The 55,656-nt window shown below is 53.7% G+C and carries 61 protein-coding genes (1 of these 61 only partly in view); 19 read left to right on the forward strand and 42 right to left on the reverse strand.

All coding sequences use genetic code 11. The features are described from left to right. From AAIG39_RS02685 to fkpA, 9 genes are all read right to left on the reverse strand, one after another. On the reverse strand, positions 1-86 hold an 86-nt coding region (locus tag AAIG39_RS02685), incomplete at its 3' end, for a GTP-binding protein (protein ID WP_002436303.1). A gap of 70 nt (positions 87-156) precedes the next feature. Then, positions 157-2,271, reverse strand: coding sequence for an elongation factor G (fusA, locus tag AAIG39_RS02690; RefSeq protein ID WP_090084069.1), 2,115 nt, complete (start codon positions 2,269-2,271; stop codon positions 157-159). 88 nt (positions 2,272-2,359) lie between these two features. Further along, positions 2,360-2,830, reverse strand: a complete 471-nt coding sequence (rpsG, locus tag AAIG39_RS02695) for a 30S ribosomal protein S7 (RefSeq protein ID WP_035894363.1) — start codon at positions 2,828-2,830, stop codon at positions 2,360-2,362. Positions 2,831-2,925: 95 nt separating this feature from the next. Continuing rightward, positions 2,926-3,300, reverse strand: coding sequence for a 30S ribosomal protein S12 (gene rpsL, locus AAIG39_RS02700; protein WP_000246815.1), 375 nt, complete (start codon positions 3,298-3,300; stop codon positions 2,926-2,928). A gap of 124 nt (positions 3,301-3,424) precedes the next feature. After that, entirely contained in the window at positions 3,425-3,712 is a 288-nt protein-coding gene (gene tusB, locus AAIG39_RS02705; RefSeq protein WP_343193145.1) for a sulfurtransferase complex subunit TusB, read from the reverse strand. Positions 3,713-3,719: 7 nt separating this feature from the next. Beyond that, positions 3,720-4,079 (reverse strand): sulfurtransferase complex subunit TusC, encoded by a 360-nt coding sequence (tusC, locus tag AAIG39_RS02710; protein ID WP_090084066.1) that lies wholly within the window; start codon positions 4,077-4,079, stop codon positions 3,720-3,722. Next, on the reverse strand, positions 4,079-4,465 hold the full coding sequence (gene tusD / locus AAIG39_RS02715) for a sulfurtransferase complex subunit TusD (RefSeq protein WP_343193146.1): 387 nt from the start codon (positions 4,463-4,465) through the stop codon (positions 4,079-4,081). Before tusD ends, tusC begins: the two co-directional genes overlap by 1 nt. Beyond that, entirely contained in the window at positions 4,465-5,187 is a 723-nt protein-coding gene (locus AAIG39_RS02720) for a helix-turn-helix transcriptional regulator (RefSeq protein ID WP_041851434.1), read from the reverse strand. Before AAIG39_RS02720 ends, tusD begins: the two co-directional genes overlap by 1 nt. Before the next feature lie 283 nt (positions 5,188-5,470). Continuing rightward, complete coding sequence (fkpA, locus tag AAIG39_RS02725; RefSeq protein ID WP_090084063.1) at positions 5,471-6,307, reverse strand: FKBP-type peptidyl-prolyl cis-trans isomerase; 837 nt, start codon at positions 6,305-6,307, stop codon at positions 5,471-5,473. Positions 6,308-6,540: 233 nt separating this feature from the next. Between fkpA and AAIG39_RS02730 the strand changes: the two genes are divergently transcribed. Then, the gene (locus AAIG39_RS02730; RefSeq protein WP_090084062.1) at positions 6,541-6,759 is read left to right on the forward strand and encodes a protein SlyX; all 219 of its coding nucleotides are present in this window, start codon (positions 6,541-6,543) and stop codon (positions 6,757-6,759) included. A 50-nt stretch (positions 6,760-6,809) separates the two neighbouring features. Here the strand turns inward: AAIG39_RS02730 and slyD are convergent, their stop codons facing one another. From slyD to kefG, 4 genes are all read right to left on the reverse strand, one after another. Further along, a complete protein-coding gene (gene slyD, locus AAIG39_RS02735; RefSeq protein WP_343193147.1) occupies positions 6,810-7,391 on the reverse strand; it encodes a peptidylprolyl isomerase in 582 nt (193 codons plus the stop codon). A 94-nt stretch (positions 7,392-7,485) separates the two neighbouring features. Next, on the reverse strand, positions 7,486-7,686 hold the full coding sequence (locus AAIG39_RS02740; RefSeq protein WP_041851430.1) for a YheV family putative zinc ribbon protein: 201 nt from the start codon (positions 7,684-7,686) through the stop codon (positions 7,486-7,488). 10 nt (positions 7,687-7,696) lie between these two features. Continuing rightward, positions 7,697-9,502: a glutathione-regulated potassium-efflux system protein KefB gene (gene kefB / locus AAIG39_RS02745; RefSeq protein ID WP_090084058.1), complete on the reverse strand. Its 1,806-nt coding sequence runs from the start codon at positions 9,500-9,502 to the stop codon at positions 7,697-7,699. Further along, the gene (gene kefG / locus AAIG39_RS02750; RefSeq protein ID WP_090084057.1) at positions 9,502-10,056 is read right to left on the reverse strand and encodes a glutathione-regulated potassium-efflux system ancillary protein KefG; all 555 of its coding nucleotides are present in this window, start codon (positions 10,054-10,056) and stop codon (positions 9,502-9,504) included. Before kefG ends, kefB begins: the two co-directional genes overlap by 1 nt. Before the next feature lie 170 nt (positions 10,057-10,226). On the opposite strand from kefG, the gene AAIG39_RS02755 reads away from it, so the two are divergent. After that, the gene (locus tag AAIG39_RS02755) at positions 10,227-12,131 is read left to right on the forward strand and encodes an ABC transporter ATP-binding protein (RefSeq protein ID WP_343193148.1); all 1,905 of its coding nucleotides are present in this window, start codon (positions 10,227-10,229) and stop codon (positions 12,129-12,131) included. A gap of 17 nt (positions 12,132-12,148) precedes the next feature. Beyond that, positions 12,149-13,081 (forward strand): LysR family transcriptional regulator, encoded by a 933-nt coding sequence (locus AAIG39_RS02760; protein WP_249572594.1) that lies wholly within the window; start codon positions 12,149-12,151, stop codon positions 13,079-13,081. Positions 13,082-13,092: 11 nt separating this feature from the next. On the opposite strand, the gene mdcH is transcribed toward AAIG39_RS02760, so the two are convergent. The 10 genes from mdcH to prs all read right to left on the reverse strand — a co-directional run bounded on the left by mdcH (position 13,093) and on the right by prs (position 22,726). After that, positions 13,093-13,995 carry a malonate decarboxylase subunit epsilon gene (mdcH, locus tag AAIG39_RS02765; protein WP_343193149.1) on the reverse strand — a complete coding sequence of 301 codons (903 nt, stop codon included), beginning with the start codon at positions 13,993-13,995 and terminating at the stop codon, positions 13,093-13,095. Beyond that, positions 13,996-14,610, reverse strand: coding sequence for a malonate decarboxylase holo-ACP synthase (locus AAIG39_RS02770; protein WP_343193150.1), 615 nt, complete (start codon positions 14,608-14,610; stop codon positions 13,996-13,998). A 3-nt stretch (positions 14,611-14,613) separates the two neighbouring features. Then, complete coding sequence (locus AAIG39_RS02775; protein WP_090084049.1) at positions 14,614-15,573, reverse strand: AEC family transporter; 960 nt, start codon at positions 15,571-15,573, stop codon at positions 14,614-14,616. Between the two features lie 129 nt (positions 15,574-15,702). Beyond that, positions 15,703-16,503, reverse strand: coding sequence for a biotin-independent malonate decarboxylase subunit gamma (gene mdcE, locus AAIG39_RS02780; RefSeq protein WP_343193320.1), 801 nt, complete (start codon positions 16,501-16,503; stop codon positions 15,703-15,705). Beyond that, positions 16,503-17,336, reverse strand: coding sequence for a biotin-independent malonate decarboxylase subunit beta (locus AAIG39_RS02785; protein ID WP_090084047.1), 834 nt, complete (start codon positions 17,334-17,336; stop codon positions 16,503-16,505). Before AAIG39_RS02785 ends, mdcE begins: the two co-directional genes overlap by 1 nt. After that, positions 17,329-17,628, reverse strand: a complete 300-nt coding sequence (gene mdcC / locus AAIG39_RS02790; RefSeq protein WP_047372862.1) for a malonate decarboxylase acyl carrier protein — start codon at positions 17,626-17,628, stop codon at positions 17,329-17,331. Before mdcC ends, AAIG39_RS02785 begins: the two co-directional genes overlap by 8 nt. Positions 17,629-17,637: 9 nt before the next feature. Continuing rightward, entirely contained in the window at positions 17,638-18,495 is an 858-nt protein-coding gene (locus tag AAIG39_RS02795; RefSeq protein ID WP_343193151.1) for a triphosphoribosyl-dephospho-CoA synthase, read from the reverse strand. Further along, positions 18,495-20,150 (reverse strand): malonate decarboxylase subunit alpha, encoded by a 1,656-nt coding sequence (mdcA, locus tag AAIG39_RS02800; RefSeq protein ID WP_090084044.1) that lies wholly within the window; start codon positions 20,148-20,150, stop codon positions 18,495-18,497. The genes AAIG39_RS02795 and mdcA overlap by 1 nt, the downstream gene beginning before the upstream one ends. A gap of 211 nt (positions 20,151-20,361) precedes the next feature. After that, positions 20,362-21,852 (reverse strand): nicotinate phosphoribosyltransferase, encoded by a 1,491-nt coding sequence (locus AAIG39_RS02805; RefSeq protein ID WP_343193152.1) that lies wholly within the window; start codon positions 21,850-21,852, stop codon positions 20,362-20,364. Between the two features lie 13 nt (positions 21,853-21,865). Further along, on the reverse strand, positions 21,866-22,726 hold the full coding sequence (prs, locus tag AAIG39_RS02810) for a ribose-phosphate diphosphokinase (protein ID WP_343193153.1): 861 nt from the start codon (positions 22,724-22,726) through the stop codon (positions 21,866-21,868). Positions 22,727-22,918: 192 nt separating this feature from the next. Here prs and AAIG39_RS02815 point away from each other — a divergent pair, with 192 nt between their 5' ends. The 4 genes from AAIG39_RS02815 (at position 22,919) to AAIG39_RS02830 (ending at position 25,884) form a co-directional block, all read left to right on the forward strand. Next, the gene (locus tag AAIG39_RS02815; protein WP_090084039.1) at positions 22,919-23,638 is read left to right on the forward strand and encodes an NUDIX hydrolase; all 720 of its coding nucleotides are present in this window, start codon (positions 22,919-22,921) and stop codon (positions 23,636-23,638) included. Between the two features lie 89 nt (positions 23,639-23,727). Continuing rightward, positions 23,728-24,744, forward strand: coding sequence for a hydrolase (locus AAIG39_RS02820; RefSeq protein ID WP_249572588.1), 1,017 nt, complete (start codon positions 23,728-23,730; stop codon positions 24,742-24,744). Next, a complete protein-coding gene (locus AAIG39_RS02825) occupies positions 24,745-24,963 on the forward strand; it encodes a YheU family protein (protein ID WP_090084036.1) in 219 nt (72 codons plus the stop codon). It begins immediately after the preceding gene. A gap of 51 nt (positions 24,964-25,014) precedes the next feature. After that, entirely contained in the window at positions 25,015-25,884 is an 870-nt protein-coding gene (locus AAIG39_RS02830; protein ID WP_343193154.1) for a phosphoribulokinase, read from the forward strand. Positions 25,885-26,007: 123 nt separating this feature from the next. On the opposite strand, the gene AAIG39_RS02835 is transcribed toward AAIG39_RS02830, so the two are convergent. Then, positions 26,008-26,412 (reverse strand): OsmC family protein, encoded by a 405-nt coding sequence (locus AAIG39_RS02835; RefSeq protein WP_041851412.1) that lies wholly within the window; start codon positions 26,410-26,412, stop codon positions 26,008-26,010. 309 nt (positions 26,413-26,721) lie between these two features. Here AAIG39_RS02835 and crp point away from each other — a divergent pair, with 309 nt between their 5' ends. Together crp and AAIG39_RS02845 are read left to right on the forward strand one after the other, a co-directional pair. Next, on the forward strand, positions 26,722-27,354 hold the full coding sequence (crp, locus tag AAIG39_RS02840) for a cAMP-activated global transcriptional regulator CRP (protein ID WP_000242758.1): 633 nt from the start codon (positions 26,722-26,724) through the stop codon (positions 27,352-27,354). Positions 27,355-27,407: 53 nt separating this feature from the next. Then, positions 27,408-29,486 carry a YccS/YhfK family putative transporter gene (locus AAIG39_RS02845; protein ID WP_343193321.1) on the forward strand — a complete coding sequence of 693 codons (2,079 nt, stop codon included), beginning with the start codon at positions 27,408-27,410 and terminating at the stop codon, positions 29,484-29,486. On the opposite strand, the gene argD is transcribed toward AAIG39_RS02845, so the two are convergent. The 6 genes from argD to AAIG39_RS02875 form a co-directional block, all read right to left on the reverse strand. After that, on the reverse strand, positions 29,483-30,703 hold the full coding sequence (gene argD, locus AAIG39_RS02850) for a bifunctional acetylornithine/succinyldiaminopimelate transaminase (protein ID WP_343193155.1): 1,221 nt from the start codon (positions 30,701-30,703) through the stop codon (positions 29,483-29,485). The two genes, AAIG39_RS02845 and argD, sit on opposite strands and share 4 nt — an antisense overlap. A gap of 79 nt (positions 30,704-30,782) precedes the next feature. Then, positions 30,783-31,355 carry an aminodeoxychorismate synthase component 2 gene (gene pabA, locus AAIG39_RS02855; RefSeq protein ID WP_249572586.1) on the reverse strand — a complete coding sequence of 191 codons (573 nt, stop codon included), beginning with the start codon at positions 31,353-31,355 and terminating at the stop codon, positions 30,783-30,785. Positions 31,356-31,385: 30 nt separating this feature from the next. Continuing rightward, the gene (locus tag AAIG39_RS02860) at positions 31,386-31,988 is read right to left on the reverse strand and encodes a putative adenosine monophosphate-protein transferase Fic (RefSeq protein ID WP_090084028.1); all 603 of its coding nucleotides are present in this window, start codon (positions 31,986-31,988) and stop codon (positions 31,386-31,388) included. Beyond that, the gene (locus AAIG39_RS02865; RefSeq protein ID WP_249572585.1) at positions 31,978-32,148 is read right to left on the reverse strand and encodes a YhfG family protein; all 171 of its coding nucleotides are present in this window, start codon (positions 32,146-32,148) and stop codon (positions 31,978-31,980) included. The genes AAIG39_RS02860 and AAIG39_RS02865 overlap by 11 nt, the downstream gene beginning before the upstream one ends. Before the next feature lie 106 nt (positions 32,149-32,254). Further along, positions 32,255-32,827: a peptidylprolyl isomerase A gene (ppiA, locus tag AAIG39_RS02870; protein WP_090084024.1), complete on the reverse strand. Its 573-nt coding sequence runs from the start codon at positions 32,825-32,827 to the stop codon at positions 32,255-32,257. A 152-nt stretch (positions 32,828-32,979) separates the two neighbouring features. Beyond that, positions 32,980-34,275, reverse strand: a complete 1,296-nt coding sequence (locus tag AAIG39_RS02875; RefSeq protein ID WP_090084022.1) for a cytosine deaminase — start codon at positions 34,273-34,275, stop codon at positions 32,980-32,982. A 239-nt stretch (positions 34,276-34,514) separates the two neighbouring features. Here AAIG39_RS02875 and nirB point away from each other — a divergent pair, with 239 nt between their 5' ends. The 9 genes from nirB to AAIG39_RS02920 all read left to right on the forward strand — a co-directional run bounded on the left by nirB (position 34,515) and on the right by AAIG39_RS02920 (position 45,082). Further along, on the forward strand, positions 34,515-37,058 hold the full coding sequence (nirB, locus tag AAIG39_RS02880; RefSeq protein ID WP_343193156.1) for a nitrite reductase large subunit NirB: 2,544 nt from the start codon (positions 34,515-34,517) through the stop codon (positions 37,056-37,058). Beyond that, positions 37,055-37,381 carry a nitrite reductase small subunit NirD gene (gene nirD, locus AAIG39_RS02885; protein WP_090084019.1) on the forward strand — a complete coding sequence of 109 codons (327 nt, stop codon included), beginning with the start codon at positions 37,055-37,057 and terminating at the stop codon, positions 37,379-37,381. Before nirB ends, nirD begins: the two co-directional genes overlap by 4 nt. A 174-nt stretch (positions 37,382-37,555) precedes the next feature. Continuing rightward, entirely contained in the window at positions 37,556-38,365 is an 810-nt protein-coding gene (gene nirC / locus AAIG39_RS02890; protein ID WP_090084017.1) for a nitrite transporter NirC, read from the forward strand. 138 nt (positions 38,366-38,503) lie between these two features. After that, the gene (gene cysG / locus AAIG39_RS02895; RefSeq protein WP_343193157.1) at positions 38,504-39,868 is read left to right on the forward strand and encodes a siroheme synthase CysG; all 1,365 of its coding nucleotides are present in this window, start codon (positions 38,504-38,506) and stop codon (positions 39,866-39,868) included. A 338-nt stretch (positions 39,869-40,206) separates the two neighbouring features. Further along, positions 40,207-41,547 carry a fructoselysine/psicoselysine transporter FrlA gene (frlA, locus tag AAIG39_RS02900; RefSeq protein ID WP_090084014.1) on the forward strand — a complete coding sequence of 447 codons (1,341 nt, stop codon included), beginning with the start codon at positions 40,207-40,209 and terminating at the stop codon, positions 41,545-41,547. Between the two features lie 21 nt (positions 41,548-41,568). After that, positions 41,569-42,591 carry a fructoselysine 6-phosphate deglycase gene (gene frlB, locus AAIG39_RS02905; protein WP_343193158.1) on the forward strand — a complete coding sequence of 341 codons (1,023 nt, stop codon included), beginning with the start codon at positions 41,569-41,571 and terminating at the stop codon, positions 42,589-42,591. A gap of 50 nt (positions 42,592-42,641) precedes the next feature. Further along, a complete protein-coding gene (gene frlC, locus AAIG39_RS02910; protein ID WP_090084010.1) occupies positions 42,642-43,472 on the forward strand; it encodes a fructoselysine 3-epimerase in 831 nt (276 codons plus the stop codon). After that, entirely contained in the window at positions 43,469-44,254 is a 786-nt protein-coding gene (frlD, locus tag AAIG39_RS02915) for a fructoselysine 6-kinase (RefSeq protein WP_090084009.1), read from the forward strand. Before frlC ends, frlD begins: the two co-directional genes overlap by 4 nt. Positions 44,255-44,350: 96 nt before the next feature. Then, positions 44,351-45,082: a GntR family transcriptional regulator gene (locus AAIG39_RS02920; RefSeq protein ID WP_041851397.1), complete on the forward strand. Its 732-nt coding sequence runs from the start codon at positions 44,351-44,353 to the stop codon at positions 45,080-45,082. A 134-nt stretch (positions 45,083-45,216) separates the two neighbouring features. Here the strand turns inward: AAIG39_RS02920 and trpS are convergent, their stop codons facing one another. The 12 genes from trpS to AAIG39_RS02980 form a co-directional block, all read right to left on the reverse strand. Then, a complete protein-coding gene (gene trpS, locus AAIG39_RS02925) occupies positions 45,217-46,221 on the reverse strand; it encodes a tryptophan--tRNA ligase (protein WP_090084006.1) in 1,005 nt (334 codons plus the stop codon). Continuing rightward, complete coding sequence (gene gph / locus AAIG39_RS02930) at positions 46,214-46,975, reverse strand: phosphoglycolate phosphatase (RefSeq protein ID WP_090084005.1); 762 nt, start codon at positions 46,973-46,975, stop codon at positions 46,214-46,216. The genes trpS and gph overlap by 8 nt, the downstream gene beginning before the upstream one ends. Continuing rightward, the gene (rpe, locus tag AAIG39_RS02935; RefSeq protein ID WP_343193159.1) at positions 46,968-47,645 is read right to left on the reverse strand and encodes a ribulose-phosphate 3-epimerase; all 678 of its coding nucleotides are present in this window, start codon (positions 47,643-47,645) and stop codon (positions 46,968-46,970) included. The genes gph and rpe overlap by 8 nt, the downstream gene beginning before the upstream one ends. Before the next feature lie 83 nt (positions 47,646-47,728). Beyond that, complete coding sequence (gene dam / locus AAIG39_RS02940; protein WP_090084001.1) at positions 47,729-48,550, reverse strand: adenine-specific DNA-methyltransferase; 822 nt, start codon at positions 48,548-48,550, stop codon at positions 47,729-47,731. A gap of 123 nt (positions 48,551-48,673) precedes the next feature. Then, on the reverse strand, positions 48,674-49,990 hold the full coding sequence (damX, locus tag AAIG39_RS02945) for a cell division protein DamX (protein ID WP_249572576.1): 1,317 nt from the start codon (positions 49,988-49,990) through the stop codon (positions 48,674-48,676). A 90-nt stretch (positions 49,991-50,080) separates the two neighbouring features. Further along, positions 50,081-51,169 (reverse strand): 3-dehydroquinate synthase, encoded by a 1,089-nt coding sequence (gene aroB, locus AAIG39_RS02950; RefSeq protein WP_249572575.1) that lies wholly within the window; start codon positions 51,167-51,169, stop codon positions 50,081-50,083. A 55-nt stretch (positions 51,170-51,224) separates the two neighbouring features. Beyond that, the gene (gene aroK / locus AAIG39_RS02955; protein ID WP_035892101.1) at positions 51,225-51,746 is read right to left on the reverse strand and encodes a shikimate kinase AroK; all 522 of its coding nucleotides are present in this window, start codon (positions 51,744-51,746) and stop codon (positions 51,225-51,227) included. A 294-nt stretch (positions 51,747-52,040) separates the two neighbouring features. Further along, entirely contained in the window at positions 52,041-53,279 is a 1,239-nt protein-coding gene (gene hofQ / locus AAIG39_RS02960) for a DNA uptake porin HofQ (RefSeq protein ID WP_343193160.1), read from the reverse strand. Next, positions 53,242-53,598, reverse strand: a complete 357-nt coding sequence (locus AAIG39_RS02965) for a HofP DNA utilization family protein (protein ID WP_343193161.1) — start codon at positions 53,596-53,598, stop codon at positions 53,242-53,244. The genes hofQ and AAIG39_RS02965 overlap by 38 nt, the downstream gene beginning before the upstream one ends. Then, positions 53,585-54,049 (reverse strand): HofO family protein, encoded by a 465-nt coding sequence (locus tag AAIG39_RS02970; protein WP_343193162.1) that lies wholly within the window; start codon positions 54,047-54,049, stop codon positions 53,585-53,587. Before AAIG39_RS02970 ends, AAIG39_RS02965 begins: the two co-directional genes overlap by 14 nt. Continuing rightward, complete coding sequence (locus AAIG39_RS02975) at positions 54,033-54,572, reverse strand: PilN domain-containing protein (RefSeq protein WP_343193163.1); 540 nt, start codon at positions 54,570-54,572, stop codon at positions 54,033-54,035. Before AAIG39_RS02975 ends, AAIG39_RS02970 begins: the two co-directional genes overlap by 17 nt. Beyond that, positions 54,572-55,357: a type IV pilus biogenesis protein PilM gene (locus AAIG39_RS02980; protein ID WP_343193164.1), complete on the reverse strand. Its 786-nt coding sequence runs from the start codon at positions 55,355-55,357 to the stop codon at positions 54,572-54,574. The genes AAIG39_RS02975 and AAIG39_RS02980 overlap by 1 nt, the downstream gene beginning before the upstream one ends. Before the next feature lie 120 nt (positions 55,358-55,477). Here AAIG39_RS02980 and mrcA point away from each other — a divergent pair, with 120 nt between their 5' ends. Continuing rightward, positions 55,478-55,656, forward strand: the 5' end (the start) of a protein-coding gene (gene mrcA / locus AAIG39_RS02985) for a peptidoglycan glycosyltransferase/peptidoglycan DD-transpeptidase MrcA (RefSeq protein ID WP_343193165.1). The gene runs 2,374 nt beyond the window's last position; the window shows 179 of its 2,553 coding nt (coding positions 1-179); the start codon lies at positions 55,478-55,480; its stop codon lies off the right edge, out of view.

Here is a 55,656-nt window from a genome sequence, read left to right on the forward strand (position 1 = left end):
GTCAGAGTAGTTTTACCGTGGTCAACGTGGCCGATGGTGCCGACGTTAACGTGCGGTTTTGTACGTTCAAATTTTTCTTTAGACACGGCTATATTCCTTACTATAGTGCTCCCCCCTTATGGAGAGAGCACGGGACTTTGGTTTTAACCCTGCGGCTTATTTACCACGGGCTTCGATTACGGCCTGAGCAACGTTGTTCGGGGCATCATCATACTTCAGGAATTCCATAGTGTACGATGCGCGACCTTTGGTCAGAGAACGCAGCTGAGTTGCATATCCGAACATTTCAGACAGCGGTACTTCAGCGTGGATCTTAACGCCAGTCACTTCGGATTCCTGACCGCGCAGCATACCGCGACGACGGCTCAAGTCACCAATTACGTCACCAGTGTTCTCTTCCGGAGTCTCTACTTCAACCTTCATGATCGGCTCAAGCAGAACTGGTTTTGCTTTCTTAAAGCCTTCTTTAAAGGCAATAGACGCAGCCAGTTTAAACGCCAGTTCAGAGGAGTCAACGTCGTGGTAAGAACCGAAGTGCAGACGCACGCCCATATCAACTACCGGGTAACCTGCCAGCGGACCAGATTTCAGCTGCTCCTGGATGCCTTTATCAACGGCCGGGATGTATTCGCCAGGAATCACACCACCTTTAATGTCGTTGATGAACTCGTAACCTTTCGGATTTGAGCCCGGCTCCAGCGGGTACATGTCGATAACAACATGACCATACTGACCACGACCACCAGACTGTTTCGCGTGTTTACCTTCAACATCGGTAACTTTCTGACGAATCGCTTCACGATAAGCAACCTGAGGTTTACCTACGTTCGCTTCAACGTTGAATTCACGCTTCATACGGTCAACGATGATATCGAGGTGCAGTTCACCCATACCAGCGATGATGGTCTGGTTAGATTCTTCGTCAGTCCATACGCGGAAAGACGGGTCTTCTTTAGCCAGACGGCCCAGAGCCAGACCCATTTTTTCCTGGTCAGCTTTGGTTTTCGGTTCAACCGCGATGGAGATTACCGGTTCCGGGAATTCCATACGTTCCAGAATGATCGGGTGATCCGGGTCACACAGGGTGTCACCAGTGGTCACGTCTTTCAGACCGATAGCTGCAGCGATATCGCCCGCGCGAACTTCTTTGATCTCTTCACGTTTGTTCGCATGCATCTGTACGATACGACCAAAACGTTCACGAGCCGCTTTAACGGAGTTCAGTACGGTATCACCAGAGTTAACCACGCCAGAGTACACGCGGAAGAACGTCAGGTTACCTACGAACGGGTCGGTAGCGATTTTGAATGCCAGCGCAGAGAACGGCTCTTCATCACTTGCGTGACGTTCAGCCGGTGTATCTTTACCGTCGTCCAGAATACCGTTGATTGCCGGTACGTCAGTCGGTGCAGGCAGGTAATCAATTACCGCATCCAGCATCGCCTGAACACCTTTGTTCTTAAATGCAGAACCACAGGTTACCAGGATGATTTCGTTGTTCAGAACACGCTGACGCAGCGCTTTCTTGATCTCTTCCTCGGTCAGCTCTTCGCCGCCCAGGTATTTTTCCATCAGCTCTTCAGATGCTTCAGCTGCGGATTCGATCAGGTTCTGGTGCCATTCGTCAGCCAGGTCCTGCATGTCAGCCGGGATATCTTCGTAAACGAAGGTAACGCCCTGGTCTGCATCGTTCCAGTTGATGGCTTTCATTTTCACCAGGTCAACAACACCGGTGAAACCTTCTTCAGCACCAATCGCCAGTTGCAGCGGAACAGGGTTCGCGCCCAGACGGGTTTTGATCTGACCAACAACTTTCAGGAAGTTCGCGCCCATACGGTCCATTTTGTTAACGAACGCGATACGCGGAACTTTATATTTGTTTGCCTGACGCCATACGGTTTCAGACTGCGGCTGAACACCACCAACTGCGCAGTAAACCATTACCGCGCCATCAAGAACACGCATGGAACGTTCTACTTCGATAGTGAAGTCAACGTGCCCTGGGGTATCGATGATGTTTACGCGATGCGGTTCATACTGTTTGGCCATACCAGACCAGAATGCAGTAGTTGCAGCGGAAGTGATGGTGATACCACGTTCCTGCTCCTGCTCCATCCAGTCCATGGTAGCGGCGCCGTCGTGAACTTCACCGATTTTGTGGTTTACACCGGTGTAGAACAGAATACGTTCGGTAGTCGTGGTTTTACCGGCGTCGATGTGCGCACTGATACCGATGTTACGGTAGCGTGCGATGGGTGTTGTACGAGCCATTTGATTCCTCGTTTATTGCTTTAGACGTTCAGATTAAGTGAGCCAGAGCGGGCACCGAAGCGCCCGCCTGGTGACTAAACCGAAGGGATTACCAACGGTAGTGTGCGAACGCCTTGTTGGCTTCTGCCATACGGTGAACGTCTTCACGTTTCTTAACTGCAGTACCTTTGTTGTCTGCAGCATCAGAAAGTTCGTTCGCCAGGCGCAGAGCCATGGATTTATCACCGCGTTTACGAGCAGCTTCAACGATCCAACGCATTGCCAGAGCATTGCGACGAACCGGACGGACTTCAACTGGAACCTGATAAGTAGAACCACCAACGCGGCGAGACTTAACTTCTACAGTCGGGCGCACGTTTTCGAGAGCTACTTCGAATGCTTCCAGTTCGTTTTTACCAGAACGCTGAGCCAGGGTCTCAAGCGCGCTGTATACGATAGATTCGGCAGTAGATTTTTTACCATCTACCATCAGGATATTTACAAATTTAGCCAGCAGTTCTGATCCGAACTTCGGATCCGGCAGAATTTTACGCTGACCAATGACGCGACGACGTGGCATGGAAATACTCCGTTGTTAATTCAGGATTGTCCAAAACTCAAAGAGTTTAGTTTGACATTAATTTAAAACGTTTGGCCTTACTTAACGGAGAACCATTAAGCCTTAGGACGTTTCACGCCATACTTGGAGCGTGCTTGCTTACGGTCTTTAACGCCGGAGCAGTCAAGCGCACCACGAACGGTGTGGTAACGAACACCCGGGAGGTCTTTTACACGACCGCCACGGATCAGGATCACGGAGTGTTCCTGCAGGTTGTGACCTTCACCACCGATGTAGGAAGTCACTTCAAAACCGTTAGTCAGACGAACACGACATACTTTACGCAGTGCGGAGTTCGGTTTTTTAGGAGTGGTAGTATATACACGAGTACATACGCCACGTTTTTGCGGGCATGCTTCCAGCGCAGGCACGTTGCTTTTCGCAACTTTGCGTGCACGTGGTTTGCGTACCAGCTGGTTAACTGTTGCCATTAAATAGCTCCTGGTTTTAGCTTTTGCTTCGTAAACACGTAATAAATCGACCTCATATAATATGAGGACGCAGAATTTTATGGCTGTGCTGAAAAGGTGTCAAGAAATATACAACGATCCCGTATCACCAACGCATCTGAGTCTCGTGTTTTACCGCCAGGCTAACGAAATCATTATAGCTAACCCTGGCGACACTGCTCGAAATTTGACCAGACAGACCCCGCGCATCAATGTCTTCATTCAGCGCATGCACCGTTATGGGGGCATTTAGCAGTAACGCAAGGTATTGCCCGCCTTCCAAAGCAGCAATCACGCCGTCAGAAATCAATAAAAGATCGTCTCCGCTGCGCACAGTTCGCAGTAACGTTGCCATATCACATTGCCAGGGAGAATGAGCCAAAGTGTGCAACATAAATGCCTCAAAACGTCATAACAACATCGTACCCATCTAATTGGTCGCGAAGCGCATCCGGCTCCAGCAACTGCGCGGGCAATACAAATTGTGTCGCATTACTCAGGCCACGCTCACGTAGCGATGCCTGACAAACCCAAAAGGTTTCGATGTCATAAAGAGGAAGAACTTTAAAGGTCGCGATGTAATCTCGCGCCAGGATAGCGTTCGGCTGCTGATTCGCCAGCAACTGTAAGACGCCGTCACCAATAAAAAACACGCCGATATCATCGGTAAAAGCGGACGCGGCCATTAGGGCATCAAGGCCTTCACGTCCGGCAGCAGATCCATGTGGCGCAGAGGTAAAGATAAAAGCGATACGTTTCATTAAAATTGCACCACACGATCGCACGTTAATGCCGCTTCGGCCAATGTTCCCAGGCCCGAGAGAGTGAAACCTGACTCGAGATTAGCGCATGGCAAGCCCTGTTGATCGGCCTCTGTTTCATCAACGACCCCCCGACGCAGCGCCGCCGCAACGCAGATATGCAATGCAACCTGATGCTGCTTATGCAGGCGTTGCCATGCGCGAACGAGGTCAAACTCGTCCGAGGCGGGAGAAGTCAACAGATTCGCGTTGCTGACCCCTTCCTGGTAAAAAAAGACGCATCCCAGCTCGTGCCCACTGGCCAGCAACGCGCAGGCGAACTGATATGCACTGCTCGCCTGCTGGGAACCATAGGCCGGTCCGGTGACCATCAAGGCAAAACGCATTAACGGTCCTGCCCGGAGAAATCACCGCTTTTGAACTGGCGGATATACAGATAGACGGTGTGCTTGGAGATATTCAAACGATCCGCCACCTGGTTGATGGCATCTTTAATATCGAAAATACCTTTTTCGTAGAGGTTCAAAACGATTTGTCGATTCTTGGCGTTATTGGAAACGTTACGATCGGCATTCACTTCTTCAATCGTGAACTCGAGGGTCTGGGTCACCAGGTCCTCTACCGAAGAAGCAAAATTGACTGAAGAACCTGCATCCGGCGTTTCTGGTGGGATGAAGGTGTTCATGATTTGCGAGAACGGCACGTCAAGGTTCATGTTGATACACAACAGACCAATGACCCGATGATCGCGATTACGAATAGCAATAGTCACCGATTTCATTAAAACGCCGCTTTTCGCGCGCGTGAAGTAGCATTTAGAGACGCTACTGTCCGCACCGGTCATATCATGCAGCATGCGCAATGCAAGGTCAGTAATCGGCGAACCGATTTTACGCCCGGTGTGCTCGCCGTTAGCGATACGAATGGCGGAACATTTCAGATCCTGCAGGGAGTGCAAAACAATTTCGCAGTGAGAACCAATGAGCATCGCTAACCCGTCCACAACTGCTTCGTATGACTTAAGAATATCGAAGTCAGTTTGATCGAAAGGACGTTGATCCAGTAAATCGAGTTCACTGGTTTCGTTGGTTAAGAGCGACCTGGACATGAAAAAAAGCACTCCTTTTCAGGAGCCTGTCGTTATGTTTTCAGGGCAGGCTCGACATTTACACAGAGGATTAAATTAATACAGCGTGGGTAACGCTTTCCAGAATTATATACACTTTATGCAACAGGCTGCTTCTTTGTTGACGGCATCAGCGCTGTCTGGTCACAGATTTGGGTATGTCAGGGAAATGCCGGTCTCTTCCGCGCCGAAGCATTATGAATGGTTTGTATCTCTGTGCTGCACTAAAAAAACCGCCGCTCAAAAGGCGGCGGCGTTTACATCATTATTTTTTGGTTGCGTCAGCGGCTTTATCGCCCGCTGCTGCAGCTGCATCAGGCGCAGCAGATGCGTCTGCTTTCGGTGCTGGTTTGATATCCAGCAATTCTACGTTGAAGACCAGCGTAGAGTTCGCCGGAATCCCCGGAACGCCATTTTTACCGTAAGCCAGTTCTGGTGGGATCACGAGTTTGATTTTACCGCCTTTCTTGATGTTTTTCAGGCCTTCGGTCCAGCCCGGGATAACACCATCAAGACGGAAAGAGAGCGGCTCGCCACGGGTATAAGAGTTATCAAACTCTTTACCGTCAATCAGGGTGCCTTTGTAGTTAACCACCACGGTATCGCTGTCTTTCGGCGCATCACCTGTACCTTCTTTCTCTACCTGATAGAGCAGGCCAGTAGAAGAGGTTTTAACGCCTTTCTCTTTAGCAAACGCGTCACGGAAAGCTTTGCCCTTGGTTTCGTTTTCCTGAGCGTCTTTTTCCATTTTTTCCTGCGCGGCAGTCTTCACGCGGGTTTCAAACGCCTGCAGAGTCTGTTCGATCTCCTGGTCGGTCAGTTTGCTCTTATCAGCAAATGCATCCTGAACACCTGCGATCAGTTGATCTTTATCCAGTTTGATGCCCAGTTTTTCTTGCTCTTTCAGGGAGTTTTCCATGTAGCGGCCCAGTGACGCACCCAGCGCATAGGCGGATTTCTGGTCGTCATTTTTAAATGCCGCTTTGCTGTCAGCTGCTGCAGCTGCATCTTTCGTTGCGGTTTCAGCAGCGAAGGTGAGCGGTGCATTCAGTGCAACGGCCATCGTGGTCGCCAGCAGCGTGACTTTAAACAGTGATTTCATCCATATCTCCAGGGCCGGGGCATCTCACCCCAGGGTTAAACGTAAATGAGAAACGTACTATAAAACGTTGTGGGCGAAATCAACATAAGGTCTTCCCCTGAAATCGCCTGTTTTCAGACTATTTTTGTTTAAATTAGTTTCGCGCCGCCAGGTGGATGCTGCAGACGGGGTGAAAGTTCAGTAAAATCCTTCATCCTGGTAATAACCGTGCAGGACATTGAATGAGGTAGACCATGAACGATTTAACAATGGAAGCGCGGATGGCAGAACTGGAAAGCAAACTGGCCTTCCAGGAAATGACCATTGAAGAACTCAACCAGACAGTCATTGCCCATGAACTGGAAATGACAAAGCTGCGCGAACATATGCGCTTAATGGCAGAAAAACTCAAAGCCAGCCAGCCTTCACACATCGCTTCACAGTCCGAAGAGACGCCGCCGCCCCACTACTGAGACATAAAAAAAGCGGGCAAAGCCCGCTTTTTGTGCCGTAACGACGGTTATTAGTGGCAGCCGCAGCCACCGTGACCGCCGCAACCACCTTTGCCATGCTCATGATCGTGGCCGTGGCCGCCGCAGCAACCGTCGTGGCCATGGTCGTGATCGTGATCATGACCGTGCGCACCGTGAACGTGACCATGAGCCAGTTCTTCTTCGGTTGCTTCGCGAATAGCAACAACTTCAACGTTGAATTTCAGGTTCTGACCAGCCAGCATGTGGTTACCGTCAACCACTACATGGTCGTCTTCCACTTCGGTAATTTCTACCGGTACCGGGCCCTGGTCTGTTTCAGCCAGGAAACGCATACCAACCTGCAGCTCGTCAACGCCCATAAAGACGTCTTTAGGAACGCGCTGTACCAGGTTTTCGTCGTATTGACCGTAAGCGTCGTTTGCGCCTACAGCAACATCAAATTTGTCGCCGACATCGTGACCTTCCAGCGCTGTTTCCAGGCCAGAGATCAGGGAACCATGACCATGCAGGTAGTCAAGCGGCGCACTCACCGGAGACTCATCAACCAATACACCGTCTTCTGTACGTACCTGATAGGCCAGGCTGACCACCAGGTCTTTTGCTACTTTCATGATATCTCCTGAGCGTGGGAAAATTGCTGGCGCAGATTGTAACGGAAATCCGCCCCTGTGTACCCTTTAGCTTAAAAAAACTCTGGGTATATCGCTAGTCCGGATGAAAGATCCCGATAACTTGCTCATCTTTGCGGACATGTTCACGGGCTTCTTTATCCGCTTCACGCATCTGATGACCGCACTTAACACATTCAACAATATCGACATTATTCTCGCGCCACATTGCCATCGAATCCTGCGCCTGGCAGGACGGGCATACGGCCCCGGCAATAAAACGTTTACGTACTGCCATGGGTTCCCCCTTATTCAAACTCGTCCCAGCCATCCAGTTGGCGACGTTCTTGCTGCATTTCACGCTGAAAAATCTCTTCCAGCTCTCGTCTCGCTTCCCGCACACGGGAAATTTGCATCATATCGGTATGCACCGGCATCAGCTCACGCAGCATTCGCATATCAAGACGCTTAAAGTGCAACTGCGCACGATGGGCCTGATGCGGGTGCATTCCCACCGAGATAAGTGTCTTACGGCCTAATTCAAGCGCACTGGAAAACGTCTCACGGGAAAATTGTGTCACGCCCACCTGCAAGAGTTCATGTGCTTCCACACGGCCCCGCGCACGCGCCATGATCTTAAGCTGCGGGAAATGTTGCTGACACAACTCCACCAGCTTCATCGTATCTTCCGGATCGTTACAGGTGATGACGATGGACTGGGCCTCTTCCGCCCCCGCAGAACGCAACAATTCTAGCTGCGTGGCATCACCGTAATACACCTTATAGCCATATTTACGCATCAGGTTAACGGCGCTGATATCCCGCTCCAGTACCGTTATACGCATTTTGTTTGCCATCAGCAGACGGCCAATCACCTGACCGAAACGCCCGAATCCCACAACAATCACCTGCGGTTTGTCATCTTCCACCCAGGGCATTTCATCTTCATCTTCTGGCTGATTAAACCGACGGGACAGCAGTTTATCGATGAGCTTCATTAGTGCTGGCGTGGTCATCATCGATAAAGTAACCGTCACCAGCAGCAGCGCCATTTGATCATTGTGAAACAAACGTTGTGAGGATGCCGATGAAAAAAGCACAAAAGCGAATTCTCCCCCCTGGCTCAATACCCCGGCAAATTGCATTCGTTCGGAACTGCGCATGCCATTTATCCGCGCCAGCGAATAAAGTACCGCCGTTTTCACTGCCACCAGCACGGCAACGCTTGCCAGTACCCAGGGCAGATGGGTATAGAGCACTCCCAGGTTGAGCGCCATGCCGACGGAAATAAAAAACAACCCTAACAGCAGTCCTTTAAACGGATCGATGGCAATTTCCAGCTCATGACGGTATTCACTTTCCGCCAGCAACACGCCCGCAAGAAAGGTACCCAGCGCCATCGACAGCCCCAGAGCATCCATAAACAGCGCCGATCCGAGGACCAGTAACAATGTTGCGGCGGTAAAGACTTCGCGGACGCCGGATGCGGCAATAAAGCGGAACACCGGGCGCAACAGGTAGCGTCCGCCAACTAGCACACCCGCAAATACCAGCACCTTAATACCTATTTTTACCCAGTCAGGATGGTCGTCGCCGTTACCCGCCAGCAGCGGTACCAGCGCCAGCGCCGGGATCACCGCCAGGTCCTGAAACAACAGGACGGAGAAGCCCAGTTGCCCCGACTCGCTGCGATTCATCCCTTTTTCACGCATCAGCTGTAGGGCCATAGCGGTGGATGACATCGCCAGACCAATCCCGCCAATGACCGCCGCCTGCCAGGAGAATTGCGTCAGCATCAGTAATCCGGCAAGGATAGCCGCGCTAATCAGCACCTGTGCGGCACCGACGCCGAAGATGGAACGACGCAGCGCCCAGAGTTTCGACGGATTCAGCTCCAGCCCAATAATGAACATCAGGAAGACGACGCCGAGTTCCGAAAAGTGCAGGATCTCATCGACATCGCTGATGAAACCCAACCCCCAGGGGCCGATGGCAATCCCCGCCAGCAGGTAACCGAGTACCGCGCCAATTCCTAACCTGGCAGCAAGCGGGACCGCCACCACCGCCGCGAAGAGAAACAGGACGCCAGCCAGCAATAAATCCGAACCTTCCATTATCGGCCTCCCGTCATGATCGGCGAGGCCAGCCAGTCACCGTAGGCTTTCGCATGATTTGCCAGCGCTTCTGGCGGCTGTCTACGCGCCCAATAAACAATAATGGGATCCATCCAGTGCATGCGACACATGGCCGCCGTTAACTCAAAAGGGCGCAGAATATCGCTCACAGGATAACGGTTGAGTCCGTCATGGCGATAGGCCGCCTCCGGCTCACCGGTGGTGATAACACTACGCCAGTACTTTCCCGCGAGCTGACTCCCCGCCGGACCGCTGGCGAATTCACGCGTAAGCACGCGGTCAAACCACTCCTTTAGCAGCGCCGGGCAGCTGTAGGTATAAAGAGGATGTTGGAAAACAACGACATCATGCTCGCGCAGCAGTGCCTGTTCCCGGGGAATATCAATAAAAAAATCTGGATAGTGTGCATAGAGGTCATGCACGGTGACATTGTGCAGTTGCTTTGCCGGCTTGAGCAAAACTCGATTTGCCACCGAGTCCTGTGATTCCGGATGGGCATACAGCAGCAGTACTTTCGCTGTCTGGGACATCATCCCCCTCCCGGGTGTAAAACCTGTCATTTTTATTACCGCATTCAGCGGCCAGAATGATTTTGTCTAAATTCTTTGTTTTGGGCTACCATTGCGGGCCTGGTGAGGCGAAACCGCCCACTACTTACATTATCATAATGACAAATTAACATAGTCTGAACATACGGCGCCTTATGATTGTTTTCTCCTCGTTACAAATTCGTCGCGGCGTGCGTGTCCTGCTGGATAACGCCACAGCTACCATCAACCCGGCTCAGAAAGTCGGCCTGGTGGGCAAAAACGGCTGCGGCAAATCTACGTTGCTGGCGCTTTTGAAAAACGAGCTCAGCGCTGATGGCGGTAGTTTTACCTTTCCCAATAACTGGCAACTGGCGTGGGTGAATCAGGAAACCCCCGCCCTGCCGATGCCTGCACTCGACTATGTGATTGATGGCGATCGTGAATACCGCCGGCTCGAAGCTGAGCTGAATGCGGCCAACGAACGCAACGACGGCCACGCCATCGCGACCGTCCACGGCAAGCTCGATGCTATCGACGCCTGGACCATCCGTTCACGCGCCTCCAGTTTGCTACACGGCCTGGGCTTTTCTAACGAACAGCTCGAACGTCCGGTCAGTGATTTCTCAGGCGGCTGGCGGATGCGCCTTAACCTCGCCCAGGCGCTGATCTGCCGCTCCGATCTATTGCTGCTCGATGAGCCGACCAACCACCTCGATCTCGACGCAGTGATCTGGCTGGAAAAGTGGCTGAAAAGCTATCAGGGCACTCTGATTCTGATCTCCCATGATCGTGATTTCCTCGATCCGGTTGTCGATAAAATTATTCATATCGAACAGCAAACAATGTTCGAGTACACCGGCAACTACAGCTCCTTTGAGCGTCAGCGGGCAACCCGCCTGGCACAGCAGCAGGCTATGTACGAAAGCCAGCAGGAGCGCGTGGCGCATCTGCAAAGTTTTATCGATCGTTTCAAAGCCAAAGCCAGCAAAGCCAAGCAGGCGCAAAGCCGCATCAAAATGCTGGAACGGATGGAGCTTATTGCTCCGGCCCATGTAGATAACCCGTTCCACTTTAGTTTCCGTGCGCCAGAAAGCCTGCCCAACCCGCTGCTGAAAATGGAAAAAATCAGTGCCGGCTATGGCGACCGCGTCATCCTCGACTCTATCAAGCTCAACCTGGTCCCAGGGTCGCGTATCGGATTATTGGGCCGCAATGGTGCGGGTAAATCGACGCTGATCAAATTGCTGGCAGGTGAACTGACGCCGTTTAGCGGCGATATCGGCCTGGCGAAAGGCATTAAACTTGGCTATTTCGCCCAGCATCAGCTGGAGTTTTTGCGTGCCGACGAGTCGCCGTTACAACATCTGGCGCGTATGGCCCCGCAGGAGCTGGAACAAAAGCTGCGTGATTATCTCGGCGGTTTTGGTTTTCAGGGCGACAAAGTCAGCGAAGAGACCCGCCGCTTCTCCGGGGGCGAAAAAGCACGCCTGGTGCTGGCGCTGATCGTCTGGCAGCGCCCGAATCTGTTGTTGCTTGATGAACCCACTAACCACCTTGATCTCGACATGCGTCAGGCGCTGACAGAAGCGTTAATCGAATTTGAAGGCGCACTGGTGGTGGTGTCGCATGACCGTCACCTGCTGCGCTCCACCACGGACGATTTATATCTGGTGCACGACGGGAAAGTCGAACCGTTCGATGGCGATCTGGAAGATTATCAGCAGTGGCTGAGCGACATTCAGAAACAGGAAAGCCAGCCTGCCGATGCACCGAAAGAGAACGCCAACAGCGCGCAGGCACGTAAAGACCAGAAACGTCGTGAAGCCGAACTGCGAACCCAGACGCAACCACTGCGCAAAGAGATAATCCGTCTCGAAAAAGAGATGGAAAAGCTCAATGCTCAGTTAGCCCAGGCGGAAGAGAAACTCGGAGACAGCGGCCTTTACGACCAAAGCCGTAAAGCAGAGCTTACCGAGTGTCTGCAACAACAGGCGAAGGCAAAAGCCGGTCTTGAAGAGTGTGAAATGGCGTGGCTGGAGGCGCACGAGCAGCTTGAGGCAATGCTGCAAACCGATTAACCACGCAGGCGGCGCAGATGAATCCCGACATCACCAGTGACCTCACCTTTCGCAAGCTGGCCATTTTTATGGCCTTCATGGAGAAAGGCAATATCGCCCGAACCGCCGAGGCGCTGAACCTCAGCGGTGTGAGTGTGCATCGCGCGTTGCATACGCTGGAGGAGAACGTACGCTGCCCGCTGTTTATCCATAAGGGGCGTAACTTATTGCCCCTTCCTGCAGCCTGGACATTGCTGGAATACTGCCAGGAAGCCACGCAAACCATGGAAAGAGGCCTGGCAGAAGCACGCAAGATGGCGGGTATCGGCCAGAATCGTTTGCGTGTTGGCACACTCTATTCACTCACCCTTGAAACCGTCCCTCAGTTGATTATGGGAATGAAGCTGCGCCGCCCGGAGCTGGAGATGGATTTGACAATGGGGTCAAACGAGGCCCTGTTGCAGAAACTTGAAGAAGGGTCGCTGGACGCAATCTTGATCTCCATTTCTGAGTCGGAACTTGATTCTGCCAACCTCGAAATGCTGCCGCTTTTCCACGATGAAATCTTTCTGGCCGCACCGGCGGCTGCAAAACTGAACATCTCCGCCCCCGCTGATTTACGCGACTATCGCCAGCAAAAATTCGTCTCTCTCGCCGAAGGGTTTGCCACCTACGCCGGGTTTCAGGAAGCCTTCCACATTGCCGGCTTTGAGCCCGAGATCGTCACCCGCGTGAACGACATTTTTTCTATGCTGAGTCTGGTGCAGGCGGGCGTGGGCTTCACATTGATGCCGGGGCGAATGAAGAAGGTATATGAAAACTCGGTGCAGCTACTCAAACTCGCGCAGCCCTACCAGATGCAACAACAGATCGCCATTGTCTTTGCCCGCAATCGCGAGCATGACCCGAACCTACTGGCCCTGGCAGCTGAAGGCCGTATGTACGCCAGAAACCGGCAGGAAAACGCCTGAACCGAACGGGCTTATTCCTGCGATCTGAGCCGTTTTGCCAGGTGTTCCGCAACCGAAATACCACTGCGTTCTAATGAAATTGCCTCTCCCGTCCAGGCAGCCTGACGAGTTAAGCAGGTCAGTATGCCGCCAGGCGGCATCTCAATCGCCAGCCGAGCTTCACGTTCATTTGCCGCAATCATCGCCTCCTGCCAGCGTACGGTACGCGCCATGTTCATTGCCAGATCGTCAGCAATCTTATCGGCCTGCCACAGTACACGTCCGGTGCTACCGCTAAGGTAAGCGCAGTGCGGGCGAGCAAGGGTCACGTGGCGAAATGCCTCCGCCAGTTTTTGCGCGGGCTCAGCCAGCAGCGCACAGTGCGACGGTACGCTGACATCAAGGCGTCGAACTTTATTCGCGCCTTTGGCGAGCGCTTTCTGCCCCACATTCGCCATCGCCGCGTCGCTACCAGCAATCACAATCTGGGTCTCGGCATTGAGATTGGCAATATAGGCCCCGCTCCCTTCCATGAGTGTTTCCACCTGTTGCAGCGTCAGGCCCATAATCGCCGTCAGACCATAACCGTGAGGCCAGGCCTGCTCCATCAAATCGCCGCGCAAAGCAACAAGCCGCAGGGCATCTGCGTAATCCAGCGCCCCGGCGATGACCGCTGCCGGATAGGCGCCAATCGAAAGCCCGCTGACGATATCGGGCGAAACGTCACGGCGCATGAGTTCACGCCCCCAGGCAACCCCGGCTATCAACAAGCAAAGCTGAACGGCGCGCGTATGCTGCAAGGCGCTGGCAGTATCCAGCGTATCGATTTCTGCGCCCAGCACCTCACGTGCCTGCGCCAGTTCGGTTCCAGGAAGCGCGCGCAGCATACCCGGATGCTGCGTCCCCTGCCCCGGAAAGGTAAACAGAATTTTCATTTAATTCCCCTCAAACCAGGGATCGCTGACCAACTGCGGCCCGCGATTCGTTTTCAGGAGCACCCTGCCGTCACGCAGCCACTCCGCCAGCGCAAAGCCGCCCTGCGGAACATTGATCTGCGTATCAACCCGGCATAAGGCGCCTGAAATCTGTTGCTGCCAGCGAAGTAACGCCTCTCGAGCCAGCGGTTGCGGCGCGCGGATCAGCAGGTCAAGGTCGCTGGCCGCATGCAAAACCGGAATCCCCGTCGCCAGGCTATAACCGCTACTGCCCGTAATTCCCCAGACCCAGGGCCAGCGCTGCTGAGCCAGCTGGAATGCGACCTGCAAGGGTGGTTGGGTGATAAATGGCGAACGTACCAGCGTCTGCGTATCTGCGAGCTCTTCCGGAGAGACGACGCGGACAACGTGCTCAGGAGCAACCCAGGCCGCCGCGCGCTGTTCACGTTTAAGACCGCGTATCCCGACGGGTACGCGTCCATTAGGATTCACATCACGCCGCACCACCACCGGTAAACCAGGGTGCCATGTCTCTTCAACCCAGGCTTCGGTCACGCCTTCCAGGGCGCTACGGTCAGCCAGCCAGACAAGATCGTGCGGTCGTAATGTTTTCATGGTTTAGATTCCTGAGGTCAGCGAAATAAACAGCGGCAACGACAGAATACATAGTACTGAGCTTAACAGCAGCACGGCTTCTGCATCCGGCGATTGCACACCAAAGCGGTTACCGAATACCACGCCGAAGAAACCGGCAGACAGCGCAATCATCAGGATGGCGGTGATCGCCACTGCACCGTGCAGGCCAAAAATCAGCACGATACCCCAGGCGATAAAGGGCTGAATCAGCAGTTTGGCGATGGTTGAGGTGATGACCATCGTGTTTATCTGCAGTTTGCGGGCAGAGAGAATCACCCCGGTCAGGAATAACGCCGCTGCGGTTGCAGACAGGCCCAGCGGTTTAATCGCCGCCAGCAGCAGCTCCGGCATTTTGATGCCAATCGCCGAGAGGATCACACCCAGCAGCGGCCCCATCACAATCGGTTTTTTCAGCGAGCGCCACATCAATACCGGCAGCATGGCCAGCGTGGAGCCGGAGTGATCACCTTGCGCACGGGCTTTTTCGCGTTCCAGAATCAGCAGGCAAAACGGAGTCATCAAAACTGAACCACAGGCAATCGACACCGCGACGGAAAGCGACGTAGAAGAACCTTCACCCAGCACGCTGCCAAGAATAGGCAGCCCCAGCGCCGCATAGTTTGGCAGCGCGACGGTCAGGGTCAGCACGGCGGCGTCCTGCGGTGATTTTTTAAAGACGCGTGTCGCCAGGAAGTAGATGACCGCATAAGTAACCCACATCGCCAGTGTCAGGACCAGGATCAACGGTGACTGGGCGACGATCCCGGTCCAGGGTGTTTGTACCGTGGCGCTGAATAGCGCGGCAGGTAGTGCAAAATCCATCACGAAAATATTGAGCAGGGAAACATTCTTGTTATCCACCATCCTGGCCTTGCCCGCCCAGAAGCCCAGTAACATGATGATGAAAATCGGTGCAAGGGCATGAACAATTACATAAGTCATAAATCACCTGTAATAAATAAAGAAACGTTTAGCACTGGTGCGATGATTATTATTTTCAGGATGCACCTTCCCGCGCGGGCACAGCGACTGCGCCCACGGAGATGATGCATCTGGCAGGTCTCTTTGTACTTACCAGCTCGCTTTCATGCGTTCACGCACAAGTGCAGAGCTGCGGCGATTGTCAGCACCCAGACGGTTTTTCAGGGTGGCGTCCTGACGAGCGGCGTTGATAGCTTCTTGCAGCGCGGTTTTCACCAGCGCCAGATCGGTCGATGATGGCGAATCCGGATTGCTGATATCCAGCAGATTCTCCAGTAGCCCCAGGGTGGCATAGTTACTGATGTCGTAAGCCATCGGCGGAATAGTGGCCGCCAGTTTTTCCAGCGCCTCTACGCTGCGCAGGGTGATCCGCGCGGCAGACTCTTTCCCCATGGCGTGGATGAGCACACCTTTATCGTTAAAAGCAATCAGGCGGTTGGCCTGGTAACCATGCGCCAGAAACGCGCCGGACATGGCTTTACCGACAATCAGACCAATCACTGGATGCCCCGCCAGACGGGCGTTGGCATAAGCCGCAGCGGCACCGGCCAGCGCCTGATGAATACCAAATGCCTCCTCGCGACGGCCATAGGCCTGGCTTGGGACGTCGATTACCGCCACAATCGGACGTTTCACGGCGCTGTTGGCATCGGTCGCTACGGTTTCGCTGACCACTTTCGCCAGTGTCCAGCCTTCCAGCAGCCCCACTTCGCCTTTGGCGGCACGCGGGAAATGGTTATTCACGTCCGGCACAACGGCGATAAAGCGCACCGCTTCTCCGTTCAGTTGACCATCGGCTACCCGCACGGACGGGCATAAACCTGCCAGACACGGTGCATGTGGGGCCAGTGTTTCCAGCCAGAGTTCGCCACGGCTTATTGCATTACTCATCATTTCACCTCCCGGGCAAAGAGCGCGTGAATCTGTTCGGTATCGGCCTGTTTGCGGGTGTCGAAGTGGGACAGACGGTCGAGATACCAGTCGTAATTATCGGTACGGTGTTTTGCGGGCACACCTTTCGCCAGCGCGTCGTTCATTGCCGCTTTCACCGCATTCACGCCATCACCCACCAGCGCATCCACCAGACCGCTTTGATAACGCACTTCACCGCCGGTCATGCTCCAGATAAATGGACGATCGCGGGAGTCGTACTCTTCTATGCCCGCTTCCTGTTCGATAACCTGCGGGCCGTTCAGCCCCAGACGCGCTTCACGGGTGACAATCAGATAACTGCACAGGGCCGCTGCAATAGACATACCGCCAAAGCAACCCACTGTTCCGGCCACAATCCCGACGACCGGGGTGTAGCGACGCAGGTCAACAATCGCCGCATGAATATCCGCAATCGCCGCCAGGCCGAGGTTGGCCTCCTGCAGACGTACGCCACCGGTTTCCAGGCTCAAAACCGCCTGAGTCGGAATACCGTTACGGTTATCTTCCGCCGCCAGTTCCAGCGCCGCCGCCATTTTGGCACCGGAAACTTCGCCCATACTGCCGCCCTGAAAGGCGCCCTCAATGGCGACGACAATGGCAGGTTTACCGTTGATGGTCCCTTTCGCCACCACCATGCCATCATCGGCCTGCGGCACAATGCCCTGCGCGCCCAGCCACGGAGAAACAATCCCTTCAAACGGGTCGAGCAGTTCGCGGTAGCTGCCCTCATCCAACAGCGCTTGCGCGCGCTGGCGTGCTTTTAGTTCGATAAAACTGCGATCATCACGCATAGCTCACCTCTTCAAAAACCTGCTCGATACGAATGCGCGCAACGCCAGGCGTGGCACCGAAATCGTGGATGGTCAGTTTGCCCGCAGGGAGGCTGCTGACGGTCTGCAGGCGGTTGAATAAGGCTTCCCAGCGGCCACGGCTGTTATCGACGGAAGTCGTGATATCAATTGTGAGTGTCTGGCTCTGGTCGGCGGTGAATAACACCTCCATATCCCCTGAACCAACTACCCCTGCCAGCGCTTTGCCGTTTAAGGTACGGCTGGCGGGCACGGTTAATGTGATTTTTTCCATAACATCCTCTTAATGCTTGAAATAGGGCGTCCCGATACGGTCAAGAAACAGGGTGGCAGCCAGTAAGTCTGCGGCGCCGCCCGGTGAGGCGTTAAGCGCCAGCATCTGGCGATCCAGGACGCCCAGCGCCTGCTGTCCCTTCGGGGTCGCACTGCCCCCGGCGCTTAAGACGGCGCGCGCGCCGCGCTGCATAGTCTTAAGCCCTTCCATCCCGGCGCGGGAGAGCACGCAGGTGTCGGTAAGCGAAGTCATGATGGCCATCAGGGCGTCAATCCGGGCGTGAGATTCACTGCCACCGTTCCTCCGGCTCAAGCGCAACTGCGGCAACGCATACTGCAAAACATGCGGGAAGGCTTGTTGCGCCTCTTCTCTGGCGCCTGGCACACGGTAGCGATGCGTGGCGCGAAGCCCTTTACTAAAGACTTTAGGCGCGGCGTCATCCGGCAGTTTCGCCAGTGCGGCGGCAGTCGCTGCAACAGCAGGCGCGGTCGCCTCACCACCGAGCATCGCCACCGCGCTCACCAGCAGCCCCAGCGCCCAGATAGCCCCACGATGAGTGTTCACGCCGCCTGTTGCCGCCATCATGGCCTGTTCGCCTTCGCGACCGAGTCGTCCGATGGTTTGTCGCAGCGCAATATCTGCCGGACGCAGCCAGCTTTGTAACGCCAGCGCCTGAAATGTCGGGGTCAGGCTATGGGCAGACTGCTCCATTAACGCAAGCGTTAAATCGTGGTGCGCGCCGTTCCCGCGACTGTCCACCAGACCGGGTTTCGGGCTTAATCGTGCTTCGTCAATCAGACACTGCGTGGCGGTTCGCGCCAGCCATTCGGCACCGCCTTCAACCTGAATCTGTGGCAGAAGTTTCATTACCAGCTCCGGAATTTCGCAGGCGGGTTATAAAGACCACCGGACCATTCCACCAGGTCGGCCACGCTGCTGGCTGCCAGTAACGAGCGGGTGGCCTCTGTGCGGCGAATGCCCATATCTTCCGGGTAAACCACTTTGCCGCTGCGGCGCAGCCCGGCAACACGTTTGGCGTCCACGCCCAGGCCGATATCGGTGATACCTGCCACGGCGGCGACCATCGCACGACGCTCTTCAATGCTCTCAGCGCGATAGAGGTAAGCGATGCCTTCTTCGGTCAGGACATGGGTGACGTCATCGCCATAAATCATGACCGGTGCTAACGGCATACCTGACGTTTTGGCCACCTCTACTGCATCAAGCGTTTCCACAAAGGTCGGTTTTGCACCCGCCTGGAACGTTTCAACCATCTGTACCACCAGCTTTTTACCCCGCTGCATGGGATCAGGTTCGGTGATCATGTTCAGCCACGCCGGCGTCGCATGACGACGACCATGTGGGTCATGCCCCATATTTGGCGCGCCGCCAAAACCAGCCAGACGTCCGCGGGTTACCGTCGACGAGTTTGCCAGGCCATCTACCTGCAGAGTCGAACCGATAAACATATCCACCGCGTACTGACCTGCCAGTTGGCAGAAAGCGCGGTTAGAACGCATGGAGCCGTCAGCGCCGGTAAAGAAGATATCCGGACGGGCGCGGATGTACTCTTCCATTCCCAGCTCACCACCGAAGCAGTGCACACTCTCCACCCAACCGCTTTCAATCGCCGGAATCAGTGTCGGATGCGGGTTCAGCGTCCAGTGCTTGCAGATTTTGCCTTTCAGGCCAAGCTGTTCGCCGTAAGTCGGTAGCAGCAGCTCAATCGCAGCGGTATTGAAGCCGATGCCGTGGTTTAACGACTGCACCTGATGTTCGGCGTAGATGCCTTTGATGGCCATCATCGCCATCAGGATATGTTCCTGTTTGATGAGACGCGGGTCGCGGGTGAACAGCGGCTCGATAAAAAACGGTTTATCAGCCACGACCACGTAGTCAATCCACGAGCCAGGGATGTCCACGCGCGGTAAATCGCATTCGTCATCCACCAGTTCATTGACCTGGGCGATGACAATGCCGTCGCGAAAGGCAGCAGCTTCCACCAGCGCCGGGGTATCTTCGGTACTCGGGCCGGTGTAGAGGTTTCCCTTACGGTCGGCTTTATAACCGGCAATCAGCGCCACGTTTGGCGACAGGTCCACATACAGGCGGGAGTAGAGCTCGATGTAGGTATGAATCGCGCCGATTTCCAGCAGCCCATCTTCCAGCAACTGCGAGATACGCAGGCTTTGTGTACCGGAGAAGGAAAAGTCCAGCTTGCGGGCGATACCTTTTTCGAAGATATCCAGGTGCTCACTGCGCCCGACGCTTGGCATGATCATATGCAGGTCATGGACTTTTTGCGGATTGACCGACGCCAGCGCGCGGGAGAGAAAATCAGCCTGTTTTTGGTTATTCCCTTCCAGCACCACTTTGTCGCCCGGAGCGATCAATTTTTCCAGCATGGCGACCAGATCGTCGGTCGGCAGCACCTTACCCGGTACGGGGACGGATGCCAGGCGACGCTGTTTTTCCGTGCGTCGCGTGTTCCAGACCCGTTCTGGCGTTTGTCCAGATAACATTATTAACCTCCTGATTCAGCGAATCATTTTGATTTGCTTAACACTGAGTAAAGTGTGCGCGCTGGTGAGAAAGGCATCAATTAAGGATAAAAGACGATTGTTAGCCTGAGAGTAATAATCAAAGTGATGATTTGTGACGAGGATCATTTTAAGGAGGGAAAATCTGTAGCATTCCGGGGGCACGATGCGCCCCCGGAATGAAGTAGAACAGTCAGCGCTGCGCGGCCAGGCGCTGGCGAATCTGCTCAAAATGGTCAACGTTGTACAATTTGCCGTTTAGGAAACGTGTTTTCAGTTCACCGGTTTTTTCCTGTTCCCAGGTTTGTTCGTCATGCAGTTGCAGTTCACCCTGCGCATCTCTTTCTACCCGTAACAGCCCGCGCGCCGAACATTTCAGACCGCTGTCGGTTTTCGGCTCTTTGAAGATCATCCGCCCTTTACCGTTGACCGCGCCCCAGGTCGCTTTCATAGCAAAACCGAATGTGTCGCGCGTGTTGTACTGATAGGTAAATGATCCCACGCCGAAGACGACATTTGAGCTGGCAAAACCTTTGGCTTCCAGGCGGCGCAGAATTTCATCTGCACGCGCAAGGGTAATGGAATCGCCATAAATCAGGCCGACATGCGGGTCGAGTACTTTGTAGCCTTTCTCATTCACGGTGCCGCCGAAGATCTCCCATAACACTTCCACCGACCCTTTCTCTTCCGGGCTGCGATCGCCACGCGTATCATCATCTGCCCCGGTGCCACACAGGATCTCAACCGGGTCACCGCTGTCCGGGCGGAACACTATGCGCCCTTCACGATTAAGGATTATCTGTTTCAGTTCACGGGTGTATTCCGTCATCACCCGCCAGTAATCCCAGGTATCCGAGACGATTGAGACAAATCCCTGCGGATAGAGATCGACTATCAAGCGGCGGAAGGTTTCAATCTCTTGTTCCTTCTCGCCCACGCACATTACGCTGTGCTCGGTGGCCGGAATGCTCGCGCCGATAAAATAGTCTTCACCTGCGGTGTAGTAGTCACGGGCATAGAGCAGAGAGGGAATACTGTCGGTGCCTTTAAAGCTCAACAGATGCCCGGCACCGGCCTGCATAGTGTCCTGGAGACCCGCCATGCCACGGAAAGAAAAGTCATGGCACTGGAAATCGAGGTGCGACATATCGCTGCAGGTTTTTTCCGCCCACTGTTCGCAGACCTTACGGTAGTGGTGCGCGATAGTGGCATTAGTAGAGGCTTTCCATAATTCAGCGGAGAGCACGGTCTCAAGGTAATTCACCAGCCAGAAGAACTCATCACGGGTATTCGTGATGGTCAGTACCGGGACTTTCATTGGCACTGTGCTGCCCTCATCAAGGGATTTAATGTGCAGAGGCAGATAGCCCAAATTGTGCAGCGCACGGATGTGGTCCACTGGCACGGCGTCCTGGCCGAGATAGCTGTCCATCACCGCTTTGTATTCATTCACCACATCTTCTTGTGGGCGGGCAAAAAAGGCATCGTTGAACAAATCGACCATAAACCACTGCAAAAAGCCCTGCAGCCCGAAGAACACCAGCTTGCCGTCCGCCACGGGAGAAGAGAAAAAGCGATCGCTGCGCGGCGTAAAGTTGGAGTAGACCTGCGTCGTCCCTTGTGGGTACTGCGCCCGGTGGGAAACTTTGTAACCGTCGATAGCCAGAATGGGGTTCATTTTCATGGTGTTATCTCCCTTAAGCGCAAAAAATAGTATCGATGTCGATAAGCTCTACGCGAGGTTCGCGAAGCTCAGAAGAAGCAAACGAAGTAGTGGTATAAATGGCGTCAATGCCATTGTTCAGCAGGTTTTCCACCCCTTTGGAAAAGACGCCGTGGGTCACGTAAAGGCTCACGCTGCGCGCACCGGCATCGCGTAACACCTGAGCGGAGCCGATAAAAGTACCGCCCGCATCGCAAAGGTCATCCACAATCAGCACATCTTTGCCTGCCACATCGCCAGAAACCAGCGCAAAGCCAGTCAGGTTGCCTGTTGCAACATCACGCTCTTTAGTGAGGATGGCGTAATCCCTCGCCCCGCTGGCTTTTGCCACGTTATGAATTTTCTTCAGCGCCCCGGCATCGGGCGCCACCAGCGTCAATTTGCCTGTACTTATTGCCTGACGCAGGGTTTCACTTTTCATCAGACAGGTTTCCTGAGCAATCACCACGCTGTTGTTGATGGCCGCTGCGGCTGCGTCACTGTGCGGATCCAACAGGAAAACTTTATCGAAATTCAGTACGTTCAACTGGTTAGCGAATACCTTGAGCGCAAAGCTGTCACCATTGACCATGTGGCGGTCCTGACGCGCCCAGGGCAACCAGGCCAGTTCAAGGTGGCTTACGGTGATGTCAGTAGCATGACGCACGGCATCAGTTAATTGGGCTAACAGCATGAAATCATTCATATCACGCATGGCGGCAACGCGAATCCGCATAACCTGAGCAAAACGAGGCAGTTTACTCATCACTCTCAGCCATACTGCGCCGTCAGGAAAGACACCACGTTCGATTTCAACTGGCTGATTATCAAGCGTTAACTCAATTTTGCTGGACATGATTCACCTCACCATTAGTTAATGTCCCTAAGACACTTATAATATTGTCTATGAGACACTTATTGGCAAGGTTTTTTTTCACTTTCCGGCAAACACATAATTAACTCGTTGATATTTAATAAAATAAAAGTTAACTTGCCCCCCTTTGATGGACTGATAAACTTGTGGCGTGTTTAATAAGGCGAATAAGCGATGATAAGCGAAGCAGAGTATCTGGATTCTTATGATGCCAGCCGGTTCCCTTCACCTCTGGTGACGGTAGACAGTGTGCTGTTCACGCTGCATGAGCAGGCGCTTCGCGTTTTGCTGGTGAAACGTGCCAGTCACCCTCAACAGGGGCGCTGGGGTCTGCCTGGCGGATTTATCGATATGGAACAAGATGAGTCCACGCGCGCCACGGCATTACGTAAGCTGACAGAGAAAACCGGCGTCTCCCCTTCCTGGCTGGAACAACTGGATACCTTTTCCGGGGCAAAACGCGATCCCCGTGGCTGGAGTCTGACCATCGCCTGGTATGCGTTAATCTCCTGGGTCGCCTGTGCACCACATATTGCAAGCGTGAGCGATGCCAAATGGATGCCGGTAACCGGGCTGGATGATATCGACCTGGCCTTTGATCATCGGGACATAATTCAGGCTGCGCTGCAACGATTACGGCAGAAAACAATGTACTCTTTACTACCAGTTTATTGTCTGCCTGATATGTTTACCCAGACGCAATTGCAGGAGGCGACGGAGATTATTCTCGGTCAGCCTATCCAGCGAAAAAGCCTGATTCGTCGATTTGAGGCCTCTGGTATGTTTGAAGAGACAGGCGAGAGCGTAGCGACTGGTGCACGAAAAGCGCGCTTGTGGCGGCGTAAACCGGGTGTCGATATTCATCTCTTTTCCCGAAATTTACTGACGGATTAGTATAGTCTGCGCGATGTCCCGCGAAATGAAAAAACGGCGCAACATCGTGCAGCTATAGTTGTCCCATTCTGATTCTATTATTCTGTACTATGGCTGAAATTACACCTTCACGACTCTCGGAAATGGCGGATGATTCTTCCACCTTCCGCCCACTGCGCGGCGGAAGCAATCCGCATTTCCAGACTATGCTGCCGCGCCTGATCCGCCGGAAACTGGGCTTTACACCGACCTGGCAGCGCCTTGAACTGCCCGATGGCGATTTCGTGGATCTCGCCTGGAGCGAAGACCCGACACAGGCAAAACATAAACCCCGTCTGGTGGTCTTTCATGGGCTGGAAGGCAGCCTGCATAGCCCTTATGCTCACGGCCTGATAGAAGCGGCAAAAGCGCGCGGCTGGCTGGGCGTGGTGATGCATTTTCGTGGCTGTAGCGGTGAACCTAATCGCCTTAACCGTATTTACCACTCTGGCGAAACCGAAGACGGTACCTGGTTTTTGCACTGGTTGCAGCGGGAGTTTGGCCAGGTGCCCACCGCTGCGGTGGGCTATTCGCTGGGCGGCAATATGCTGGCCTGTCTGCTGGCAAAAGAGGAAAATCGCGTCCCCCTGGATGCCGCAGTGATTGTCTCTGCCCCCTTTGTGCTGGAAGCATGCAGCGCCCATATCGAAACCGGCTTTTCGCGGGTATATCAACACTATTTGCTCAACCTGCTGAAAGCCAACGCGTCACGAAAATTAAAAGCCTATCCCGGCTCATTACCCATTGATTTACGACAGCTGAAACGTCTGCGTCGTCTGCGCGATTTTGATGATGCGATCACGGCGCGCATCCATGGCTTTGCCGATGCGATTGACTATTACCGCCAGTGCAGTGCCATGCCGTTGCTGAATAAAATCAGCAAACCGACGCTGATCATCCATGCGAAAGACGACCCCTTTATGGATCAAAATGTGATACCCGATACGCAGACGCTGCCGCCGTCAGTAGAATATCAACTCACCGAACATGGTGGTCACGTGGGGTTTGTGGGCGGCACGTTACTACACCCGGAAATGTGGCTGGAAAAGCGCATCCCCGACTGGCTGCAAACTTATCTGGAAATCTGAATGATTATTCCCTGGCAGGATCTGGCGCCTGAGACACTCGACAACCTGATTGAAAGCTTTGTCTTGCGTGAAGGCACCGATTATGGTGAACATGAGCGCTCACTCGAACAAAAGGTCGCCGATGTAAGACGGCAATTGAAAAACGGCGAAGCTGTGCTGGTGTGGTCAGAACTGCACGAAACCGTCAATATTATGCCGCGCTCGCAGTTTCGCGAGTAACGCCCGGGCGGCTGGCTTCGTCTACAACAATGGTTTACTCAGGGAGCTGCTATGTCCGCTAAACATCCGGTTATTGCCGTAACAGGTTCCAGCGGTGCGGGAACCACTACCACCAGCCTCGCGTTTCGCAAAATCTTTGCTCAACTGAATTTGCATGCCGCCGAGGTCGAGGGTGACAGCTTTCATCGCTATACCCGCCCGGAGATGGACATGGTAATCCGTAAGGCCCGGGATTTAGGTCGACATATCAGCTACTTTGGCCCGGAGGCGAATGATTTCGGCCTGCTGGAACAGACATTTATCGAATACGGACAAACCGGCAAAGGTCAGGCACGAAAATATCTGCATACCTACGATGAAGCCGTTCCCTGGAATCAGGTTCCCGGCACGTTCACCCCCTGGCAGCCCTTACCAGAGCCAACAGATGTACTGTTTTATGAAGGGTTACACGGCGGCGTGGTAACGCCACAGCATGATGTCGCCTGCCATGTCGATCTGCTGGTGGGCGTGGTTCCGATAGTTAACCTTGAATGGATTCAAAAGCTGGTGCGTGATACCGGTGAGCGTGGACATTCCCGTGAAGCGGTGATGGACTCGGTGGTACGCTCGATGGAAGACTACATTAACTTCATTACCCCCCAGTTCTCCCGAACCCATATTAACTTCCAGCGCGTGCCGACCGTTGATACTTCCAATCCGTTCGCGGCGAAGGTCATCCCCTCGCTGGATGAAAGTCTGGTCGTCATTCATTTCCGTAACCTTGAAGGGATCGACTATCCCTGGCTGCTGGCGATGCTGCAGGGTTCGTTCATTTCGCACATGAATACGCTTGTGGTGCCGGGTGGGAAAATGGGACTGGCGATGGAGCTCATCATGACCCCGCTGGTACAGCGGTTGATGGAAGGGAAGAAAATTCAGTAGCCTTGCGGCGGACACAATATCTTCCCCCGCCAGGTGTAGCCCCGGAAAGCGTAGCGCCACCGGGGAAAAGGTCGAATGCGCTACGCTTATCCGACTTACCTGCTTAGCCTTTGAAAGCGGTTCTCAGGCCTCAATCACTTCATACGAATGCGTGATTTTCACCGCCTTCTCCAGCATTAACGCGACGGAGCAATATTTCTCGGCAGAGAGATCCACCGCACGCGATACCGCCGCCTCTTTCAGCTCCTTGCCGGTCACGATGAAGTGCAAGTTGATATGCGTAAACAGACGCGGAGCCTCTTCACGACGCTCTGAGGTCAGCTTCACTTCGCAATCTTTCACATCGTGGCGGCCTTTTTGCAGAATAGATACAACATCGATAGCGCTGCATCCTCCTGCTGCCATCAGCACCATTTCCATCGGGCTTGGGGCTTTGTCGCCTGAGTTACCATCCATCAGGATCTGGTGCCCGGACGCAGACTCGCCAAGGAACGTTAAACCTTCTACCCATTTCACTCGAGCTTGCATTTTTAATTCACTCCGGAGTTACAGTTTTCTTTACAGATTACGCGTACATAAGAAAACTCGCAACGGAAGGCGACCTGCGTCAAGCTGAAGCGAGACACCAGGAGACAGGCGACAAAAGCTATGCTAAAACAATCGGGATGCTACAGTGATACATTGATGTTATGTATGTATGCAGAGGACATCACATATTACAGGCCGCAGGCATGTCTGACGGTCCACTTCCCAGGTATGGGGAAGATAGATTGCAACCCCGGACGCGATATGTGAATCCAGCGTCTGGAGCCAGCTTATAACAGAGGATAACCGCGCATGGTGCTTGGCAAACCGCAAACAGACCCGACTCTCGAATGGTTCTTGTCTCATTGCCACATTCATAAGTACCCATCGAAGAGCACGCTGATTCACCAGGGTGAAAAAGCGGAAACGTTGTATTACATCGTCAAAGGCTCAGTGGCTGTGCTAATCAAGGATGAAGAAGGTAAAGAGATGATCCTCTCTTACCTTAACCAGGGAGATTTTATCGGTGAACTGGGTCTGTTCGAAGAGGGTCAGGAGCGCAGTGCATGGGTACGCGCCAAAACCGCTTGTGAAGTGGCCGAAATCTCCTATAAAAAATTCCGTCAATTAATTCAGGTGAACCCGGATATCCTGATGCGTTTGTCTTCTCAGATGGCGCGTCGTCTGCAGGTCACCTCAGAAAAAGTCGGCAACCTCGCCTTCCTTGATGTGACAGGCCGTATCGCACAGACGCTGCTGAATCTGGCGAAACAGCCGGATGCAATGACCCACCCGGACGGTATGCAAATTAAAATTACCCGTCAGGAAATTGGTCAGATCGTTGGCTGCTCCCGCGAAACTGTCGGTCGTATCCTGAAAATGCTGGAAGATCAAAACCTGATCTCCGCGCACGGTAAAACCATCGTCGTGTACGGTACACGTTAATTCTCAAGCGGCGCGTCGCCCTTAACGATGCGCCGTTTTTGTCTCTCTTTTCCATGTGGCGCAGGCTGATTTATCACCCCGAAATCAACTATGCACTGCGACAAACGCTGGTGTTATGCCTCCCTGTGACCGTGGGTCTCATCGCGGGCCGTCTCGATCTCGGTTTGTTGTTTTCCCTTGTTCCTGCCTGCTGCAATATTGCCGGTCTGGATACGCTGCATAAACGTTTCTTCAAACGTGTCTTCATCGGCGGCACTCTCTTCGCTGGCAGTAGCCTCACGGTACAGTTATTACTGACGCAAAATGTTCCGCTACCGCTGATCCTGACCGGATTAACGCTGGTCCTCGGCGTCACGGCAGAAATCAGCGCATTGCACGGGCGCCTGCTCCCCGCCTCGATCATTGCCGCCATCTTTACGCTCAGCCTCGCCGGTAGCATGCCCATCTGGGAACCGTTACTGATTTATGGTCTGGGGACACTGTGGTACGGCGCGTTTAACGCCTTCTGGTTCTGGCTGTGGCGGGAGCAACCGCTACGTGAATCATTGAGTCTGCTGTATCGCCAGCTGGCGGACTATTGCGAAGCAAAATACAGTTTGCTGACGCAGCATGTCGATCCCGAAAAAGCCCTTCCGCCACTACTGGCGCGCCAGCAAAAAGCGGTGGATATGATCAGCCAGTGTTACCAACAGCTGCATATGCTGGCGGCGAATAATAACAACGACTACAAGCGGTTACGCCGCGTTTTCCAGGTAGCTCTCGACTTACAGGAACATATTGCCGTTAGTCTGCACCAACCGCAGGAAGTACAGGAGCTGGTTGAACGCAGCCATGCCGAAGAGGTTATCCGCTGGAATGCGCAAACCGTGGCCGCGCGGTTACGTGTGATCGCCGATGATATTCTTTATCACCGCTATCCCAAACGCTTCAATATGGATAAACAGATTGGCGCACTCGAGAAAATTGCCCGCCAGCACCCGGATAATCCGGTCGGCCATTTTTGCGCCTGGCATTTCAGCCAGATAGCCCGAGTTCTGCGTACCCAGCGTCCACTGTATGTGCGAGACCTGATGGAAGAGAAGCAGCGTCGCTTGCCCCTGCTCCCGGCACTCAAAAGCTATCTGTCGTTCAAATCCTCAGCCTTACGTAATTCGGCACGAATTAGCGTCATGCTCAGTATTGCCAGCCTGATGGGCAGTGCGCTGCATCTTCCAAAACCCTACTGGATAATGATGACGGTGATGTTTGTTACGCAAAACGGTTATGGCGCAACGCGCGTACGCATTCTGCACCGGGCGGCAGGCACCATGGCCGGATTGATCATTGCCGGCGCGACGCTGCACTACCACGTACCGGAAGGCTTCACGCTGACCGCGATGCTGATCGTGACGCTGGTGAGTTATCTGATTATCCGCAAAAGCTACGGCTGGGCGATGGTGGGCTTTACCCTTACCGCGGTATACACGCTCCAGTTACTCACACTCAATGGTGACCAGTTTATTGTTGCCCGTCTTATCGACACGTTGATCGGCTGCCTGATCGCTTTTGGCGGCATGGTTTGGCTATGGCCTCAATGGCAGAGCGGGCTGCTGCGAAAAAATGCCCACGACGCGCTGGAAACTTACCAGGATGCCATTCGGCTGATCCTGAGCGATGATCCGCAGGTTACTCCGTTGGCCTGGCAGCGCATGCGGGTAAACCAGGCACACAATGCGCTGTTTAACTCGCTCAATCAGGCCATGCAGGAGCCTGGCTTTGATACGCGTTATCTGGCAGAAATGAAGCTGTGGGTCACGCACAGCCAGTTTATTGTCGAACATATTAATGCAATGACGACGCTGGCGCGGGAACATACCATGCTCACCCCGGAACTGGCACAGCGATACCTGCAATCATGCGAAATTGCCCTGCAGCGCTGTCAACAGCGGCTGGAGTATGATAGTCCGGGAAGTTCAGGGGATGTGAATATTCTGGAAGCGCCGGAGAGTATGACGTATGGCCCAATGAGTACGCTGGAACAACATCTGCAGCGGATCCTGGGGCATCTGAACACCATGCACACCATCTCGTCGGTGGCATGGCGTCAGCGTCCACATCACGGCATCTGGTTAAATCGCCGCTTGCGGTCTTAAGCGTTAATGACTTTGGCTACTGCTTTCGCGAAGCGCAGCATCCCTTCTTCGATATCGTTTTCTTCAATGATAAGCGACGGCGCAAAACGCATCACATCAGGACCGGCGTTGAGTACCATTAGCCCTTCATCCGCCGAAGCGTAGAGGAAATCACGCGCACGGCCTTTGTACTGCGGTTTCAGCTCCGCACCGATCAACAGCCCCATGCCGCGAATTTCGCTGAACAGATCATACTTCGCGTTGATGTCTTGCAGATGTTTAACAAACAGTTCGCGTTTCTCATTTACGCCATTTAATACTTCTGGCGTATTAATAATGTCGAATGCCACACCGGCAACGGCACAGGCCAGCGGGTTACCGCCATAGGTTGAGCCGTGGGAGCCAGGATGAAATACGCTGGCGATCTCCTGGGTGGTGAGCATGGCGCTTACCGGGAAACCACCGCCGAGCGCTTTGGCGCTGGTCAGGATATCCGGGGTCACACCATAGTGCATATATGCGAACAAATCGCCGCTGCGTCCCATCCCACACTGCACTTCATCAAATACCAGCAGCGCGTTGTGTTCATCACACAGGTCACGCAATCCCTGTAAAAATTCAGGCGTTGCCGCCGTCACTCCGCCTTCGCCCTGAATCGGTTCAACCACTACCGCGCAGGTATGATCGTCCATGACCGCTTTCACCGCATGCAGGTCGTTATAGGGCACGTGAACGATATCCGCTGGTTTCGGACCAAAGCCGTCGGAATATTTCGGCTGACCGCCGACGGTCACAGTGAACAACGAACGGCCATGAAACGCATTGTGGAAAGCGATGATTTTGGTTTTATTGGGACTATGGCGGGTAGATGCATAATAACGCGCCAGCTTGAATGCTGTTTCGTTGGCTTCGGTGCCGGAGTTCATAAACACCACACGCTCGGCAAAGGTGGCGTCGATCAACTTACGCGCCAGGCGCAGTGCGGGTTCATTGGTAAACACATTGCTGATATGCCACAGTGTTTCGCCCTGCGTTTTTAACGCCTCCACCAGCGCCGGATGGCAATGCCCCAGCGCGGTAACTGCGATACCTCCTGCAAAATCAACGTACTCTTTTCCCTGCTGATCCCACACGCGGCTGCCTTTTCCTTTCACCGGAATAAATTCGGCCGGTGCGAAAATTGGTAGAATGACTTCGTCAAATGTTGCGCGCGTGATTGCACCCTGCTGAGTTGCCATGTAACCCCACCCTTTTTAAACAAGAAGTAGAAGTGAAAATATAATCACGAAATATGCATAAAAAATCACTCAATGGCAACTAAAAATCGGCGCGTTGCAAAAAGTTATTCAGTAACGCATGTCCTTGCTCGCTAAGAATACTTTCCGGGTGAAACTGCACCCCTTCCAGATCCCACTGACGATGACGAATCCCCATGATCTCTTGCTTCTCGCTCCATGCGGTCACCTCAAAGCACTCCGGTAACGAAGGCGGATCGATCAACAAAGAATGGTAGCGCGTCACGGTTAACGGGTTATTCAGGCCACGAAAAACCCCCTGCCCGTTATGGGTTACCGGAGAAGTTTTGCCATGCATAACCTGTTGTGCCCGGACAATGCGGGCGCCAAAGACCTGGGCGATAGCCTGGTGACCGAGGCAGACGCCGAGGATCGGCAGCCTGCCTGCATAGTGGCGAATAACCTCCAGCGAAATACCCGACTCATCAGGCGTACAGGGGCCCGGGGAGATCACGATTTTTCGCGGGGCCATAAGCGCAATATCCGCCAGTGTGATGTCATCATTACGCCTGACCTCGACCTGGGCGCCCAGCTCGCAAAAGTACTGATACAGGTTCCAGGTAAAAGAGTCGTAATTATCAATAAGCAGGATCATGGCGGCCTCATCATTTTAAGCCGCCCTATTCTACTCAGTTTCGACGGCTTCGCTTACCACTTTGCCGAAGATCTCACGCAGCGGTTGTAACTCCCCCATCGCCCCGGTCTGGTTCGCTTTACTCCAGCTTTCCGGATCAACGCCACGCCAGTCCAGTCGGTATCCTGCATGTAGCGCAAGCTGCTCGAAGAAAATCCGCTGGGCAATGCCATTGCCAATACGAAATGGATGCAGCACGTTGATTTCACAGTAGTAATGGGCCAGCCGCTCGATAAATTCTTCTTTCCCGAGCCCCTGTAGCCACTCTTCGTCTTCAAGCGACTGCATTAACGCATTGCCTTCTTTTTCGATGTATTCGAAATGGCAAAAGCGGGTATCTCCCTGATAAATATCCACTTCGCGCACCTGCCCGGCCCAGTCGAAGACATCCTGGTAAATGTGGCGGTGAATAGCGCACAGATGCGGCAGCCCGCGGGCCAACGGCCCCAGTTCCAGCGTGGCGGCACGTAACGCCGTGAGTTCCCATGCCGCCTGTTCCAGACGCTGCGCCTCGCGAATACCCAGCCTGTTGCGCATCACATTGAGGCCAGGGAAGAGATAAGGATCGCGGCCGTCGCCGAATTTATCGCTCATAGTGCCTCCTTAACTCTTCAATACGCGTCATCGCCTCATCGGGTGTGAGCGTTACCAGCGGGCTTTCAATGCCTTCAAGACGCCTGCTGGCCTGAAAATTGACATTACGGTCTTGCTCCCAGAGACGGGATTTTTGTCGGTCGGTGAGTTTTTTGGTCATAACGCCTCCCTGATGTCTCGCTCATGTGCCACAAGTATAAGCAGCAATTTCGCGTCACGCAGGGAGGGGAACGCGCACAGGCCGAACGGCCCGTGCGAAAAAAAGCTTATGGCAGGACTTTGGCAGAGAGGATGACAACCGGTTTTGACGGCACATTCTGATAGGGGCCGACATCGTGAGTTGGAACCTGAGAAATCTTATCAGCGACATCCATCCCTTTGACAACTTTACCAAATACCGCGTAGCCAAAATCACGTTGGCCGTGATCCAGGAAAGCGTTATCAGCGACGTTAATAAAGAATTGACTGGTGGCGCTGTCTTTATCTGCCGTACGGGCCATGGAGATAGTACCGCGCGTATTGCGTAAACCGTTATCCGCTTCGTTTTTAATGGGCGGGTTAGGCTGTTTTTGCTGCATTTGTTCTGTAAATCCACCACCCTGGACCATAAAACCCGGGATCACGCGGTGAAAAGTGGTGTTGTTATAAAAACCGCTATTTACATAATCCACAAAGTTTTTCACCGACACGGGGGCTTTCTGACTGTTCAGCTCCAGTTCGATGTTGCCAGCTGATGTGGTGAGCAGAACATGAGGATCGCCTTTTGCCGCCAGCGCGGAAGAGGAGATTGCAGAAAGGGCACACACAGCCGCAATTGCCGCCAGAGTCGATTTAACCATGAGGTTTCCTTAACGAAATACAGGTAAGAAAGCGAGTGGCTTGATTCTAAAGAGCACTCCGCCACCAGGCCAGCCTTTTACTTAATTTTACGCAATTGAAACATATGTTACGCTGGCTGACCACGCATTGTGTGGTCATTCTGCTATCACCTTCACTCGCTCTTGCGATAAAACGCCACTTCTTCACCACCACTGTCCGTCTGAATCCAGCTTTGCGCCGGTTGCGTGGTGGCAATCACTCGCCCCTGGCGAATGGACCAGCGCACCGGTGACTGACATCGCACCGCGTCAAAACCGCTTTCAACCGGTAAAATGATCATATTTGCCGGATTACCTGGCACAATACCGTAGTCCTTAAGACCAAAGGTTCTGGCGCTATTGTCGGTAATCAGCCGCAGGCCATCATCAATTTGCTGATACCCCATCAACTGGCAAACATGCAGACCCATATGCAGTACCTGCAACATATTGCCGGTGCCGAGTGGGTACCAGGGATCAAAGACATCATCATGGCCAAAGCAAACATTAATCCCGGCAGCCAGCATCTCCTTCACGCGGGTGATCCCGCGCCGCTTCGGATAATCATCAAAACGCCCCTGCAGATGGATATTCACCAGCGGATTAGCGACAAAGTTAATACCGGAGAGTTTCAATAAGCGGAAAAGGCGAGATGTATAGGCGCCATTATAGGAGTGCATCGCCGTGGTGTGGCTGGCGGTAACGCGCGCGCCCATCTCCATTTTCAACGCCAGCGCGGCAACCGTTTCGACAAACCTCGACTGTTCGTCGTCTATCTCATCACAATGGATATCCAGTGGTCGGTCATATTTCTTCGCCAGCTCAAAGGCGATATGCAGCGACTCCACCCCATACTCGCGGGTAAATTCAAAATGGGGAATTGCCCCTACCACGTCAGCGCCAAGCTGTAAGGCTTCTTCCAGCAAGGCTGCGCCGTTGGGATAAGACAAGATCCCCTCTTGCGGGAAGGCAACGATTTGCAGGTCTATCCAGGGCGCAACTTCCTGCTTCACTTCCAGCATTGCTTTTAGCGCTGTCAGGGTCGGGTCGGAGACATCAACATGGGTGCGAACATGCTGGATACCATTCGCCATTTGCCATTTCAGCGTCTGCCAGGCTCGCTTTTTCACATCATCATGGCTGAGTAATGCTTTACGTTCTGCCCAACGCTCAATTCCCTCAAACAGGGTTCCCGACTGATTCCAGTTTGGTTCCCCTGCGGTTTGGGTGGTATCAAGATGTATGTGCGGTTCGATAAAGGGTGGCAGCGCCAGCCCGCCCCTGGCATTTAAGACTTCGTAACTTTCATGCTGCGGGGCGCTCATCGGGGTGATATCACCAAAGTGGCCCTTCTCAATCGCGATTTGCCATAGCCCTTTTCGCCCAGGTAAATGAACGTTCTGAACCAGCCAAAGTGGTGTTGCCGTCATACCTCTACCCCCTGGTTATCACTGAAACGTTGTTTCAGGCAATTGCCTTAAATTCACTTCTTTTTTGTACACAATTTCCACAACCCTGAAAAGCCTGACAGATCCGCGACTTATAAAAAACCATCAAAATCAATTATCTACCCATTAAGTAGTAGGTGAAGATGTATTTGACCTGCATCAATAAGTACCAGGGCTGAATCGTTAAGGTAGGCAGTAATAGAAAAGAAATCGAGGCAAAAATGAGCAAAGTCAAACTCGCTATAATCGGTAACGGCATGGTCGGTCACCGCTTTATTGAGGATCTCCTTGATAAAGCAGATGCCACCCAGTTCGAGATTACCGTTTTTTGTGAAGAACCCCGTAAAGCCTACGATCGCGTTCACCTGTCTTCCTACTTTTCGCATCATACTGCGGAAGAACTGTCGCTGGTACGTGAAGGTTACTACGAAAAGCATGGCGTTAACGTTCTCGTTGGCGAACGGGCAATTACCATCAATCGCCAGGAGAAAGTGATCCACTCCAGCGCCGGTCGTACTGTCTATTATGACAAACTGATCATGGCGACAGGCTCTTATCCGTGGATCCCGCCCATTAAAGGCTCCGAAACGCAGGATTGCTTTGTTTACCGCACCATTGAAGACCTTAATGCCATCGAAGCCTGCGCTCGTCGCAGCAAACGTGGTGCGGTGGTCGGTGGTGGTCTGCTCGGGCTGGAAGCAGCCGGCGCCCTGAAAAACCTCGGTATTGAAACGCACGTTATCGAATTTGCCCCCATGCTGATGGCTGAACAGCTCGATCAGATGGGCGGTGAACAGCTTAAACGCAAAATCGAAAGCATGGGCGTGCGTGTGCACACCAGCAAAAACACCAAAGAGATTGTCCAGGAGGGCATAAGCGCACGCAAAACCATGCGCTTTGCCGATGGTACCGATCTGGAAGTCGACTTTATCGTCTTCTCAACCGGTATTCGCCCGCGCGACAAACTGGCAACCCAATGCGGGCTGGATGTAGCCCAGCGTGGCGGGATCGTGATTAACGACGCCTGCCAGACCTCCGACCCGGATATCTACGCGATTGGTGAATGCGCCAGCTGGAATAGCCACGTCTACGGTCTGGTCGCACCGGGCTACAAAATGGCGCAGGTCGCTGTAGACCATATCCTTGGCAATGCGAACGCCTTTGCCGGTGCGGACATGAGCGCCAAGCTGAAACTGCTGGGCGTGGACGTTGGCGGGATCGGCGATGCCCATGGCCGCACGCCGGGCGCACGCAGCTACGTTTACCTCGACGAAAGCAAAGAAGTCTACAAACGCCTTATCGTTAGCCCTGACAACAAAACCCTGCTTGGTGCAGTACTGGTGGGCGATACCAGCGACTTCGGCAACTTGTTGCAGCTGGTATTGAATGCGATTGAGCTACCGGAAAACCCGGACGCCTTAATCCTGCCGGCACATGCCAGCAGCGGCAAACCCTCCATCGGCGTCGATAAACTGCCAGACAGCGCACAGATCTGCTCCTGCTTCGACGTCACCAAAGGCATGCTGATCTCTGCCATCAACAAGGGCTGCCATACCGTTGCGGCCCTGAAAGCGGAAACCAAAGCCGGGACCGGCTGCGGCGGTTGTATTCCACTGGTCACTCAGGTGCTGAACGCCGAGCTTGCGAAACAGGGCATCGAAGTGAACAACAACCTGTGCGAGCACTTCGCTTATTCTCGCCAGGAGCTGTATCACCTGATCCGCGTCGAAGGCATCAAATCCTACGATGAACTGCTGGCCAAACACGGCCAGGGTTACGGTTGTGAAGTGTGTAAACCGACGGTCGGCTCTCTGCTGGCCTCCTGCTGGAATGAGTATGTGCTCAAGCCGCAGCATACGCCACTGCAGGACACCAACGACAACTTCCTGGCGAACATTCAGAAAGACGGCACCTACTCCGTTATCCCGCGCTCTGCGGGTGGCGAAATCACCCCGGAAGGGCTGATGGAAGTGGGCCGTATCGCCCGCGAATTTAATCTCTATACCAAAATTACGGGCTCCCAGCGTATTGGTCTGTTTGGCGCGCAGAAAGACGATCTGCCGGAAATCTGGCGTCAGCTGATTGAAGCCGGTTTCGAAACTGGTCACGCCTATGCCAAAGCGTTGCGCATGGCGAAAACCTGTGTCGGTTCCACCTGGTGCCGCTACGGCGTAGGCGACAGCGTGGGCTTCGGCGTTGAGCTGGAAAACCGCTACAAAGGCATCCGTACTCCGCACAAAATGAAGTTCGGGGTTTCCGGCTGTACCCGTGAATGTGCCGAAGCGCAGGGTAAAGACGTGGGCATTATTGCCACCGAAAAAGGCTGGAACTTGTATGTTTGCGGTAACGGCGGGATGAAACCGCGCCATGCGGATTTGCTGGCGGCGGATCTTGACCGGGAAAACCTGCTCCGGTACCTCGACCGTTTCATGATGTTCTACATCCGTACGGCTGACAAACTGACCCGCACGGCCTCCTGGCTGGATAACCTTGAAGGCGGCATCGATTACCTCAGAAGCGTCATCATCGATAACAAACTGGGCCTGAATGACCAGCTTGAAGCCGAAATGGCCCGTCTGCGCGACGCCGTTATCTGCGAATGGACCGAAACCGTTAACAACCCGCAGGCACAGGTACGCTTCAGACACTTTATCAATAGCGACAAACGCGACCCGAACGTTCAGGTTGTGGCAGAACGCGAGCAACACCGCCCGGCAACGCCATATGAACGCATCCCGGTAAAAATGGTGGAGGAAACCGTATGAGCCAGTGGAACACTATCTGCAAAATTGACGATATCATCCCGGCGACGGGTGTATGCGCTCTGCTGAATGGCGAACAGGTGGCCATTTTCCGCCCGCGTCGCGATGAACAGGTTTTCGCGATCAGCAATATCGACCCGTTCTTTGAAGCCAGTGTGCTCTCTCGTGGCCTGATTGCCGAGCACAATGGAGAACTGTGGGTCGCCAGCCCGTTGAAAAAACAGCGTTTCCGCCTGCGTGATGGGTTATGTATGGAGGACGAAAGTCGTTCTGTGGCCCACTTCGACGCGCGTGTTAAAGACGGCGTAGTGCAACTTAAAGCCTGAGGAAATGGGAGGCGCAATGCCTCCCTCTTTTTGGATTCATCAAAAGCGTAATCGCTTATTGAGCCAGTTTTTTAATTTTAACTTTTCGTTATTTACACAAAATCATTGGTGCTGCGTCGTGATGGCAACTGAACGACTTCCGGCGCAAAGATAACGTGTTAAAGGATAATCAATATGTTCACCGACACTATCAATAAGTGTGCGGCTAACGCTGCGCGCATTTCACGCCTCTCTGCTAATAATCCTGTAGGTTTCTGGATCAGTTCTGCTATGGCGGGTGCCTATGTAGGTTTAGGGATTATTTTAATTTTTACCCTCGGCAACTTGCTAGACCCGTCAGTGCGCCCGTTGGTGATGGGCGCAACGTTCGGTATCGCGTTAACACTGGTGATCATTGCCGGTTCTGAACTCTTTACCGGCCATACCATGTTCCTGACACTCGGAGTGAAAGCAGGCACCATTACCCAGGGTCAGATGTGGACTATTCTGCCGCAAACCTGGCTGGGTAATCTGTTAGGCTCCGTGCTGGTTGCGTTGCTGTATAACTGGGGTGGCGGTAGCTTACTGCCGCTGGATACCAGCCTTGTTCATACCGTTGCACTGGCCAAAACCAACGCACCGGCAGGCGTTCTGTTCTTTAAAGGCGCACTGTGTAACTGGCTGGTTTGTCTGGCAATCTGGATGGCGATTCGTACCGAAGGCGCCGCAAAATTCCTCGCCATCTGGTGGTGTCTGCTGGCTTTTATCGCCTCTGGCTACGAACACTCCGTTGCCAACATGACGCTGTTTGCCCTCTCGTGGTTTGGTCACCACAGCGAAGCGTATACCCTCTCCGGAATCGGCCATAACCTGTTGTGGGTAACCCTGGGCAATACTTTCTCCGGTGCCGTGTTTATGGGTCTGGGTTACTGGTATGCTACGCCGAAAGCGGAGCGCCCGTCTGCAACCCAGACAGCAAAGAGCCAACCAATTACAACCAATTAATAAAAACACGAACAATTCGAGCTGCAGGCAGCAGGCAACACAGCGAATCCCGAGGAGCTTACTGGTGTAAGCGACTGGATGAGCGAAGCAGCCAACGCACCTGCGGCGCGAAGAATGAAGTGTATTTGAGGTGATGTCGTGGACCATTTACCCATTTTTTGTCAATTACGCGACCGCGCCTGCCTGCTGGTAGGCGGAGGCGATGTCGCAGAACGTAAAGCCCGACTTTTAATGGACGCTGGTGCACGGCTGACCGTTAACTCACTCACCTTCGCTCCCCAGTTTCATGTGTGGGCGAATGAAGGGATGCTAAAGCTGGTACAAGGCGGTTTCGACGAAAGCCTGCTCGATCCATGCTGGCTGGTCATTGCCGCAACGGATGATGAAGCCGTCAACCAGCAGGTCAGCGATGCAGCCGAATCGCGCCGTATCTTCTGTAACGTGGTGGACGCGCCGAAACAGGCGAGCTTTATCATGCCATCGATCATCGACCGTTCTCCGCTGATGGTCGCCGTCTCTTCCGGCGGCACCTCGCCGGTACTGGCGCGCCTGCTACGGGAAAAGCTTGAATCGCTACTCCCCCAGCATCTCGGACATGTTGCCCGCTACGCAGGCAAACTGCGGCGCCGCGTAAAAGACCACTTTGCCAGCGTCGCCGAGCGCCGCCGCTTCTGGGAAAAACTGTTTGTAAATGACCGTCTCGCCCAGTCGCTGGCGAATCAGGATGCTCCGGCTGTCGAAGCCATCATCGGGCAACTGCTTGCCGAACCGCTGGATCATCGTGGCGAAGTGGTGCTGGTAGGTGCAGGTCCGGGCGATGCCGGTTTGTTGACGCTCAAAGGGCTGCAACAGATCCAGCAGGCCGATGTGGTGGTCTATGACCGCCTGGTCTCGGATGAAATCATGAACCTGGTACGCCGCGATGCCGACCGCGTGTTTGTTGGCAAGCGTGCGGGATATCACTGTGTACCGCAGGAAGAGATTAACCAGATCCTGTTACAGGAAGCGCAACGGGGCAAACGGGTGGTGCGCCTGAAAGGGGGCGATCCGTTTATCTTCGGACGCGGCGGTGAAGAACTGGAAACCCTTTGCCACGCGGGCATTCCCTTTTCGGTGGTACCAGGCATTACCGCCGCCTCAGGTTGTTCTGCATATTCCGGCATTCCATTAACCCACCGGGATTATGCCCAGAGCGTACGCCTGATAACGGGCCATTTAAAAACCGGCGGCGAGCTGGACTGGGCAAACCTGGCAGCAGAAAAACAGACGCTGGTCTTTTACATGGGGCTAAACCAGGCGGCGACCATTCAGGAAAAATTGATTGAGCACGGTATGCAGGCTGATATGCCTGTCGCGCTGGTAGAAAACGGCACCTCAGTGAAACAGCGCGTCGTCAGCGGCATCCTGACTGATCTGGGGGAACTGGCCCGGCAGGTCGAAAGCCCGGCGCTCATCATCGTAGGCCGTGTCGTCGGCCTGCGCGATAAACTTAAGTGGTTTTAGCCTTTACTTCATCAGGTCAGTCATTTCACCGACGCTACCCCGGATAAGGCGTTTACGCTGCATCCGGGATTCCCGGGTGCGCTTACCCGGGCTACGCTGTTTCATAAGCCCCGGGTCGCCGGGATAATTCTTTCTTTTTTATTCAACAGGTTAACCATTCCACTGGCATGAAATTGCCATCACGTGGCGATTTTGTGATCTCTCTCCACAATACAATTCATTATGTGTTGTTATATTGGTTATGTGTCGTCATATGTTGAAATCTACCGTTGGCTGTCGGCGGATTTCAGGCAACACCCTTTTGACCCTACATACAACATTCTAAGAAAGGTATTGATATGAAAAGCCAGGAACTTCAACGCAAGCTCGGCTTCTGGGCCGTGCTCGCTATCGCCGTCGGGACAACCGTCGGCTCCGGTATTTTCGTTTCAGTGGGAGAAGTGGCGAAAGCCGCAGGATCGCCGTGGCTAACCGTGCTCGCTTTCGTCATTGGCGGTCTGATCGTTATTCCACAGATGTGCGTCTACGCCGAGCTTTCTACCGCATACCCTGAAAACGGCGCGGATTATATTTATCTGAAAAATGCGGGCAGCCGTCCGCTGGCCTTTCTCTCCGGCTGGGCCAGCTTCTGGGCCAACGATGCCCCCTCGTTGTCGATTATGGCGCTGGCGGTGGTCAGCAACTTCAACTTTTTGATGCCGCTCGATCCACTCACCGGCAAGCTGGTGGCGACGGCGCTTATCGTCATGTTTATGCTGCTGCATCTGCGCTCTGTCGAGGGCGGCGCCGCCTTCCAGACGCTGATCACCATCGCTAAAATTATCCCCTTCACTATCGTTATCGGCGTTGGCATTTTCTGGTTCAAAACCGACAACTTCGCTGCGCCAGAGGCTAGCGCCACCGTTACGGCGACATCTGGCATTATGGCCCTGCTGGCGGGGGTGTCGGCCACCAGTTGGTCTTATACCGGGATGGCCTCCATCTGCTATATGACCGGTGAAATCAAAAACCCCGGCAAGACCATGCCGCGGGCGTTGATTGGCTCCTGTCTGCTGGTTTTAGTGCTCTACTCTCTGCTGGCGCTGGTTATTTCCGGTCTGATGCCTTTTGAAAAACTATCGGCCTCGGAAACCCCCATCTCCGACGCACTGACCTATATTCCGGCGCTGGGTAGCATGGCGGGCATTTTTGTGGCGATCACCGCGATGATTGTTATTCTCGGTTCGCTTTCCAGTTGCGTGATGTACCAGCCGCGTCTGGAGTATGCGATGGCGAAGGACAAGCTCTTTTTCAAATGCTTCGCCCATGTTCACCCGAAATACAACACCCCGGATGTCTCGATCATCTTGCAGGGAGCGCTCGGGATCTTCTTCATCTTTGTCTCCGATCTGACCAGCCTGCTCGGTTACTTCACCCTGGTGATGTGCTTCAAAAACACCCTCACCTTCGGCTCAATTATCTGGTGTCGCAAACGCGACGACTATAAACCGCTCTGGCGTACACCTCTGTTTGGCCTGATGACGTTCCTCGCCATCTGCTCGAGCCTGATCCTCGTCGCCTCTACTTTTGTCTGGGCGCCCATTCCTGGTCTTATCTGCGCCCTGATCGTTATCGCCACCGGCCTGCCTGCTTATGCCTTCTGGGAAAAGCGCAACCGTCGACTGGCCGCACTTTCGTAAACCCGTCTGGAGAAACGTTACATGTTGGATATTGATAAAAGCACTGTGGATTTCCTGGTTACCGAAAATATGGTGTCGGAAGTGGAGAAAGTTCTGCAGCAGGATGTTCCCCGCGTCCATAGCATCGTTGATGAAATGGTTCGTCGCGGTGTTGACCGGATCTATTTCGTGGCCTGCGGATCGCCGCTCAATGCTGCGCAAACGGCGAAGCATCTTGCGGATCGTTATTCAGATTTACAGGTTTATGCGATTTCCGGCTGGGAGTTTTGCGATAACACCCCGCACCGCCTGGACAGCCGTTGCGCAGTGATAGGGGTTTCGGATTACGGCAAAACCGAAGAGGTGATTAAAGCACTGGAATTGGGCCGTGCCTGCGGCGCGCTCACCGCCGCCTTCACTAAAAAACCGGACAGCCCGATCACCGTCCCGGTGGAGTACGTCGTGGATTACCAGGCCGACTGCATCTGGGAAATCCATCTGCTGCTCTGCTACAGCGTGGTGCTGGAGATGGTGACCCGCCTCGCGCCACATGCGGAAATCGGCAAAATCAAAACCGATCTGCAAAAACTGCCGCAGGCGCTGGGCTATCTGGTACGGAACTGGGAAGAGAGAGGTCGCCAGCTTGGCGAGCAGGCAAGCTCATGGCCGATGATCTACACCGTTTCCGCCGGCCCGCTGCGCCCACTGGGCTATAAGGAAGGCATTGTCACCCTGATGGAGTTTACCTGGACGCACGGCTCGGTTATTGAGAGCGGGGAATTCCGCCATGGACCGCTTGAAGTGGTGGAGCCCGGCGTCCCCTTCCTGTTCCTGCTGGGTAATGACGAAAGCCGCCACACGACCGAGCGCGCCATCCGCTTTGTGAAAGCGCGTACTGATAACGTCATTGTCATCGATTACGCCGACATCGCTCAGGGTCTGCACCCGTGGCTGGCGCCGTTTTTGATGTTCGTGCCGATGGAGTGGCTCTGCTACTACCTGTCGATTTACAAAGATCACAATCCGGATGAACGTCGCTATTACGGCGGCCTTGTGGAGTATTGATTTCGCTATCCGGCCCGTCCGGGCCGGTTTTCCTTAAAAGGAGCAGAGCAATGAAAACTGGCATGTTTACTTGCGGACATCAGCGTTTACCCGTTGAAGAGGCATTTCGTGATGCCCATGAGCTGGGCTATGACGGTATCGAACTGTGGGGCGGGCGTCCCCACGCTTTCGCCCCTGATTTGAAAGCGGGCGGTATCAAAAAGATCAGAGAGCTTGCCCGTAGCTGGCAGTTACCCATTATCGGCTACACGCCAGAAACCAACGGCTACCCGTGGAATATGATGCTGGGGGACGAGCGGATGCGCCGCGAAAGCCTGGATATGATCAAGCTGGCGATGGATATGGCCAAAGAGATGAACGCCGGATTCACGCTCATCTCCGCCGCCCACGCAGGTTACCTGACCCCACCGGATGTTATCTGGCAGCGCCTGGCCGATAATCTGCATGAGCTGTGCGAGTATGCGCAGGACATTGAGATGGATCTGGTGCTCGAACCACTTACGCCTTATGAGTCCAACGTTATCTGTAATGCCAATGATGTGCTGCGCGCCTTTTCCCTGGTCCCGTCGCCGCGCCTGTACAGCATGATTGATATCTGTGCCCCCTGGGTGCAGGGCGAGCCGGTGATGAGCTACTTCAACAAACTGGGCGATAAACTTCGCCACCTGCATATTGTCGACAGCGACGGTGCGAGCGACAGCCACTATATCCCCGGTGAAGGCAAAATGCCGCTGCGTGAACTGATGTGCGATGTTATCGCCAGCGGCTACAACGGTTATTGCACAATTGAACTGGTGACAATGTACATGAACGAGCCGCGGCTATTTGCCCGTCAGGCGCTGGAGCGCTTTCGCGCGTTGCTGCCGGAGGAGAGCGCATGAAACGGCTGGCGACCATCGGCGATAACTGCGTCGACATCTATCCACACCTCGGCAAAGCCTTTTCCGGTGGCAATGCGGTAAACGTGGCGGTTTACAGCACCCGTTACGGCATGGCACCAGGCTGCGTGACCTGGGTTGGCGAGGACGAATACGGTCGGATGTTAAAGGACGATCTGGCCCGGATGGGCGTCGATACCAGCCATGTGCATGTCAAATGCGGCGTCACCGCGCAAACTCAGGTGGAGCTGAAGGGTAATGACCGGGTACTGGGTGACTATACCGAAGGGGTGATGGCCGATTTTGCACTGGATGAGCAGGATTTCGCCTGGCTTGATGACTATGACATGATTCACTCCGCTATCTGGGGCCACGCTGAAAGCGCCTTTCCCCGGCTGCATGCGACGGGCAAACTGACAGCGTTTGATTTTGCAGATAAGTGGGAGAGTCCGCTCTGGCAAACCCTGCCGCCGCATCTCGATTTTGCCTTTGCCTCGGCGCAGCAGGAGGACGACATACTGAGAGAGCGTATGCAGACGATAGTCGCGTGCGGCGCAGGCATCGCTATCATCACGCTGGGTGAAAATGGCAGTATCGCCTGGGATGGCGAACATTTTTATCGCCAGCCCGCTGCTTGCGTTGATGTCATCGATACCATGGGTGCGGGGGACTCTTTTATCGCCGGTTTCCTTTGCGCTATGGCCTGCGGCAGGTCGCTCACTGTTGCGATGGAACAGGGTACACTCAGCGCGGCGCGCACTATTCAATATCACGGTGCATGGTAATCCTGTGCTGGCATGAGCCGCATCATGCCAGCGCTCTGTTACTCGCTGATAAACAACCCTATAATTCCTCTATTCCATTCTTTTCAGGGTTGAGCCATGCCAGCTACGGACCGCTATTCTCACCAACTGCTTTACGCCACGGTTCGCCAGCGCCTGCTGGATGATATTGCCCAGGGCGTCTACAAAGCCGGACAACAGATCCCCACCGAGAGTGAGCTTTGTGCGCAGTACAATGTAAGCAGAATCACAATTCGCAAAGCGATAAGCGATCTGGTGGCGGACGGCGTACTGATCCGCTGGCAGGGAAAAGGAACCTTTGTACAAAGCCAGAAAGTGGAAAATGCCTTGCTGACCGTCAGCGGGTTTACCGATTTTGGCGTCTCACAGGGTAAGCCGACGAAAGAGAAAGTCATTGAACAGGCGCGTATCTCTGCGGCGCCGTTTTGTGAAAAGCTGAACATTCCGGGTAACAGTGAAGTTTTCCACTTAAGCCGGGTGATGTATCTGGACAAGGAGCCGCTCTTTATCGACAGCTCATGGATCCCGCTGTCGCGCTACCCGCAATTTGATGCGTATTATAGCGAGGGAGAATCAACCTATCAGCTTTTCCAGAAGCATTTTGATACGCGGGTCGTGAGCGACAAAAAGACGATCGATATTTTCGCTGCCACCCGTTCACAGGTGCAGTGGCTTAAATGCGAACTGGGCGAGCCGCTGTTTCGCATCAGCAAAATCGCCTTCGATCAGAACAGTAAACCGGTACATGTTTCCGAGCTTTTCTGCCGGGCCAACCGTATTACGCTAACGATTGATAACCAGCACGCGTAGCCTGAACATCCCGGATGCGGCGTAAGCGCCTTCTCCGGGCTACTTTTTAGAAAACTGCAATTCCGGATCGCATAATCGATGCCCTCACCCCTTTGGGGAGAGGGCCAGAGTGAGGGGAATATCCCCCGGAGGACTTACGGCTTCGCCACGAAGCCAATAGCCTCGTAGACTTTCTTCAGCGTTTCAGACGCACGGGCACTGGCTTTTTCCGCACCCTCTTTCATGATCTTCTGCAAGTACGCTTCGTCATCGCGATAGCGGTGATAACGCGCCTGCAGCTCTGTCAGCATACCGGAAACGGCATCTGCTACTTCGCCTTTCAGATGGCCGTACATTTTGCCTTCGAAGTGCTGTTCCAGTTCCGGAATACTCTGGCCGGTCACAGCAGAGAGAATATCCAGCAGGTTAGAAACACCCGCTTTATTCTGGATGTCATAACGCACTACCGGTGGCTCGTCACCGTCGGTCATTGCACGTTTGATTTTCTTCACCACCGATTTCGGGTCTTCCAGCAGGCCGATAACGTTGTTGCGGTTATCGTCAGACTTGGACATTTTCTTCGTCGGCTCCAGCAGCGACATCACGCGTGCGCCGGATTTCGGAATGAACGGCTCCGGCACTTTGAAGACATCGCCATAGATAGCGTTAAAACGCTGGGCGATATCGCGACTCAGTTCCAGGTGCTGTTTCTGGTCTTCGCCGACCGGAACCTGATTGGTCTGATAGAGCAAAATATCCGCCGCCATCAGTACCGGATAATCGAACAGACCGGCGTTAATGTTTTCGGAATAACGCGCTGATTTATCTTTGAACTGGGTCATACGGCTCAGTTCGCCGAAATAGGTGTAGCAGTTCAGTGCCCAACCCAGTTGTGCATGCTCCGGCACATGGGACTGAACGAAAATGGTGCTTTTCTCAGGATCGATACCACATGCCAGATAGAGCGCCAGCGTGTCCAGGGTCGCTTTGCGCAGTTTTTCAGGATCCTGACGCGCGGTGATGGCATGCAGGTCAACGATGCAATAGATGCAATGATAGTCATCCTGCATGTTTACCCACTGACGCAACGCACCCATGTAGTTACCAATGGTCAGTTCACCTGAAGGCTGTGCGCCACTAAATACGATGGGTTTAGTCATGTTTCACGTCCTGATTTTCACTGTGCGGGAGCCCGAGTGCGGGCAGTAGTTCGTTGAAGCGGTCGTACACGTAGTCCGGCTCACTCAATGTAATGGCTTCGCCGTAATTGTAACCATAGGTCATGCCGACAGAGCAACAGCCAGCAGCCTGAGCGGCGAGAATATCATTACGAGAATCGCCGACGAACAGCAATTCGTTCGGTGCCAGCCCCAGCTTCTCCGCTACCAGTAGCAGCGGTTCCGGGTGAGGCTTTTTGTTTTTCACGTCGTCACCACCGATGACCACGCGGAAATAGTGCGCAATACCCAGCGTTTCAAGGAGCGGGGCAACAAATGGCGTAGGCTTGTTGGTTACCAGCGCCATCGGGAAACCTTTTTCGTGCAGTGCAGCCAGCGTATGGGCCACGTCAGGGAACAGAAAACTGCCCTCTTCCACTGACTCAGCGTAGTAGCGGTCAAACAGCCTACGCAGCATCATTGCCTGCTCTTCCTGTGGAATATCCGCATGGTTAATCGCCGGTTTCCCGGACGCAGCACGCTGCGCGTTGCGCTCCTGCAGCGACCAGCTTAGTGCCCGTGACATCAGCACATCCGCGCCATTACCAATCCAGGTGATGACACGATCTTCACCCGCCTGGGGCAGTTCCAGCGCATATAATGCGTTATCTACTGCTGCCGTCAGCCCCGGTGCGCTGTCCACCAGCGTACCGTCAAGGTCAAAAGCTATCCCACGAATTGCCTGCATTTTATCCATGACTTACCTTTGCCAGTTCATTGCGCATTTCATCAATGACTTTTTTGTAATCCGGCTGGTCAAAAATCGCCGAACCAGCAACAAACATATCTGCACCTGCCGCAGCGATTTCAGCGATATTGCTGACCTTTACACCGCCATCCACTTCCAGACGAATATCAAAACCAGATTCATCAATCCGACGACGTACTTCGCGCAATTTATCAAGCGTATGTGGAATGAAGGATTGCCCGCCGAAACCCGGGTTAACCGACATCAGCAGAATCACATCCAGCTTATCCATAACATAATCCAGATAGCTCAGCGGGGTGGCAGGGTTAAATACCAGTCCTGCTTTACAGCCGTGCTCTTTAATCAATTGCAGCGTACGATCAACATGCTCAGAAGCTTCCGGATGGAACGTAATAATGGTTGCCCCGGCGGCGGCAAAGTCCGGCACCAGACGATCAACAGGCTTCACCATCAGATGGACATCAATCGGCGCCGTAATGCCGTAATTACGCAGCGATTTCAGTACCATCGGTCCAATGGTCAGGTTAGGCACATAGTGGTTGTCCATGACATCGAAGTGAACCACATCTGCACCGGCAGCCAGCGCACTGGCAGTATCTTCACCCAGGCGGGCAAAGTCAGCCGACAGAATCGAGGGGGCAATCAAATACTGAGTCATCCGCATCTCCTTGAGAAGAATATAAATTCATTTTACAGGGTGTAGACAAACGCATTCATTCCTGACGGCGAAGCCGCTCTGGCTCAGACAGTTGCCGGGCGATAGAGCGCCAGCAGTTCATCCACCTTTTTACGCGTCCCACCGTTGCTGCTGATACTGCGTCGTACTTTCACAACGTGCAGTTTCGCCTGGCTATACCACTCACGCGTCAGCGCTGTGTCGTGGTTGGAAATCAGAACCGGGATCCGGTTATGTACCAGGCTCTCGGCAATGGCAGCCAGATGAGCCTGTTGCTCCAGAGTAAAGCTATTCGTATGGTACGCCGTAAAATTCGCCGTGGCTGAGAGCGGTGCGTAGGGCGGATCGCAATAGACCACCGAATTCGCATCCGCACGCGCCATGCTTTCAGCATAGGATTCGCAATAAAAAAAGGCATTCTGCGCCTTTTCAGCGAAATGATACAACTCAGCTTCCGGGAAGTATGGTTTTTTGTAGCGGCCAAACGGTACGTTAAATTCGCCGCGCAGATTATAACGACACAGGCCGTTATAGCCGTGGCGGTTAAGGTACAAGAATAACAGCGCACGCCGGAAAAGATCCTGGCTCTGGTTAAACTCTGTGCGCAACTGATAATAGGTTTCAGACTGGTTCGTCGCGGGCGTAAAGAGCTCCCGTGCGCCCTGAACATACTCATCGGCGCGTTCTTTGACGATGTTATAAAGGCCAATCAGATCGCTGTTGATATCCGCAAGAATGTAACGGGAAAATGAAGTATTAAGAAATACCGAGCCAGCACCAACGAAGGGTTCGATCAGGCATTCGCCTTTTGGCAAATGTCGTTCAATATCGGCAAGCAGAGGGTACTTCCCCCCTGCCCATTTCAGAAAAGCGCGATTTTTTTTCATGCTGGATGATTGATTACACTCTCTCCGGCTGTGGAGACAGCTCCGACAGCATCCTGCGCTTTATACACGTTATCATTCAGGCAAAGCCTGGGTGGCCTGCCTGAATGATGTTGTGACGTGAAATTATTTCAGGTCGGCCTGAACCTGATGAATAGGCTTGGCCCACGGGTTTTTAGCCTGAACATCTGATGGCAGTGCAGCAACAGCGCGTTTTGCATCATCCTTAGAGGCATACACACCGCTGACCAGTACATACCACGGCTGGCCATTACGTGTCGTCTGATAAACCACAAAGTTTTTCAGATTTTCTTTTTTGGCCCAGGCATTCAGGTTGTTGTAATTCGATGAACTGCTTAACTGCAGCGTGTAATGATCGGCGGGCGCAGATTTCAGCGAGCCCACATTACCCGTTGCCACATTCGTGCTGGCTGCAGGCGCCGCAGTAGCTGCTGGTGCCGCAGGTGCAGTAGTGCTGGCCGTCGCTTTCGGCGTCGTCGCAGCCACGGTCGGCGCTTTAACTGGCTCTGAGGCAACCACTTTTGGTTGCGCTGCAGGTGCCTGAACAACAGCTTTCGGCTCTGCCTTCATCACTGGCGGTTTGACCTGCTGCTGTGGTTTCGGTTCGCTAACCGCTTGTTTGTGTTCCGGGCGAGTCGTTGCCGTATGGTTTTCTGCGGTAGCTGCGCTATGAGCAGCATTTCCGCCGCCGTTACGGACTGGCGCAACGGTTGCTGGTTCTGTCGGCAGCGTGCTGTTTGCCACCGCGTTGTTGATCTGCGCCTGGTTTTGCGGCGAAGTCAGCGCGGTGTTCAAATCGCCTTGCACTTCAAGACGCTGCTGAGTACCTGTGTTTGCAGGTGCCTGGCTTTGAGAAGGCGTAGAAGAGATTGGCGGCAGAGAAATATCCTGCGATGTATTGCCCGTCGTTGGCTGTGCAGCGCCCGCAGTTTGTTCTGCAGAAGTGGTGCCTGGCGCAGGCTGAGTGGCATTAGCCTGATCGGCTGCACCACCGCTCCCCGAAAGGTCGATGTTTTTGCTGCCAGAAGTGCTCTGTTGAGCCGTACTGTTGCTGGAAGGGGCTTTCAATGCGGAACCGATACCGACAATCAACAGCAGCAGTACCAGAACACCAACCCCCATCATCACATACTGACGTGAAGCAGGTTTTGCGGCGGCGGCTTTTTTACGCTTACGTGGGCGACGCTCTGCGCGCTCCTCGTCCAGTGAGTTTTCTTCCGCTTCATAATCTTCTTCTGCGTATTCTTCGCGATCATCGCGCGTCTTACGTGTTCTCGAAGGGCGACGCTCGTCAGCATCAAGTTCAACATCATCAAAATTGATCTGCGGCTCATCAACACGTTCAGAAGATTGACGAGAACGACCAGTACGACGATCGCTGGGATCGGGTTTCAGCTCGTCTTCTGGTTTGAATTCATCCATTTAACACCCCACTCAAAGGCTCATACTAACAACTATTGCATTCGCCCGAAGTTAAACGCTACGCACGCGCAGCAAGACCTTTCTAATAAATTACGCCTGCTGACAATCAGCAATAGCGCCAAGTACAACGTCTTGTGACACTCCGCCACGAACTTCGCTTTTCCCTATTGCCAGCGGAAGCACTAAACGCAGCTCGCCGGCCAGAACTTTCTTGTCACGCAGCATGTGCGGGATATAGGCCTGTGCGGTCATTTCCTTCGGTCCGTGAACCGGCAGACCTGCACGCTCAAGCAGGTTAATGATGCGCTGGGTATCATCTTTACTGAACTGCCCAAGACGTTCGGAAGCACGCGCTGCCATCACCATTCCGGCAGCAACAGCTTCACCATGCAACCAATTGCCGTACCCCATTTCGGCCTCAATAGCATGACCGAAGGTATGCCCCAAATTCAGTAAAGCACGTAAGCCTGTTTCCCGCTCGTCAGCCGCTACAACTTCGGCTTTCAGCTCACAACAACGGCGAATACAGTACGCCATTGCCGGGCCGTCCAGACGCAACAGCGCGTCCAGATTTTGCTCGAGCCAGTCAAAAAATGCGCCATCAAGGATGATGCCGTATTTGATAACTTCGGCGAGACCAGAGGAAAGTTCGCGCGCGGGCAGCGTCTTCAGACAGTCGAGATCCACCACCACCGAGGCTGGCTGGTAGAACGCGCCAATCATGTTTTTGCCAAGAGGATGGTTTACCGCCGTTTTGCCGCCAACAGAAGAGTCGACCTGCGAAAGTAACGTCGTAGGAACCTGAATAAAACGCACGCCGCGCTGATAGCTGGCTGCGGCAAAACCGGTCAGATCACCTACTACTCCGCCACCCAGCGCGACAAGTGTTGTGTCCCGGCCGTGAGGTTTTTGCAAAAGCGCAGTGAAGACCGAGTCCAGCACCGTCAGGCTTTTATACTGCTCGCCATCGGGTAAAACCACGCTATCGACTTTGATACCAGCCGTTTCAAGCACATGGCGAATCTTGTCGAGGTAGAGCGGAGCCAGCGTTTCATTAGTGACCAGCATGACCTGGTCACCGGATTTCAGGGGCGAGAAGGAAGCTGGATCGTCAAACAAACCAGCCGCGATGGTGATAGGGTAACTACGATCCCCAAGAGTGACTGTGATCCTCTCCATGACGCGACATCCACCTTATTTGCTTAAACCCGCAGGCCTGTGTATTACGCCAGAATTAGTTGCTTTCCAGCATGTGAATAATCTGGTTTGCGACGACTTTCGCGCTCTGATCGTCAGTGCGAATGGTAACGTCGGCAATCTCTTCATACAGCGGATTGCGTTCATCAGCCAGCGCTTCCAGCACTTCACGCGGCGGCGTTTCCACCTGTAAAAGCGGACGTTTTTTGTCACGTTGAGTACGAGCCAGCTGCTTCTCGATAGTGGTTTCCAGATAAACCACTACGCCACGGGCGGAGAGACGATTACGGGTTTCGCGAGACTTCACAGAGCCACCACCGGTTGCCAGTACAATTCCCTGTTTTTCCGTTAGCTCGTTGATGATTTTTTCTTCGCGATCGCGGAAACCTTCTTCACCTTCTACATCGAAGACCCAGCCCACATCAGCTCCGGTTCGTTTCTCAATCTCTTGATCAGAATCGTAAAATTCCATATTGAGTTGTTGAGCTAACTGACGCCCAATAGTGCTTTTGCCGGCACCCATAGGCCCAACCAGAAAGATATTGCGTTTCTCTGCCATTTTTTCGGTACTACTAAGACTATTCGTTGATGATAAATCCGCTCCGTTGACACCGTGCGAAGCCGGACATGAACTGAAACCTCATATGCGATAGTGCGAGAGTCAGACCAAAAATTATCTCAGTACTGAGACTGGTTTGGCAACTGAATAAATCGCCGACCAGACGTTAACACTACTTATGGTAAGACGGAGATTGCTGACGCTCAAATCGGTACTCCTTGTAAGCTAAATCATCTCTCACGTCAAACACCTGTAGCGAGTTCGGCAGAAAAAGCGCTACAGAATATGTATCGATCACCGTACCGGGACAAGCCGGGGTGTAATAAAGACTACCAGTTCACGGCGCTCATTATCTTTGCCATCATGACGAAACAGTCGGCCAAACCAGGGGATTCCCCCTAAAATTGGTACACTGTCAGAACCGAGCTTATGCTTTTGCGAGAAAATGCCCCCGAGCGCCAGAGTGTCACCGCTTTTTATTTCGACCTGTGTTTCAATTTCTTGTTTATCAATCGCCAATACCTCGCCATCTGCCTGCTGGAGCACCTGACCCGGCATGTTCTGGGTAATACGCAACTTAAGACGTACACGATCATCAGGTAGCACAGTCGGCGTCACCTCCATACCCAACACCGCCTCTTTAAATTCCACCGACGTTGCGCCGCTTTCGCCGCTGGATACCTGATAAGGGATTTCACTACCTTGTTTAATGCTGGCAGGCTGCATGTGGGACGCCAGTAATCGCGGGCTGGCGATGATCTCCAGTTGCTGTTTTTGTTCCAGTGCGGACAATTCAATATCCAGTAAGCGCCCGTTAATACTGCCTATATTAAAACCGCCCCGGATACTGGCGCTTTCTACTGACAGATCGCTGGATAGTGACGATGCCTGGCCACGTTTACCAGGCTTTGTCGCCTCCCCCAGTCCCCATTTCACTCCGAGCTCGCGCAAACTCTTTTCATTGATGGTAACGATATGCGCCGCGAGCTCAATCTGTTCGACAGGCAAATCCATCTGTGCAACCCACTTTTCCAGCGCATCAAGCGAGGCCTTATGATCGCGGAGCACCAGCCGATTAAGGCGATTGTCCACCGTGATCGTTCCTTTCGGCCCAAGAAGTTTTTCTCCAGCCTTCGCCAATTCACTGGCCTGCGCATAACGCAGCGTCACGCTACGCTCTTCCAGTGGCAGACTCTGTTTTTGTTTTTCCAGTTCCGCCTCACGCAACTGATATTGTTGTTGCTGCCAGTTTGCAGAATGCACATATAAGATGTTGCCTTCTCTGCGTAGTGTTAGCCCGGCGCTGGAAATCACCGTGTTTAATGCCTGCTTCCAGGGAACATCGACAAGATGCAAGGAGAGCGTTCCGCTGACATCTGGCGAGACCACCAGATTATGTTTCTCCTGCTCGGCAAGCGCCTGTAAGACCTGAGTGACGGGAACATCATCCACCATTAATGTCACGGGGGCAGGTGTTGCCGCGCTCGCCGCTACGCTACTGAGAAAAAGCGCTACTAATGCTGTTCTTTTCATTTTGAGATCCTTCTCGTTTCCAGTGCCAGCGCGCGGGTTCACAATCCTCCCCTGTCGCGATGCGCATCTCTTCTTTATCAAATTCCATCACGTGCCAGCCCCCCGGAAGCGTTTCTCCCTTATGTACGCGTCGCCACCTCCCGGCGGGATCGCGCACTATTCCTGTCGCTGTCTGAGCCATTACCACTACCCCCTGGTAATGCCAAAGTTCAGGCTGGCCGGCCATACAGCGCTCGGGAGGCGGCTGGAAAGGATCACGCATGCCCGCCAGCATCAGCACCAGCAAACATGCCGCTGCGATACGTTCAGCCGCCATCATCGCTCTCCACCTGGAGTACAAAACGCAGCGCATTTTCCCCTGCGGTGATCGAAAAAGCGGATGTGAGCATCTGCCGTTCAGCAAGCCAGTAAAAGGTCCGGGGAATCGCTACCCACTGCGCCTCCAGCACCATCTCGCCACCCCGTTCAACAGGACGCCAGCGAATAAGTTGGGCATCATGAGTATGGAAATCCAGAGGTGAAAAGGCCTTTGGAACGTCCGCCTGAGAATGCGGTATCTCCGGTGGTTTGAGGGCCAGAATATCCCGCCAGCTGGCCTGTAGCGCCGCCTGTTGCACAAGACGTTGTTGCTCCCGTGCCGTTTGTTCACGCGTTATGGGTTTAATCTGCCACCACCACACCACAAGCAGGAGAAAAACCATCAGAAACAATCCATACGCCGCCCGGGCTCCGGGCGAGAGGGCGTACCAGAGATCAAGGCTGCGCGGCATGTTCATCTTCCTTATTAAGCTGATAGTGAAACTGCCAGCGCCCCTGCGCATCCCGCTCAGTCGAACCGGCCTGGCGAAGAAGAAAACCGTCTGTCGTTTCCAGCGCCTGCTCCAGTTCACTTAATGACTGAAAAGTTCTGGCAAACCCCGACACGCTCAGTTGCCCTTGTTGAAAATGCATTTCCGTAAGCCAGGCGTTGTCGGGCATTTTGTCTGCCAGTTCAGCCAGCCGCTGCTGCCACCGGCGGGTATGGCTATGACGATGCATTCTGGCCTTCTGGTTTAACCACGACTGACGTAGCGCCTGGAAATGCGGCTGTTTTGCCTTCAGCGCTGATAACATCTGCGTGTCGGATTGCAGCCACAGCGTAGCGATCCGCTTGTCCTGAGCCGTTTTTGTATGAAACAGCACGATGATTAGCGCCATCATGCCCGCAACGGACACCAGCAGTTGCCCCCAGAAACGCCGACATGCCTGCCGCCGCTGCTCTCGCCAGGGTAGCAGGTTGAACATGTGTTCCATTAGCGTACCGCTCCCAGTGCCAGGCCAATCGCCACCGCGAAACGCAAACCATTTGTCGGCAGAGGCGGTTGCCGCTGCACAATCGCGCACCATGGATCAAAATCAGGCGTTGCTGCTGTGCATAGCGCAATGTCGGCGATGTCCAGCCCGAGACTCGCGCTTAGCTGGTTTACAGTAGGATGATCTTCATGTGATCGACGCCCCCATCCGGTGCGTGTTGCCCATAGCCATTGCGCGTCGCATTCCCAAATAAGGCAACGTGCCGGAGGCGGTAAAAAAGGGACGAGATGCTGCAATGCGCAGGCATCAGGCGTCAGGGAAACCAGATTCAGATGCAGGGATGCCGCCAGTTTCAGCATTTCGGCCACTTCTTTATGCTGCGCCGCCGTCACGCTATAGGCCTGCGCCATTGAATCTTCGGTATAGTCGAAACGTAAATCTGCCGCTGCCATTTCAAGTTCACGCGCCATAGCATGAGAAACCCAGCTTGCCAGTTCATTTTCGCGTAAGGCCATTGCCGGTCGAGGGAGCTTACGCTGCAAAGTGCGCGCTGCCGGGAATGCCAGTCGTACCCGGTGGCGCTGCGGTAATGATTTTCGCCACGGTAAAAGCGCGGTCAACAACTGTTGTGGTGCCTTAAGCTGCCCGTTTTCAACTGTGCCCAATGGTAACGGGATGTGCCACCAACGGCGTAACGCCCACCCGGCTCTGCCCGGGGTTAATGCAACGCTGAAAACGCTATCTTGCTGAATATGCAGTCCAATCTGCCAGTGCCCGAATGCCATAAATCGCGACCTCCTTATCGCCAGGAAAGATAACGGCTATATCAATGCATCAGGCTTGCATTTATACTACCGCGCGGTTGTTTATAAACTGCCCAAATGAAACTAAATGGGAATCCTCCGGTGAAGTTCGTAAAGTATTTATTGATCCTTGCAGTGTGTTGCATTCTGCTGGGAGCAGGCTCGATTTATGGGTTGTACAAATTCATTGAGCCGCAGCTACCTGACGTCGCCACGCTGAAAGACGTGCGACTACAAATCCCGATGCAGGTCTATAGTGCCGACGGCGAGTTGATTGCGCA

This window comes from Phytobacter palmae (assembly GCF_039409775.1).
GTDB lineage: Bacteria > Pseudomonadota > Gammaproteobacteria > Enterobacterales > Enterobacteriaceae > Phytobacter > Phytobacter palmae.

What these genes read in the sequence shown, in the direction of transcription:
- fusA (WP_090084069.1), bottom strand. Translation starts at nt 2,271, where the DNA reads ATGGCTCGTACAACACCCATCGCACGCTACCGTAACATCGGTATCAGT.
- rpsG (WP_035894363.1), bottom strand. Translation starts at nt 2,830, where the DNA reads ATGCCACGTCGTCGCGTCATTGGTCAGCGTAAAATTCTGCCGGATCCG.
- rpsL (WP_000246815.1), bottom strand. Translation starts at nt 3,300, where the DNA reads ATGGCAACAGTTAACCAGCTGGTACGCAAACCACGTGCACGCAAAGTT.
- tusB (WP_343193145.1), bottom strand. Translation starts at nt 3,712, where the DNA reads ATGTTGCACACTTTGGCTCATTCTCCCTGGCAATGTGATATGGCAACG.
- tusC (WP_090084066.1), bottom strand. Translation starts at nt 4,079, where the DNA reads ATGAAACGTATCGCTTTTATCTTTACCTCTGCGCCACATGGATCTGCT.
- tusD (WP_343193146.1), bottom strand. Translation starts at nt 4,465, where the DNA reads ATGCGTTTTGCCTTGATGGTCACCGGACCGGCCTATGGTTCCCAGCAG.
- AAIG39_RS02720 (WP_041851434.1), bottom strand. Translation starts at nt 5,187, where the DNA reads ATGTCCAGGTCGCTCTTAACCAACGAAACCAGTGAACTCGATTTACTG.
- fkpA (WP_090084063.1), bottom strand. Translation starts at nt 6,307, where the DNA reads ATGAAATCACTGTTTAAAGTCACGCTGCTGGCGACCACGATGGCCGTT.
- AAIG39_RS02730 (WP_090084062.1), top strand. Translation starts at nt 6,541, where the DNA reads ATGAACGATTTAACAATGGAAGCGCGGATGGCAGAACTGGAAAGCAAA.
- slyD (WP_343193147.1), bottom strand. Translation starts at nt 7,391, where the DNA reads ATGAAAGTAGCAAAAGACCTGGTGGTCAGCCTGGCCTATCAGGTACGT.
- AAIG39_RS02740 (WP_041851430.1), bottom strand. Translation starts at nt 7,686, where the DNA reads ATGGCAGTACGTAAACGTTTTATTGCCGGGGCCGTATGCCCGTCCTGC.
- kefB (WP_090084058.1), bottom strand. Translation starts at nt 9,502, where the DNA reads ATGGAAGGTTCGGATTTATTGCTGGCTGGCGTCCTGTTTCTCTTCGCG.
- kefG (WP_090084057.1), bottom strand. Translation starts at nt 10,056, where the DNA reads ATGATGTCCCAGACAGCGAAAGTACTGCTGCTGTATGCCCATCCGGAA.
- AAIG39_RS02755 (WP_343193148.1), top strand. Translation starts at nt 10,227, where the DNA reads ATGATTGTTTTCTCCTCGTTACAAATTCGTCGCGGCGTGCGTGTCCTG.
- AAIG39_RS02760 (WP_249572594.1), top strand. Translation starts at nt 12,149, where the DNA reads ATGAATCCCGACATCACCAGTGACCTCACCTTTCGCAAGCTGGCCATT.
- mdcH (WP_343193149.1), bottom strand. Translation starts at nt 13,995, where the DNA reads ATGAAAATTCTGTTTACCTTTCCGGGGCAGGGGACGCAGCATCCGGGT.
- AAIG39_RS02770 (WP_343193150.1), bottom strand. Translation starts at nt 14,610, where the DNA reads ATGAAAACATTACGACCGCACGATCTTGTCTGGCTGGCTGACCGTAGC.
- AAIG39_RS02775 (WP_090084049.1), bottom strand. Translation starts at nt 15,573, where the DNA reads ATGACTTATGTAATTGTTCATGCCCTTGCACCGATTTTCATCATCATG.
- mdcE (WP_343193320.1), bottom strand. Translation starts at nt 16,503, where the DNA reads ATGAGTAATGCAATAAGCCGTGGCGAACTCTGGCTGGAAACACTGGCC.
- AAIG39_RS02785 (WP_090084047.1), bottom strand. Translation starts at nt 17,336, where the DNA reads ATGCGTGATGATCGCAGTTTTATCGAACTAAAAGCACGCCAGCGCGCG.
- mdcC (WP_047372862.1), bottom strand. Translation starts at nt 17,628, where the DNA reads ATGGAAAAAATCACATTAACCGTGCCCGCCAGCCGTACCTTAAACGGC.
- AAIG39_RS02795 (WP_343193151.1), bottom strand. Translation starts at nt 18,495, where the DNA reads ATGAAACTTCTGCCACAGATTCAGGTTGAAGGCGGTGCCGAATGGCTG.
- mdcA (WP_090084044.1), bottom strand. Translation starts at nt 20,150, where the DNA reads ATGTTATCTGGACAAACGCCAGAACGGGTCTGGAACACGCGACGCACG.
- AAIG39_RS02805 (WP_343193152.1), bottom strand. Translation starts at nt 21,852, where the DNA reads ATGAAAATGAACCCCATTCTGGCTATCGACGGTTACAAAGTTTCCCAC.
- prs (WP_343193153.1), bottom strand. Translation starts at nt 22,726, where the DNA reads ATGTCCAGCAAAATTGAGTTAACGCTTGATAATCAGCCAGTTGAAATC.
- AAIG39_RS02815 (WP_090084039.1), top strand. Translation starts at nt 22,919, where the DNA reads ATGATAAGCGAAGCAGAGTATCTGGATTCTTATGATGCCAGCCGGTTC.
- AAIG39_RS02820 (WP_249572588.1), top strand. Translation starts at nt 23,728, where the DNA reads ATGGCTGAAATTACACCTTCACGACTCTCGGAAATGGCGGATGATTCT.
- AAIG39_RS02825 (WP_090084036.1), top strand. Translation starts at nt 24,745, where the DNA reads ATGATTATTCCCTGGCAGGATCTGGCGCCTGAGACACTCGACAACCTG.
- AAIG39_RS02830 (WP_343193154.1), top strand. Translation starts at nt 25,015, where the DNA reads ATGTCCGCTAAACATCCGGTTATTGCCGTAACAGGTTCCAGCGGTGCG.
- AAIG39_RS02835 (WP_041851412.1), bottom strand. Translation starts at nt 26,412, where the DNA reads ATGCAAGCTCGAGTGAAATGGGTAGAAGGTTTAACGTTCCTTGGCGAG.
- crp (WP_000242758.1), top strand. Translation starts at nt 26,722, where the DNA reads ATGGTGCTTGGCAAACCGCAAACAGACCCGACTCTCGAATGGTTCTTG.
- AAIG39_RS02845 (WP_343193321.1), top strand. Translation starts at nt 27,408, where the DNA reads ATGTGGCGCAGGCTGATTTATCACCCCGAAATCAACTATGCACTGCGA.
- argD (WP_343193155.1), bottom strand. Translation starts at nt 30,703, where the DNA reads ATGGCAACTCAGCAGGGTGCAATCACGCGCGCAACATTTGACGAAGTC.
- pabA (WP_249572586.1), bottom strand. Translation starts at nt 31,355, where the DNA reads ATGATCCTGCTTATTGATAATTACGACTCTTTTACCTGGAACCTGTAT.
- AAIG39_RS02860 (WP_090084028.1), bottom strand. Translation starts at nt 31,988, where the DNA reads ATGAGCGATAAATTCGGCGACGGCCGCGATCCTTATCTCTTCCCTGGC.
- AAIG39_RS02865 (WP_249572585.1), bottom strand. Translation starts at nt 32,148, where the DNA reads ATGACCAAAAAACTCACCGACCGACAAAAATCCCGTCTCTGGGAGCAA.
- ppiA (WP_090084024.1), bottom strand. Translation starts at nt 32,827, where the DNA reads ATGGTTAAATCGACTCTGGCGGCAATTGCGGCTGTGTGTGCCCTTTCT.
- AAIG39_RS02875 (WP_090084022.1), bottom strand. Translation starts at nt 34,275, where the DNA reads ATGACGGCAACACCACTTTGGCTGGTTCAGAACGTTCATTTACCTGGG.
- nirB (WP_343193156.1), top strand. Translation starts at nt 34,515, where the DNA reads ATGAGCAAAGTCAAACTCGCTATAATCGGTAACGGCATGGTCGGTCAC.
- nirD (WP_090084019.1), top strand. Translation starts at nt 37,055, where the DNA reads ATGAGCCAGTGGAACACTATCTGCAAAATTGACGATATCATCCCGGCG.
- nirC (WP_090084017.1), top strand. Translation starts at nt 37,556, where the DNA reads ATGTTCACCGACACTATCAATAAGTGTGCGGCTAACGCTGCGCGCATT.
- frlA (WP_090084014.1), top strand. Translation starts at nt 40,207, where the DNA reads ATGAAAAGCCAGGAACTTCAACGCAAGCTCGGCTTCTGGGCCGTGCTC.
- frlB (WP_343193158.1), top strand. Translation starts at nt 41,569, where the DNA reads ATGTTGGATATTGATAAAAGCACTGTGGATTTCCTGGTTACCGAAAAT.
- frlC (WP_090084010.1), top strand. Translation starts at nt 42,642, where the DNA reads ATGAAAACTGGCATGTTTACTTGCGGACATCAGCGTTTACCCGTTGAA.
- frlD (WP_090084009.1), top strand. Translation starts at nt 43,469, where the DNA reads ATGAAACGGCTGGCGACCATCGGCGATAACTGCGTCGACATCTATCCA.
- AAIG39_RS02920 (WP_041851397.1), top strand. Translation starts at nt 44,351, where the DNA reads ATGCCAGCTACGGACCGCTATTCTCACCAACTGCTTTACGCCACGGTT.
- trpS (WP_090084006.1), bottom strand. Translation starts at nt 46,221, where the DNA reads ATGACTAAACCCATCGTATTTAGTGGCGCACAGCCTTCAGGTGAACTG.
- gph (WP_090084005.1), bottom strand. Translation starts at nt 46,975, where the DNA reads ATGGATAAAATGCAGGCAATTCGTGGGATAGCTTTTGACCTTGACGGT.
- rpe (WP_343193159.1), bottom strand. Translation starts at nt 47,645, where the DNA reads ATGACTCAGTATTTGATTGCCCCCTCGATTCTGTCGGCTGACTTTGCC.
- dam (WP_090084001.1), bottom strand. Translation starts at nt 48,550, where the DNA reads ATGAAAAAAAATCGCGCTTTTCTGAAATGGGCAGGGGGGAAGTACCCT.
- damX (WP_249572576.1), bottom strand. Translation starts at nt 49,990, where the DNA reads ATGGATGAATTCAAACCAGAAGACGAGCTGAAACCCGATCCCAGCGAT.
- aroB (WP_249572575.1), bottom strand. Translation starts at nt 51,169, where the DNA reads ATGGAGAGGATCACAGTCACTCTTGGGGATCGTAGTTACCCTATCACC.
- aroK (WP_035892101.1), bottom strand. Translation starts at nt 51,746, where the DNA reads ATGGCAGAGAAACGCAATATCTTTCTGGTTGGGCCTATGGGTGCCGGC.
- hofQ (WP_343193160.1), bottom strand. Translation starts at nt 53,279, where the DNA reads ATGAAAAGAACAGCATTAGTAGCGCTTTTTCTCAGTAGCGTAGCGGCG.
- AAIG39_RS02965 (WP_343193161.1), bottom strand. Translation starts at nt 53,598, where the DNA reads ATGATGGCGGCTGAACGTATCGCAGCGGCATGTTTGCTGGTGCTGATG.
- AAIG39_RS02970 (WP_343193162.1), bottom strand. Translation starts at nt 54,049, where the DNA reads ATGCCGCGCAGCCTTGATCTCTGGTACGCCCTCTCGCCCGGAGCCCGG.
- AAIG39_RS02975 (WP_343193163.1), bottom strand. Translation starts at nt 54,572, where the DNA reads ATGGAACACATGTTCAACCTGCTACCCTGGCGAGAGCAGCGGCGGCAG.
- AAIG39_RS02980 (WP_343193164.1), bottom strand. Translation starts at nt 55,357, where the DNA reads ATGGCATTCGGGCACTGGCAGATTGGACTGCATATTCAGCAAGATAGC.